This is a genomic window from Streptosporangium sp. NPDC049644 (assembly GCF_040675205.1).
GTDB classification, from domain to species: Bacteria; Actinomycetota; Actinomycetes; order Streptosporangiales; family Streptosporangiaceae; genus Streptosporangium; species Streptosporangium fukuiense.
The window spans coordinates 12,718-61,782 of sequence record NZ_JBFAOJ010000058.1 but is presented as its reverse complement, the minus strand read 5'-3'; the positions used below and the strand labels follow the sequence as shown (position 1 = coordinate 61,782).

34 protein-coding genes and 1 pseudogene are annotated in these 49,065 nt (G+C 70.3%); 16 read left to right on the top strand and 19 right to left on the bottom strand.

The features are described 5' to 3' along the window. Both AB0J58_RS28295 and AB0J58_RS28290 read right to left on the bottom strand, forming a co-directional pair. Window positions 1–1,928 (bottom strand): type I polyketide synthase (locus AB0J58_RS28295; RefSeq protein WP_364221033.1); only part of this gene is annotated, 1,928 nt, incomplete at its 3' end. 1 nt (window position 1,929) lies between these two features. Further along, entirely contained in the window at window positions 1,930–11,466 is a 9,537-nt protein-coding gene (locus AB0J58_RS28290) for a type I polyketide synthase (protein ID WP_364221030.1), read from the bottom strand. 856 nt (window positions 11,467–12,322) lie between these two features. Here AB0J58_RS28290 and AB0J58_RS28285 point away from each other — a divergent pair. Together AB0J58_RS28285 and AB0J58_RS28280 are read left to right on the top strand one after the other, a co-directional pair. Next, window positions 12,323–13,558 carry an MFS transporter gene (locus tag AB0J58_RS28285; RefSeq protein WP_364221027.1) on the top strand — a complete coding sequence of 412 codons (1,236 nt, stop codon included), beginning with the start codon at window positions 12,323–12,325 and terminating at the stop codon, window positions 13,556–13,558. Window positions 13,559–13,706: 148 nt separating this feature from the next. Further along, entirely contained in the window at window positions 13,707–14,120 is a 414-nt protein-coding gene (locus AB0J58_RS28280) for a pyridoxamine 5'-phosphate oxidase family protein (protein WP_364221024.1), read from the top strand. A 28-nt stretch (window positions 14,121–14,148) separates the two neighbouring features. On the opposite strand, the gene AB0J58_RS28275 is transcribed toward AB0J58_RS28280, so the two are convergent. Next, window positions 14,149–15,627: a nitronate monooxygenase gene (locus AB0J58_RS28275; protein ID WP_364221022.1), complete on the bottom strand. Its 1,479-nt coding sequence runs from the start codon at window positions 15,625–15,627 to the stop codon at window positions 14,149–14,151. 485 nt (window positions 15,628–16,112) lie between these two features. Between AB0J58_RS28275 and AB0J58_RS28270 the strand changes: the two genes are divergently transcribed. Genes AB0J58_RS28270 through narI form a run of 4 tightly spaced genes read left to right on the top strand, consistent with a single transcriptional unit; the run spans window position 16,113 to window position 22,962 of the window. After that, window positions 16,113–19,790: a nitrate reductase subunit alpha gene (locus AB0J58_RS28270; RefSeq protein WP_364221019.1), complete on the top strand. Its 3,678-nt coding sequence runs from the start codon at window positions 16,113–16,115 to the stop codon at window positions 19,788–19,790. A 46-nt stretch (window positions 19,791–19,836) separates the two neighbouring features. Further along, entirely contained in the window at window positions 19,837–21,498 is a 1,662-nt protein-coding gene (narH, locus tag AB0J58_RS28265; protein WP_364221016.1) for a nitrate reductase subunit beta, read from the top strand. Beyond that, the gene (narJ, locus tag AB0J58_RS28260) at window positions 21,482–22,234 is read left to right on the top strand and encodes a nitrate reductase molybdenum cofactor assembly chaperone (protein ID WP_364221013.1); all 753 of its coding nucleotides are present in this window, start codon (window positions 21,482–21,484) and stop codon (window positions 22,232–22,234) included. Before narH ends, narJ begins: the two co-directional genes overlap by 17 nt. Further along, window positions 22,231–22,962, top strand: coding sequence for a respiratory nitrate reductase subunit gamma (gene narI / locus AB0J58_RS28255; protein WP_364221010.1), 732 nt, complete (start codon window positions 22,231–22,233; stop codon window positions 22,960–22,962). Before narJ ends, narI begins: the two co-directional genes overlap by 4 nt. 35 nt (window positions 22,963–22,997) lie before the next feature. Here narI and AB0J58_RS28250 read toward each other — a convergent pair whose 3' ends face one another. The 10 genes from AB0J58_RS28250 to AB0J58_RS28205 all read right to left on the bottom strand — a co-directional run bounded on the left by AB0J58_RS28250 (window position 22,998) and on the right by AB0J58_RS28205 (window position 33,981). Further along, the gene (locus tag AB0J58_RS28250; RefSeq protein ID WP_364221008.1) at window positions 22,998–23,921 is read right to left on the bottom strand and encodes an RNA polymerase sigma-70 factor; all 924 of its coding nucleotides are present in this window, start codon (window positions 23,919–23,921) and stop codon (window positions 22,998–23,000) included. Between the two features lie 129 nt (window positions 23,922–24,050). Further along, entirely contained in the window at window positions 24,051–24,524 is a 474-nt protein-coding gene (locus AB0J58_RS28245; protein WP_364221005.1) for a carboxymuconolactone decarboxylase family protein, read from the bottom strand. Between the two features lie 135 nt (window positions 24,525–24,659). Continuing rightward, window positions 24,660–26,987, bottom strand: coding sequence for a hypothetical protein (locus AB0J58_RS28240; RefSeq protein ID WP_364221002.1), 2,328 nt, complete (start codon window positions 26,985–26,987; stop codon window positions 24,660–24,662). 213 nt (window positions 26,988–27,200) lie between these two features. After that, window positions 27,201–28,124, bottom strand: a complete 924-nt coding sequence (locus AB0J58_RS28235) for a LysR family transcriptional regulator (RefSeq protein ID WP_364220999.1) — start codon at window positions 28,122–28,124, stop codon at window positions 27,201–27,203. Window positions 28,125–28,133: 9 nt separating this feature from the next. Beyond that, window positions 28,134–29,273, bottom strand: a complete 1,140-nt coding sequence (locus AB0J58_RS28230; protein ID WP_364220996.1) for an FAD-dependent oxidoreductase — start codon at window positions 29,271–29,273, stop codon at window positions 28,134–28,136. Beyond that, complete coding sequence (locus AB0J58_RS28225) at window positions 29,270–29,458, bottom strand: ferredoxin (protein ID WP_364220993.1); 189 nt, start codon at window positions 29,456–29,458, stop codon at window positions 29,270–29,272. Before AB0J58_RS28225 ends, AB0J58_RS28230 begins: the two co-directional genes overlap by 4 nt. Beyond that, window positions 29,455–30,627, bottom strand: coding sequence for a cytochrome P450 (locus AB0J58_RS28220; protein WP_364220990.1), 1,173 nt, complete (start codon window positions 30,625–30,627; stop codon window positions 29,455–29,457). Before AB0J58_RS28220 ends, AB0J58_RS28225 begins: the two co-directional genes overlap by 4 nt. 473 nt (window positions 30,628–31,100) lie before the next feature. Further along, window positions 31,101–32,297 (bottom strand): FAD-dependent oxidoreductase, encoded by a 1,197-nt coding sequence (locus tag AB0J58_RS28215; RefSeq protein WP_364220987.1) that lies wholly within the window; start codon window positions 32,295–32,297, stop codon window positions 31,101–31,103. Window positions 32,298–32,390: 93 nt separating this feature from the next. Next, window positions 32,391–33,335, bottom strand: coding sequence for an RNA polymerase sigma factor SigJ (gene sigJ / locus AB0J58_RS28210; RefSeq protein WP_364220985.1), 945 nt, complete (start codon window positions 33,333–33,335; stop codon window positions 32,391–32,393). 37 nt (window positions 33,336–33,372) lie between these two features. Next, complete coding sequence (locus AB0J58_RS28205) at window positions 33,373–33,981, bottom strand: TetR-like C-terminal domain-containing protein (RefSeq protein ID WP_364220982.1); 609 nt, start codon at window positions 33,979–33,981, stop codon at window positions 33,373–33,375. 84 nt (window positions 33,982–34,065) lie between these two features. On the opposite strand from AB0J58_RS28205, the gene AB0J58_RS28200 reads away from it, so the two are divergent. From AB0J58_RS28200 to AB0J58_RS28180, 5 genes are all read left to right on the top strand, one after another. Beyond that, on the top strand, window positions 34,066–35,238 hold the full coding sequence (locus AB0J58_RS28200; protein WP_364220980.1) for a DUF418 domain-containing protein: 1,173 nt from the start codon (window positions 34,066–34,068) through the stop codon (window positions 35,236–35,238). A 98-nt stretch (window positions 35,239–35,336) separates the two neighbouring features. Beyond that, window positions 35,337–35,519: a hypothetical protein gene (locus tag AB0J58_RS28195; protein ID WP_364220977.1), complete on the top strand. Its 183-nt coding sequence runs from the start codon at window positions 35,337–35,339 to the stop codon at window positions 35,517–35,519. 59 nt (window positions 35,520–35,578) lie between these two features. Beyond that, window positions 35,579–36,730 (top strand): hypothetical protein, encoded by a 1,152-nt coding sequence (locus tag AB0J58_RS28190; protein WP_364220974.1) that lies wholly within the window; start codon window positions 35,579–35,581, stop codon window positions 36,728–36,730. A 213-nt stretch (window positions 36,731–36,943) separates the two neighbouring features. After that, window positions 36,944–37,270, top strand: a complete 327-nt coding sequence (locus tag AB0J58_RS28185; protein ID WP_364220971.1) for a helix-turn-helix transcriptional regulator — start codon at window positions 36,944–36,946, stop codon at window positions 37,268–37,270. Then, complete coding sequence (locus AB0J58_RS28180) at window positions 37,267–37,851, top strand: hypothetical protein (protein ID WP_364220968.1); 585 nt, start codon at window positions 37,267–37,269, stop codon at window positions 37,849–37,851. Before AB0J58_RS28185 ends, AB0J58_RS28180 begins: the two co-directional genes overlap by 4 nt. A gap of 398 nt (window positions 37,852–38,249) precedes the next feature. Here AB0J58_RS28180 and AB0J58_RS28175 read toward each other — a convergent pair whose 3' ends face one another. Beyond that, a complete protein-coding gene (locus tag AB0J58_RS28175) occupies window positions 38,250–39,071 on the bottom strand; it encodes a nitroreductase/quinone reductase family protein (RefSeq protein ID WP_364220965.1) in 822 nt (273 codons plus the stop codon). A 448-nt stretch (window positions 39,072–39,519) separates the two neighbouring features. Between AB0J58_RS28175 and AB0J58_RS28170 the strand changes: the two genes are divergently transcribed. Continuing rightward, window positions 39,520–39,906 (top strand): YciI family protein, encoded by a 387-nt coding sequence (locus AB0J58_RS28170; RefSeq protein WP_364220962.1) that lies wholly within the window; start codon window positions 39,520–39,522, stop codon window positions 39,904–39,906. Further along, a pseudogene (locus AB0J58_RS28165) lies at window positions 39,906–40,143 on the top strand (sigma factor); the annotation flags it as partial. The gene AB0J58_RS28170 and the pseudogene AB0J58_RS28165, both read left to right, overlap by 1 nt. A gap of 44 nt (window positions 40,144–40,187) precedes the next feature. On the opposite strand, the gene AB0J58_RS28160 reads toward AB0J58_RS28165, so the two are convergent. The 5 genes from AB0J58_RS28160 to AB0J58_RS28140 form a co-directional block, all read right to left on the bottom strand. Beyond that, the gene (locus AB0J58_RS28160) at window positions 40,188–40,976 is read right to left on the bottom strand and encodes an endonuclease domain-containing protein (protein WP_364220959.1); all 789 of its coding nucleotides are present in this window, start codon (window positions 40,974–40,976) and stop codon (window positions 40,188–40,190) included. Continuing rightward, window positions 40,973–41,638 carry a recombinase family protein gene (locus AB0J58_RS28155; protein ID WP_364221042.1) on the bottom strand — a complete coding sequence of 222 codons (666 nt, stop codon included), beginning with the start codon at window positions 41,636–41,638 and terminating at the stop codon, window positions 40,973–40,975. The genes AB0J58_RS28160 and AB0J58_RS28155 overlap by 4 nt, the downstream gene beginning before the upstream one ends. A gap of 8 nt (window positions 41,639–41,646) precedes the next feature. Then, complete coding sequence (locus AB0J58_RS28150; RefSeq protein WP_364220956.1) at window positions 41,647–41,865, bottom strand: hypothetical protein; 219 nt, start codon at window positions 41,863–41,865, stop codon at window positions 41,647–41,649. Then, window positions 41,840–42,583, bottom strand: a complete 744-nt coding sequence (locus AB0J58_RS28145; protein ID WP_364220953.1) for a peptide deformylase — start codon at window positions 42,581–42,583, stop codon at window positions 41,840–41,842. Before AB0J58_RS28145 ends, AB0J58_RS28150 begins: the two co-directional genes overlap by 26 nt. A 373-nt stretch (window positions 42,584–42,956) precedes the next feature. Then, on the bottom strand, window positions 42,957–43,124 hold the full coding sequence (locus AB0J58_RS28140) for a hypothetical protein (protein WP_343978170.1): 168 nt from the start codon (window positions 43,122–43,124) through the stop codon (window positions 42,957–42,959). A gap of 202 nt (window positions 43,125–43,326) precedes the next feature. On the opposite strand from AB0J58_RS28140, the gene AB0J58_RS28135 reads away from it, so the two are divergent. The 3 genes from AB0J58_RS28135 to AB0J58_RS28125 are packed head-to-tail and all read left to right on the top strand — an operon-like array spanning window position 43,327 to window position 48,954. After that, window positions 43,327–44,433 carry a hypothetical protein gene (locus tag AB0J58_RS28135; RefSeq protein ID WP_364220950.1) on the top strand — a complete coding sequence of 369 codons (1,107 nt, stop codon included), beginning with the start codon at window positions 43,327–43,329 and terminating at the stop codon, window positions 44,431–44,433. Window positions 44,434–44,445: 12 nt separating this feature from the next. Next, a complete protein-coding gene (locus AB0J58_RS28130) occupies window positions 44,446–48,441 on the top strand; it encodes a DNRLRE domain-containing protein (protein WP_364221039.1) in 3,996 nt (1,331 codons plus the stop codon). 3 nt (window positions 48,442–48,444) lie between these two features. Then, window positions 48,445–48,954, top strand: a complete 510-nt coding sequence (locus AB0J58_RS28125; protein WP_364220947.1) for a hypothetical protein — start codon at window positions 48,445–48,447, stop codon at window positions 48,952–48,954. Window positions 48,955–49,065 lie beyond the last annotated feature (111 nt).

Genomic DNA, 49,065 nt, shown 5'->3' with positions numbered 1-49,065 from the left:
CCCACCAACGCCGGCGCCCCCGCACCCCCCCGCAACACCTGCACCACCGACCAACCGGTATGCGCACCCAACACCCGATCACACTCATCCAAAGCATCACGAAACACCTCGAAGGCGTCATACAACTGCAGGCCCATACCGGCCTGCTGCGACCCCTGACCGGGAAAGACGAACACCGTCCTGCCCGGCCCCTGCGCACTCACCCGCCCGTACACCACACCCGGATGAACACGCCCCTCGGCAACAGCCCCAACAGCCTCGGTCGTCTGCTCGACATCACCGACCGCCGGGTCCACGATCACCGCCCGATGCGCGAAATGCGTCCGCCCGACCGCCAGCCCATGCGCCACGGCCACCGCATCCACATCCGCATCCGTATCCGGACGATCGGCCAGATACCCGCCCAACCGCCGCGCCTGCTCCCGCAACACCTCCTCACTGCGCCCCGAAAGCGGCCACACCACCAACGACGACCCAGCGGAAACCCCACCGGCACCACCGGCACCGAGGCCATCGACGACCGGCGCCCCCTCCGAGACGACCGGCGGCTCCTCCAAGATGAGATGAGCGTTCGTCCCGCTGATACCGAACGACGACACCCCCGCACGCCTGGGCCGCCCGCCCCCCGGCCACACCCGCGCCTCGGTCAGCAGCGACACCGCCCCCTCGGACCAGTCCACATGCGGACTCGGCTCATCCACATGCAACGTCCTCGGCAACACCCCCCGCTCCATCGCCATCACCATCTTGATCACACCGCCCACGCCGGCGGCGGCCATGGTGTGACCGATGTTGGACTTCAGCGACCCCAGCCACAACGGCCGATCAGCCGGCCGGTCCTGCCCATAGGTGGCGAGGATCGCCTGCGCCTCGATCGGATCACCCAACCTGGTCCCGGTCCCGTGCGCCTCCACCGCGTCCACCTCCGCGGCGGCCAGCCCCGCCTCCGCCAGAGCGGCACGAATGACACGCTGCTGCGAAGGGCCGTTGGGAGCCGTCAGGCCGTTGGAAGCCCCGTCCTGGTTCACCGCCGTCCCCCGGATCACCGCCAGCACCGGGTGACCCAGGCGACGGGCGTCGGACAACCTCTCCAGCAGCAGCATCCCGGCGCCCTCGCCCCAGCCGGTCCCATCGGCCGCCGCGGCGAACGACTTACACCGCCCATCGGGTGCCAGCCCCCGCTGCCGCGCGAACTCCACGTACATCCCCGGGGTCGCCATGACCGTGACGCCGCCGGCCAGCGCCAGCTCGCACTCATCCCGGCGCAACGCCTGAACGGCCAGATGGATCGCCACCAGCGAGGAGGAGCACGCGGTGTCCACCGTGATCGCCGGCCCCTCCAAGCCCAGCGTGTACGCGATGCGGCCGGACGCCACACTGAGGGTGCTCCCGGTCAGCAGGTAGCCGTCGTGGCCCGCGGTCGGCTCGTGCAGGCGGGGGCCGTACTCGGAGGTCAGGGCTCCGACGAACACCCCCGTCGCGGTGCCGCGCAAGCCGGCCGGGTCGATGCCCGCGTGTTCGAGCGTCTCCCAGGCGACCTCCAGCAGCAGCCGCTGCTGCGGATCCATCCCCAACGCCTCACGGGGCGAGATACCGAAGAACTCCGCGTCGAATCCGTCCGCGTCGTGCAGGAACCCTCCCTCTCGCGCGTACGTGGTTCCGGCGTGATCAGGATCCGGATGGAACAGGGCGTCGAGGTCCCACTCCCGGTTGACGGGAAACGCCCCGAGCGCGTCCACCCCGTCCGCGACCAACCGCCCCAGATCCCGCGCCGAGCGCACCCCGCCCGGGTAACGGCAACCGATGCCCACGATGGCGATCGGTTCGCGTGCCCGGTCGGTCGAACGCTGACTGGCCTGCTTCAGCCGCTGGATCTCTTTCAGAGAGCGGCGCAGCGCCTCGACGAGTTCTTCGCCGGATGCCTTCATCTCAACTCTCCGATCCACCCGGCCACGAGGAATAGTCGTGGGCCAGTTCTAGAAGGTCGCGGGGGTCCATGGTGTCGATGTCGTCGGTGCTCGGAATTCGCACGGTGTCGTGTGCCGGTGAACCGTTGGCGAGGGCCAGCAACTGCTCCATCAGTCCGGTTTCACGTAGCCTCCACAGCGGAATGGCGGCGAGCGTGGCGCGTACGGCGCTCTCCTCCGGGTCGGCCTCGGCGGTGGGCCCGGCGACCGCGGCGTGCAGGTGGAGCGCGACCGCCTCCGGAGTCGGGTGGTCGAAGATGAGGCTGGAGGGAAGGCGCAGGCCGGTGGCGGTGTTGAGGCGGTTGCGAAGTTCGACCGCGGACAGGGAGTCGAAGCCGACCTCCTTGAACGCGCGGCGGACGTCGACGCCGGCGGAGTCGGCGTGCCCGAGGGTGGCGGCCACGTGATCTCGGACCATGTCGAGCAACAGGCCGCGCTGGGCGACCTCGGTCAGCCCGGCGAGCTGTTCGGCGAGCGAGACGGTGCCTGACGGAGCGGCGGCACCGGCGGTTCGCCTGGCCGGTGTGCGGACCAGCCCCCGCAGCAGCGGCGGCACGGTCCCCTCACGGGCCGCGGCGACCAGCGCCGCCCCGTCGAACTCCGTGAGCAGCAGGAACGGATCTCCGGTCGACAACGCCCTGTCGAACAGGGCGAGCCCGGACTCGGCGGTGAGGGGTTTGAGGCCCGAGCGGGTCATCCGCCGCAGGTCGGTGGCGGTGAGGCCCCCTGTCATGCCGCTGCTCTGTTCCCACAGTCCCCAGGCGAGGGAGAGGCCGGGCAGGCCAAGGGTGTGGCGGTGCCGGGCCAGGGCGTCGAGGTAGGCGTTGGCGGCGGCGTAGTTGGCCTGTCCGGGGCCGCCCAGCGTACCGAGGGCCGAGGAGAACATGACGAACGCGGTCAGGTCCTGATCGCGGGTGAGCTCGTGCAGGGTCCAGGCCGCCTGCGCCTTCGGACGCCACACCTCCTGAAACCGCTCCGAGGTCAGGGAGCCGATGACGCCGTCGCGCAACACGCCCGCGGCGTGGACCACCATGGTCAGTGCGCGTCCGGCGAGCAGGCCGGCCAGGGCATCGCGGTCGCCGATGTCGCATGCGACGATCTCCACCCGCGCGCCGAGTGCGCCGAGTTCCGCCGCCAGTTCCGAGGCCCCTTCGGCGTCCGGTCCGCGCCGGCTGGTCAGCAGGAGCCTGCGGGCGCCGTGCCGGCGGACGAGGTGCCGGGCCACGAACGAGCCCAGCGTCCCGGTTCCACCAGTGATCAGAACCGTGCCCTCCGGGTCGAACGGCGCGGGCACGGTGAGCACGATCTTCCCGACATGACGGGCCTGGCTCATGAACCGGAAGGCCCGCGGAGCCTGCCGGATGTCCCAGCAGGTCACCGGCAACGGCTGGAGCACTCCCCGCTCGAACAGCCCGACCAGCTCCACGAGCATCCGCTGAACATGATCGGGTTCCAGCCGCAACAGGTCGAACGCCTGGTAGGCGACGCCGGGATGGGCCTTGGCGATCTCATCGGGGTCGCGTAGGTCGGTCTTGCCCATCTCGATGAAACTGCCCCCGCGGGGCAGCAGGTCGAGGGAGGCGTCGACGAACTCCCGCGCCAGTGAGTTCAGCACCACATCCACACCGCGTCCCCCGGTGGCTCGCAGGAAACGCCGGGCGAAGGCCAGGTCCCGGGTGGAGGCGATCCGCCCGTCGTCCACCCCGAGGCCGCGCAGGACGTCCCGCTTGCCGTCGCTCGCGGTCGCGTAGACCTCCGCACCCAGATGCCGGGCCAGCTGGATCGCCGCCATGCCCACACCGCCGGCTCCCGCGTGAACCAGGAGCGATTCCCCCGGTTTCAGTCCGGCCAGGTCCACAAGCCCGTGGAACGCGGTCAGGAACACCACCGGCACCCCGGCCGCCCGCGCGAACGACCAGTCTCCCGGTATCCGGGCGACCAGGCGCCGATCCGTCACCGTCACCGGCCCGGCGCCGTTCGGGAACAACCCCATCACCCGGTCGCCCGGACGCACTCCGGTGACCTCCGCGCCGACCTCGACGACGACTCCGGCCCCCTCCCGGAGCACCCTGCGGTCGGCCAGCATGTCCAGCGCGATGAGCACGTCCCGGAAGTTCAGCCCGGCCGCCCGCAGCGCGACACGGACCTGCCCGGGCTCCAGCCCGCCGACCGACTCCGGGCAGTCGACCAGCGCCAGGGCGTCCAGTCCGCCCTGCTCGGTCACCTCCAGCCGCCAGCCGCTCCGCCCCGGCGGCACCAGCGCACCCCTCCGCGCCGGATACGGGACCACCCGTGCCGCCAGCAGCCGCCCCTCACGAACCGCGAGCTGGGACTCGCCTCCCGTCGACACGGTCCCGATCGCACCCGCCAGCGCGGCGTCCGACGCCTGACGTCCGTCCACGTCGATCAGCGCCAGCCGCTGCGGGTTCTCGGTCTGCGCGGTACGGACCAGCCCCCACACCGCGGCCGGCACGTCGCCGACAGTCTCGCCGTCAAACGCCGCGACCGCACCGCGTGTCACCACCACCAGCCGCGACCCGTCGAACCGCTCGTCGGCGAGCCAGCCCCGCACCAGGCTCAGCACGCTCTCGACACGGCCGGCGGCCGCGGCGGCGCTCTCCCAGTCCTTGCCCGCGTCCATCACGGCGACCACCACGCCAGGTCCGGCGGGAACCGGGTGGTCGTCGAGCCACGCGCGCAGCTGATCCAGACCGGCGAACCGTCGACCGGGCGGAAGGCCGGCGAGCGGCTCCGTCCCCGGGCGGTCCTGCCCGTCGGCGCCGAGCCGTACCACCCAGGTCGAGGTGGTGTTCAGCGGCGTCTCGACCGCGTCGACCGGCGTCCAGTCGAGCAGGTGCGTCCCCTCATGCCACTCACCGGCAACGGGACGGTCGAGAAGGTCCAGCTGCTCCGCGCGCACGGGCCGGAGCGTGAGCTCCTCCACCAGCGCGACCGGCGCCCCGCCGGGGTCGGCGCAGACCAGGCCGACGGCGTCGGCGGACGTAGGGGATACCCGGACGCGCAACGTCCGCGCCCCGGTGGCGAACAGGCGCACCCCGCTCCAGGAGAACGGCAGTCGTACGGCGCCGGCATCCGCGCCGGCCACCAGGATCGTCTGCAGGGCCGCGTCCAGCAGCGCCGGGTGAATTCCGTAGCCGTCGTCGGCCACCGGCTCGGGCAGCCGCACCTCGGCGAAGGTCTCCTCGCCCCGCCGCCAGACCGCGTGCACCCCCTGAAAAGCCGGCCCGTACCCGTATCCCCGCTCGGCCAGCCGCTCGTACGCCCCGTCGAGCGCCATCGGCGTCGCACCCGCGGGCGGCCACATCGCCAGGTGCTCCCCCTCGCCGGCGATCAGGGGTGCCAGCACTCCGGAGGCGTTCCGCGTCCACCGGTCCCCGTCCGCCGAGGCCCCGCCCCGGCGGGAATGGATCGTGAACGAGCGCCGTCCCTCATCGCCGGGTCCGGCGATGAGGAGTTGGACGGACACCTGCCCGCCCTCATCCGGTACCGCCAGCGGCGCCTCCAGGGTCAGCTCCTCGATCCCCCCGCAGCCCAGACGGTCCGCCGCGTGCAGAGCCAGTTCCGCGAACGCGGCACCCGGCAGCAGCACCCGGCCCAGCACCGCGTGATCGGCCAGCCACGGATGCGCGCTTCGCGACAACGAACCCGTGAAGACGACACCGGTGCCGTCGGCCATCTCCACCGCCGCGCCCAGCAACGGATGGTCCGCCGCGTCCACCCCTGCCCTCGTCACGTCGCCCGCCCCGAGGGCGGGGGGCAGCCAGTAGGACCGGCGCTGGAACGCGTACGTCGGCAGACCACGACGGCGTCCGGCTTCGAGGACCGGTATCCGGTCGACCGGCGCGCCGCTGACCCAGGCGTCGGCGAGCGAGGCGCTGAACCGCTCCGGCCCGCCCTCCTGGCGGCGTAGCGACTCGATGACCGCGACGGTGGCTCCCGCGTCGGCCGCGGTGTCCTCGATCGCACCGGTCAGCACCGGATGCGGGCCGACCTCGACGAAACGGTCGTGTCCATCCTGGATCAGGGTGCGGATCGTACGCTCGAACTCCACACCGTGGCGTAGGTTGCGGTACCAGTAGCCCGCGTCCAGTCCCGCGGTGTCCAGCGCCTCGCCTGTGACGGTGGAGTAGAACGGGATCCGTCCCGCCCGTGGCGCTGTCGCGGCGAGCGCTTCGAGGATCGGCTCACGAAGAGCCTCCACGTGCGGGCAGTGCGAGGCGTAGTCCACCGCGACCCTCCGGGCCTGCGCCCCCCTGGCCCGGTAGACGGCCATGATCTCCTCGACCGCGTCCGGGTCCCCCGCCACCACGGTGGCGGCCGGGCCGTTGACCGCGGCCACCGACAGACGCCCTCGCCGACCGGCCAGTTCCTCGCGGACACGATCGGCCGGCACACCCAGGAACGCCATGCCGCCGGTACCGGCGAGCGCGGTCAGGGCCCGGCTGCGCAGCGCGACGACACGTGCGGCGTCCGCCAGGGACAGGGCTCCCGCGACACACGCCGCGGCGATCTCCCCCTGGGAGTGGCCGACGACCGCGTCCGGGCGAACGCCATGGGCCTCCCAGTTCCGGGCCAAGGACACCATGACGGCGAACAGAGCGGGCTGCACGACGTCCACCCGGGCCAGAGCGCCGGCGTCGCGGAGCACCTCGTGCAGGTCCCACGGAACGTGCGGAGCCAGGGCGTCCGCGCACTCGGCGAGCGCCTCGGCGAAGACCGGTGAGTGTTCGGCCAGCTCGACGGCCATGCCCGCCCACTGAGAGCCCTGCCCGGGAAAGACGAACACGGTCCTGCCGTGGGCGGGCACGCCCCGGGAGACGTTGGGGGCCGCGACTCCCTCGGCCAGCGCGGTCAGGCCGGAGAGGAAGTCCGCGTGTTCGCCTCCCGTCACCGCCGCGCGATGCTCGAACACGGCGCGGGTGGTGGCCAGGCTGTAGGCCACGTCGACCGGCCGCGGTTCCGGATCGGCCCGGACGAACTCCGCCAGTCGAGCGGCCTGCGCGCGCAGCGCCCCCTCGGACCTCGCCGACAGGAGCCAGGGCAGCGCGCGACGCTCCACCGTGCCCGCGTCCGTGGAGTCGGCCGCCGTGGGTTCGGCGACCGACGGCGGCTCCTCCAAGATGAGGTGCGCGTTCGTGCCGCTGATCCCGAAGGACGACACCGCCGCCCGCCGCGGCCGCCCGTACGGGAGCCACGGCCGCGGTTCGGTGAGCAGCGACACCGCCCCGCCCGCCCAGTCGACGTGCGGGCTTGGCTCGTCGACGTTCAGGGTCTTGGGCAGGACGCGACGCTCCATCGCCATGACCATCTTGATCACACCGCCGACCCCGGCCGCGGCCTGGGTGTGGCCGATGTTGGACTTCATCGACCCCAGCCACAGCGGCCGATCGACCGGCCGGTTCCGGCCATAGGTGGCGATGATGGCCTGGGCCTCGATCGGGTCGCCCACGGTGGTACCGGTGCCGTGGGCCTCCACCGCGTCCACGTCGCCTTCGCCGAGCCCGGCGGCCGTCAGCGCCTGCCTGATCACACGCTGCTGTGACAACCCGTTCGGCGCGGTCAGGCCGTTGCTCGCGCCGTCCTGGTTCACCGCCGACCCCCGGATCACCGCGAGCACCCGGTGACCCAGACGCCGGGCATCGGACAGGCGCTCCATGAGCACGAGAGCGGCGCCCTCCCCCCAGGCGGTGCCGTCGGCCGCCGCGGCGAAGGGCTTGCACCGGCCGTCGTGGGAAAGCCCCCGCTGCATGCTGAACTCGACGAACAATCCGGGGCTGGACAGGACGGCGGCACCACCGGCCAGTGCCATCGAGCATTCGCCCTGACGCAGGGCCTGGGCTGCGAGGTGCATGGCGACCAGGGAGGAGGAGCAGGCCGTGTCGACCGTGATGCTCGGGCCTTCGAAGGCGAACGTGTGCGCGATCCGCCCGGACGCGACGCTGGGCGAGTTCCCGGTCAGCAGGTAGCCGTTGTGGCCGTCCGCCGGTTCGTACAGGCGCGGGCCGTACTCCTGGGCTCCGGCGCCGACGAACACCCCGACGGGGGCGCCGCGCAGCGTGGCCGGATCGATGCCGGGCCGTTCGAACGCCTCCCAGGCGACCTCCAGCAGCAGCCGCTGCTGGGGATCCATCGCGGCGGCCTCGCGGGGGCCGATCCCGAAGAAGTCGGCGTCGAAGGCGGCGGCGTCGAGGAAACCGCCTCGCCGGACGTAGGTCCGGCCCGGCACTCCCGGCCGCGGGTCGTACAGCCGGCTCAGGTCCCATCCTCGGTCGGTCGGGAACGGCCCCGTCGCGTCGACCTCGTCCGCCACCAGCCGCCACAGGTCCTCCGGTGAACCGACACCGCCCGGATAACGGCAGGCCATTCCGATGATCGCGATCGGTTCGCCGGCTCTGACCTCCGCGTCCTCCTCGCGCGCCGCTCCCGTGCGGCCGTCGCCCCACACCGCCTCACCGAGGTGGCGGGCGAGCGCTTCGGGGGTGGGGTGGGCGTAGACGAGCGTGGCATCGCGTCGCAACCCGGCCGCGTCGGTCAGCCTGTTGCCGAGTTCGACCGCCATGAGCGAGTCGAACCCCAGGTCCTTGAACATCCGCCCGGGCTCGACGGCGTCCGGACCGGCATGGCCCATGACCGCCGCGGCGTGTGCCCGCACGAACTCCAGCAGGACCCGCGGCCGCTCCTCCGTGTTCGCCGCGGTCAGCCTGCCGGAGAGCGACGAGGTCTCCGTCCTGGGAACGCCCGGCGTCCGATCGACCGGCCGGGACTCGCCGGCCCCGTTCTCCGCGGCCCCGTTCTCCGCGGCCACGGCGCGGACGGGCCGCGCCGCCTCGCCGGGCCAGTACGACCGACGCTGGAAGGCATAGGTCGGCAGGTGGACCCGCCGGCCGGCGGTGAGTGTGGTGGTCCAGTCGACCGGTGCGCCGCTGACGTGAGCGTGGGCGAGTGAGGTCCGGAAGCGGGCGGAGCCGCCGTCGTCGCGACGCAGCGAGTCGATGACGGCGACAGGGGAATCCGCGTCGGCGGCCGTGTCCATGATCGCGGTGGTCAGTACGGGGTGCGGGCTGATCTCGATGAAGCGGTGGTATCCCGCGGCCAGCAGACCGCGAACCGCGCGTTCGAAGTCGACCGGCCGGCGAAGGTTCCGATACCAGTAGCCGGCGTCGAGCCCGGCGGTATCCATGACCTCGCCGGTGACGGTCGAATGGAAAGGGACCCGGCCGGAAGACGACTTGATCGAACCGAGCCCGTCGAGGATCGGCTCCCGCAGCACCTCCACATGTGCGCAGTGGGAGGCGTAGTCGACCGCGATGACCCGCGCGTGGACTCCCCTGGCCTGCAGGTCCGCCACCATCCCGGCGACGGCGTCGGCGTCTCCGGACACGACGGTCGCGGCGGGGCCGTTGACGGCGGCGACGGCCAGACGCCCGCGCCGACCGGCCAACTCGCCGCGGACCTCGTCGGCGGGGAGCCCCAGGAACGCCATCCCGCCCGTACCGGCGAGGCGGGTGAGGGCCCGGCTGCGCAGGGCCACGATCCGGGCGGCGTCCGCCAGGCTCACCGCACCGGCGACGCAGGCCGCGGCGATCTCACCCTGGGAATGCCCGACCACGGCCTCGGGGCGCACCCCGTGCGCCTCCCAGTGCCGGGCGAGGGAGACCATCACCGCGAACAGGGCGGGCTGCACGACCTCGACGGACCGGAGAGCGGCGGGATCACGGAGCGCCTCGCCGAGGTTCCAGCGAACATGCGGAGCCAGTGCCTCGGCGCACTCGTCGAGCGCCCCGGCGAACACGGCGGAGGCTTCGGAGAGTTCGACGGCCATGCCGGCCCACTGGGACCCCTGGCCGGGGAAGACGAACACGGTCCTGCCGGGCACGGGCGTGCCCCGCACCAGGTTGGGCGTCGCGGTGTCCCCGGCCAGCGCGGTCAGGCCCCGGAGAAGGTCGCCGCGCTCGCTCCCCAGCACCACCGCCCGATGCTCGAAGGCGGTGCGCGTGGTCGCGAGGCTGTAGCCCAAATCCACCGGACGCAGCCCGGGATCGGCCTCGACGCGCTCCACCAGCCGGGCGGCCTGCGCGGCCAACGCCGCCTCCGAGCGGCCCGAGACCACCCAGGGCACCACCTCCGGGCCGCCGGGGTCCTCCACGAGGCCGGCCGACGAGGGCTCGGCGACCGGCGGCGCCTCCTCCACGATCACATGCGCGTTGCTGCCCCCCATCCCGAACGAGCTGACACCGGCGATCAGGGGCCGATCCGGATGAGGCCAGGGACCCGAAGCCGTCCGCACGCGCAGGTTCAGTTCGTCGAGCGGGATGGCCGGAGAAGGCGATGTGAAGTTCAAGCTCGCCGGCAACGTCCGCGCCTCGATGCTCAGCGCGACTTTGAGCAGGCCCACGATTCCGGCGGCCGCCTCCAGATGACCGACATTCGTCTTGACGGACCCGACGACGAGCGGGCTGTCCGCCGGGTGAAAGGCGCCTACCGCCGAACCGAGGGCGGCGGCCTCGATCGGATCGCCACGCCTGGTCCCGGTGCCGTGCAACTCCACGTACTGCACCTGCACGGGCGAGACACCGGCCCGCGCGCACGCGCGCCGCACCACGTCCGCCTGGGCGTCGGCGTCGGGCACGGTCAGCCCGCCGGTGGCACCGTCGTTGTTCACCGCGCTGCCCCGGATCACGCAGTAGATCCGGTCCTCGTCCGCCAACGCGCGGGCCAGCGGCTTGAGCACGACGACGACCCCGCCCTCGCCGCGTACGAACCCGTTGGCGCGGGCGTCGAAGGTGAAACAACGGCCATCCGCGGACAGGCCGCCGAACCTCGCCGCGGCCAGGGTCCCCTCCGGCAGGATGCCGAGGTTCACCCCGCCCACCAGCGCGAGAGCCGACTCCCCGCTCCGCAGGCTCTCGACCGCCAGATGGACGGCGACCAGGGACGAGGCCTGCGCGGCGTCCACCGTCATGCTGGGGCCCCGCAACCCCAGGGCGTACGACACGCGGTTGGCGATGAGGCCCCGGTTCAGCCCCGTCAGGGTGTGCTGGGAGATGGCGGCGGTTCCCCGCCGATCCAGCAGCCGGGCGTACTCATCCCCTGTCGCCCCGACGAAGACCGCCGTCCGGCTACCGGCCAGGGACGCGGGGAGGATGCCCCCGTCTTCGAGCGCCTCCCACGCCAGCTCCAGCGTCAACCGCTGCTGGGGATCCATGGCGACGGCCTCGCGGGGCGAGATCCCGAAAAAGCCCGCGTCGAACTCGGCGACCGCGTCGAGGAATCCACCGCGCCGGACACCCGCGTCATCTCCCGGCTCGATGTCCCACCGGCCCTCGGGCACGGGCGTCAGTGCGTCCACCCCGTCCCGGAGCAACCGCCAGAACGCCTCCGGATTCGGCGCCTGGGGGAGTCGGCAGGACACTCCGACGATCGCGATCGGCTCATCGGAACTGCTCGTTGGATCGTGTGCCGTCTCGTCGGCGCGCACAGGAGATGGTCCTTCCGCAGGGTAGGCAGACGTATGAATCCGAGACGCGTCGCATGCTCAGCCGTGGGACGTCGTTCAGGGGTGCACGCCTGGAGTACGGCCACATGAGGAGCCGGAGACAGTGGGGCCTTCGCCGGAGATGTGAGACGCCGCCACAGGAGTGCGAAAGCCGCTCGGCGCCCGTCCCGCCGTGTCAACGGGAGGAGCGGATCGACGACAGCCGGTGGAAGGGGAACGCCCGCGCAGATGCCCCGCGGATACCGCCTGACCACGGCAGGGACGAGACGACGGCGTCGCGTCGGTCGCGGTCGAGCCGGTCGACGTTCGGGGCCATGCCACCGGTGACGGCGGCGGGCTAGCCGTCGTCGAGCCGGTGAGCGGTCATGTCGAAGTCGGTCATCTCGGAGGAGCCCTTTCCCCGATTGGAATGTGCTCGCTTAAGATCACAGAGGCCACTTGTGAAACTCTTGGGGATCACTGTGATCGCCCAGCTCAGCAAAGCCGGTACCGAGGCCGTACCGTCCGCCGCACGCCGCCGGGTTCGCACGCCACCCGTGCCCGGCGACGCCGTACGAGTCGCGTGCCCCGGATGTACTTCCCGCGCTTCCACATCGCTCATCGACATGCGCGGGGCACCGTCGCGGAGGACGGTGTCCCGTGGCGCGGACGGAGGGTCTCGGCGTGCGCTTCGGTGGCGGAACGGGGCATCGCGCGCGAAGACATCGGCCAGAAGGACCCCGTTCGGCAGGACCTTGGCCCCTAGTGAGCGTAGGGGGTTCGAGATGGGATAGGGCGGCGGAGAACACGTTGACCGCAGCGCCCAACGGAACGAGCCGATGCGACGAGGACGGATGAGATGAGCACTGACGGCGTCGATCGAAGAGCATCAGGCGAGGCCGGCCACCGACCGGCGTTGATGCTGACGGTGGCCACCGTGGGGTTCGCGGTGAACTTCTGGGCGTGGGCGCTGCTCAGCCCGCTGGGACCGCGCTTCAAGGACCTGCTGAGCCTGTCCGCCTCCCAGCAGGCGCTGCTGGTCGCGGTCCCGGTGATCGTCGGCTCGCTGGGCCGCATTCCCGTCGGCGCGCTCACCGACCGCTTCGGCGGCCGCGTGATGTTCCCGCTGGTCTCCGCCGCCACCATCGTCCCGGTCCTGTTCATCGGCGTGGCCGGGCAGGGCTCGCTGACCGCGCTGCTGGTCGGCGGGTTCTTCCTGGGCATCGGCGGGACGGCGTTCGCCGTCGGCGTGCCCTTCGTGGGCGCCTGGTTCCCGCCCGAGCGGCGCGGCCTGGCCATCGGCGTCTTCGGCGCGGGCATGGGCGGCACCGCGATCAGCGCCCTGACCACGGTCAAGCTGGTCAAGGCCGACGGCGCGGCCACCCCGTTCCTGCTCACCGCCGCAGGCCTGGCCGTCTACACCGTCGTGGCGTGGTTCACGCTGCGCGACGCACCGGGCCGCACGGTCCCCACCCAGCCGCTCGCCGCGCGCCTGGCCGCCACCGCGAAACTGCCGATCGCCTGGCAGGCGTGCATCCTGTACGCGGTGGCCTTCGGCGGGTATGTGGCGTTCTCGGTGTACCTGCCGGCCTACCTGCAGACCGCCTACGTGCTGGAACAGGCCGACGCCGCCAACCGGATGGCCGGGTTCGTGGTCCTGGCGGTCCTGATGCGTCCGGTCGGAGGCTGGCTGTCGGACAGGATCGGGCCGCTGCCCGTGCTGGTCGCCGTCTTCGCCGTGGTCGCCGTCTGCGCCACGATCCAGGCCCTCACCCTGGCCCTGATGCCGGTGGGCACGATCGCGTTCCTGACCATGGCCGCGGCGCTGGGCGCGGGCAGCGGCGCCGTCTTCGCGCTGGTCGCGCAGGTCGCTCCGGCCGACAAGGTGGGCTCGGTCACCGGTCTGGTCGGCGCCGCCGGCGGCCTGGGCGGGTTCGTGCCGCCGCTGGTGATGGGCCTCATCTACGGCCGGCTCGGCTCCTACGGCCTGGGCCTGGCGTTGCTTGCCGTGGTCTCGCTGCTGACGGTGCTGCTGACGGTGACCGTGGTCCGTGCCACGGCCCGGCCGCGCGCGGCCCAGCCGCTGACACCGTAGCGGCGACCCCAGGGACCCGCGATGAAAGGTGCCGGCCGCCGATGAGCCTCGGCACGAGCGGACAGGTCCCCGGCGCCCGGCGCCGGGGACCTGTCACGGGACTTTCGCCTCTAATCGCCGAAGCAGGCGTTCCGGCAAGCTGGGGAGTATGACACTCGACTCGGCCGGCCCGCAGGTGCTCTCCCACGAGAAGTGCATGCACCTGTTGGCCTCCTGCCCGATCGGGCGGATTGTCTTCACCGATCGCGCCCTGCCGGCGGTGCAGCCGGTGAACTTCTGTCTCGACGGCGACGACATCGTCATCCGTACGACGGTCGGCTCCAAGCTGGCCGCCGCCACCCGCCAGGCCATCGTGGCTTTTGAGATCGACGACTTCGACCTCGAACAACGCACCGGCTGGTCGGTCACGGTCGTGGGGTATGCCCGGGCCGTTGACGATCCCCAGGAGATGGCCCGGCTGGCCGAGCTGCCACTGACGCCGTGGGCTCCGGGCAGCCGCGACCACTTCGTCGTCATCACCGCCAAGCAGGTCTCCGGCCGACGGCTGCGGCAGCTCGGCTGACCTTCTTGCCCGAGGGGATGCTCGCCGATCATTTCGCGCGGGGTGCGGCGCTCCTCTCGTCCCGGCCGGTGCCGAGGATGTGGCCGACGACGTCGGCGGCCGTGTGGTCCTCCGGCAGCGCCCCCAGGAAACCGAAGTCGGTGCCGAGGGTCAGCAGGGGCGGCTCGACGTAGCCGTCCGCGCGGTGCCGGCCGAGACCGATGGCGCTGAACAGGCCGTTGCACAGGCAGCGGCGGCCCTCGGCGTCCTCGGCGGGCCCGCCTTTGCGGACGTAGGCGGCGACGGGCTCGGCCGGGCAGCGGTAGCCGACGGTACCGTCGGTCTTGAGGTACGGCGTGCGCAGGTGCCCCAGGTCGCACAGGCGGGGACGGGCGGTGTAGACCGCGTCGTCGGACAGGGTCCCGTCCACCGATGCGATCTTGAAGGGAAACCCTGCCGGGGAGGCGCGCGGGTCGTTGCGCACCGTCAGAGCGCCGGCCGCGGCCTCGTCCAGCAGGTGCCGCCGGAGCCGAGTGTCCAGGCCTGACTCCCGGCACAGCGCGAAGGCGGTGCCGACCTGGATGCCGGTGGCGCCGCTCCGCAGCGCCCGGTCCAGCCCGCCGGGACCGGCGTGGCCGCCGGCCAGCCAGAACGGCAGCCCCAGCGCGGCGATCTTGCCGGTGTCGGGCAGGTCGCGGGGCCCGTAGAGGGGTTCGCCGCTCTCGTCCAGGCGCATCCTGCCGCGCGGCGGGGCGCTGTGCCCGCCGGCCGCGGGGCTTTCCAGCACGAACCCGTCGGGCCGGGTCTCGGGACGGCGTGCCAGGTAGGCGGCCAGGACGTCGGAGGAGACGATGGCCAGCAGGCGGGGCCTGCGCAGCGGCGGCAGGCGGGTCCCGGCGAGCAGGCCGGCCGGGTCGATCCCCACGGTGTGGCGCTGCTCGGAGGCCGCGCCGGCGACCGTGACCGACACCTCACCGGCCCGGTGCTCGGCCAGCGCGTCCAGCAGCTGGGGGATCTGCGAGGGGATGCCCGCGCCCATGAGCACGTAGTCGGCTCCGGCGAGCATCGCGCCGTACAGCGCGGCGGGCGTGGCCATCTGGATCTTCTCCAGGTAGTTGACGCCGATCGGGCCGTCGTGGCCCTGCCTGGCCAGGTGGACCTCGGCGAAGTTGGCGGCGACGGTCAGCTCCGCGCGGTCACGGTGCGGTCGCAGGCCCAGCCGCGGCACCGGCCGGTACGGCGTTCCCGGGGCGATGCCGCCGGGCACGTGGTAGCGGGCCAGGATCCGCTCGGCGATGCCGGGCAGCGGCAGGGCGGCCAGGGCGCGGCGCAGCTCGCCGCCGGGATCGCCGAGTTGCAGCCGCCGGGCGAGTACGACGTCGAGCGCGACCCCGGACACCACGCCGAGCTGGCCGGTCCGGGCCACGGCCCGCGCCAGCCGCCACCCGGACACGGCCACCCCCATCCCGCCCTGGATGATCGAAGGGAGCCCGGTCGGAGGTGCGGCGGGCGTCTCGGTGCTGGTCAAAGGGAACCCCTCCTGCTCATCCGGGGCGTGACCCGTTCGGGCCCGGTCCCAGGAAGACGGCATCCAAAGGATTCAACCGGGCGGGCGCGACGGCGCCGTAGTGACCAAAGTCCCGAAGGCGGAGGCCGCCGGTCACATGCACGCTTCTTCGGACGCCGCCCGGCCGTCGCCCGGCGGGACCGAGCACGAGGTGGAGATCCGGGGCGTGGCTGTCGCACCACCGGCCAGCCGAGCCGACGGGCCCAGCGGCCTGAGGCCTTTCAGGGTCTTTGGGCCCATCCCGTGGGACCAAGGACCCTGAGATCAGGATGGAGCCCCGGCAAGGATGGGGGACGCCGCACCGCACCCGGTGCCCCACCTTCGACGCGGAGGTCACAACCGGTCGCGATCATCGACTGCTCTCCGGGGTTCCCTGAACGATATGTGGCTATGAAGGCGATCGCGCAAGAGATACCCGGTTCACACCAAAAAAGGAGTGCACCCATATGACGGGCATGGACGGTCCGGTCAACGACGCCCTTCTGAGGCTGGGCCGGCATCTGCGTTCCGGGGCGGTCTCCGACGACCTGCGGACGCTGCACCAGATCGGGGGCCGTCAGGCGGACGCGTTCTACCGCGACCGGTGGAGCCACGACAAGGTCGTGCGTTCCACGCACGGGGTGAACTGCACCGGGTCGTGCTCGTGGAAGGTCTACGTCAAGGACGGCATCATCACCTGGGAGTCGCAGCAGACCGACTACCCCAGCGTCGGGGGCGACCGGCCGGAGTACGAGCCGCGCGGCTGCCCGCGCGGCGCGGCGTTCTCCTGGTACACCTACTCCCCCACCCGGGTCCGCTATCCCTATGCCCGCGGGGTGCTGGTGGAGATGTACCGGGAGGCGAAGGCGCGGCTGGGCGATCCGGTGGCGGCGTGGGCCGAGGTCACCTCCGATCCGGAGCGCCGCCGCCGCTACCAGTCGGCCCGCGGCAAGGGCGGCCTGGTCCGCGTCACCTGGGACGAGGCGACCGAGATCATCGCGGCCGCGCACGTGCACACCATCGAGGCCTACGGGCCCGACCGGGTGGCCGGGTTCTCCCCGATCCCGGCGATGTCGATGGTCTCGCACGCCTCCGGTGCCCGGTTCGTGTCGCTGATCGGCGGCACGATGCTGTCGTTCTACGACTGGTACGCCGACCTGCCGGTGGCCTCCCCGCAGGTGTTCGGCGACCAGACCGACGTGCCGGAGTCCGCCGACTGGTGGGACGCGGCCTACCTGATGCTGTGGGGCTCCAACGTGCCGGTGACGCGCACCCCGGACGCGCACTACATGACCGAGGCCCGCTACCGCGGGCAGAAGGTCGTCGTGGTCTCCCCCGACTACAGTGACGCGACGAAGTTCGCCGACGAGTGGCTGGCGCCGCACCCGGGCACCGACGGGGCGCTGGCCATGGCGATGGGCCACGTGATCCTCAGGGAGTTCTTCGTCGACCGGCGGGTGCCGTACTTCACCGACTACGTCAAGCGCCACAGCGACCTGCCGTTCCTGGTGACGCTGACCGAACGCGACGGCGTCCATGTGCCCGCCAAGTTCCTGACCGCGGCCGACCTCGGCGAGGACGGCGCCGAGGCGGCGTTCAAGACAGTGCTGCTGGACGCCGCCACCGGCGGGCCGGTGGTGCCCAACGGCTCGCTCGGCTTCCGCTACTCCGAGGCCGGGCAGGGCCGCTGGAACCTTGACCTCGGCGACGTCGACCCGATGCTGGGCCTGGACGGCGAGCAGACCGTGACGGTGCTGCTGCCCCGCTTCGACCAGACCGGGGACGGCGCGGTGCTGCGACGCGGCGTACCCGTCCGGCGGATCGCCGGGCGGCTGGTCACCACGGTCTTCGACCTGCTGCTCGCCCAGTACGGCGTGGCCCGGCCGATGGACGCCACCCACGCGAACGAGCAACAGGACTGGCCGTCCTCCTACGACGACGCGAGCCGGCCGTACACGCCCGCCTGGCAGGAGGCGATCACCGGTGTGCCGGCGGCGAAGGCGGTGAGGATCGCCCGCGAGTTCGCCCGCAACGCCGAGGAGTCCGGCGGCCGCTCCATGATCATCATGGGTGCGGGGACCAACCACTGGTTCCACTCCGACACGATCTACCGCTCCTTCCTGGCGCTGACCACGCTGACCGGCTGCCAGGGCGTCAACGGCGGCGGCTGGGCGCACTACGTCGGCCAGGAGAAGTGCCGCCCGGTCACCGGATGGGCGCACATGGCGTTCGGCACCGACTGGGCGCGCCCGCCCCGGCAGATGATCGGCACCGCCTACTGGTACCTGCACACCGACCAGTGGCGCTACGACACCTACAGCGCCGACGTGGTGGCCTCGCCGCTGGCGGGCGGCGGCGCGTTCACCGGCAAGGCCACCGCCCACCTGCTGTCGCAGTCGGCCCGGCTGGGCTGGATGCCCTCCTACCCCACCTTCGACCGCAACAGCCTGGACCTGGCCGACGAGGCGGCCGCCTCCGGGCAGGAGCCGGGGCCCTACATCGCCTCCAAAGCCGCCACCGGCGAGCTCGGCTTCGCCTGCGAGGACCCCGACGCGCCCGCCAACTGGCCGCGGGTGCTGACCGTGTGGCGGGCCAACCTGCTGGGGTCGTCGGCCAAGGGCAACGAGTACTTCCTGCGCCACCTGCTCGGCACCGACTCCTCCGTGCGGGCCGAGGAGGCCGCACCCGAGCAACGGCCGGACGACGTCCGGTGGCACGAGGAGGCGCCGCGCGGCAAGCTCGACCTGCTGCTGTCGCTGGACTTCCGGATGACGTCCACGACGCTGTTCTCCGACATCGTGCTGCCGGCCGCGACCTGGTACGAGAAACACGACCTGTCCTCGACCGACATGCACCCGTTCGTACACGCCTTCTCCCCGGCGATCGACCCGCCCTGGCAGACCCGTACCGACTTCGCGGCCTTTCAGGCGATCGCCAAGGCGTTCAGCGCGCTGGCCGGCCCCCGGCTGGGGGTGCGCCGGGACCTGGTGGCGGTGCCGCTGCTGCACGACACCCCCGACGAGCTCGCCACCCCCTACGGCGTCGTGGACGACTGGCGGGCCACGGGCACGATTCCCGTCCCCGGCAGGAACTTCCCGAAGATCACCGTGGTGGAGCGGGACTACGGCGCGGTCGCGCAGAAGATGGCCGCGCTCGGACCGCTGCTGGACACCCTGGGCACCACCACCAAGGGCCTGACCTACGACGTGTCCGGTGAGATCGAGCGGCTCGGCCGGATGAACGGCACCGTGCGCGGCGGCGTGGCCGACGGGCGGCCCTCGCTGGCCCGCGACACCGACATGTGCGAGACGATCCTGGCGCTGTCGGGCACCACCAACGGGCACCTGGCCGCCCAGGGCTTCGCGACGCTGGCCCGCCGCACCGGCACGAGCTTCGACGGGCTCGCCGACGAGCACAAGAAGATCACGTTCGCCGACACGCAGGCCCGGCCGGTGCCGGTGACCACCTCGCCGGAATGGTCGGGCAGCGAGACCGGCGGGCGTCGCTACTCGGCGTTCACCATCAACGTCGAGCATCGCAAGCCCTGGCACACCCTCACCGGACGCCAGCACTTCTTCCTGGACCACGACTGGATGCACGAGGCCGGCGAGGCGCTGCCGATCTACCGGCCCCCGCTGAACATGACCGCGCTGTTCGGCGAGCCGGGCATCGGCGAGGGCGGCGAGGAGGGCATCACCGTGCGCTACCTCACCCCGCACTCCAAATGGTCCATCCACTCCGAATACCAGGACAACCTGCTGATGCTGACCCTGTCGCGGGGCGGGCCGACCATCTGGATGAGCCCCGCCGACGCCGCTCGGGCGGGGATCGGCGACAACGACTGGGTCGAGGCGCTCAACCGCAACGGCGTCGTGGTCGCCCGGGCGATCGTCTCGCACCGCATGCCGACCGGGACCGTGTACATGTACCACGCCCAGGAACGGGTCGTGGACGTGCCCAAGAGCGAGACCTCCGGCAGGCGCGGCGGCATCCACAATTCCCTGACCCGTCTGATGATCAAGCCCACGCACCTGATCGGCGGCTACGCCCAGCTGTCGTTCGCGTTCAACTACCTGGGGCCGACCGGTAACCAGCGTGACGAGGTCACCGTGATCCGCCGCCGCAGCCAGGAGGTCGACTACTGATGCACGAGCGAACCCGACGCGGTGACCGGGGAGAGGTGATCAGGCGATGAGGGTGATGGCGCAGCTGGCCATGGTGATGAACCTGGACAAGTGCATCGGCTGCCACACCTGCTCGGTCACCTGCAAGCAGGCCTGGACGAACCGGGCCGGCACCGAGTACGTGTGGTTCAACAACGTCGAGACCCGTCCCGGGCAGGGCTACCCCCGCACCTACCAGGACCAGGACAGGTGGAAGGGCGGCTGGGAGCTCAACGCCCGCGGCAGGTTGCGGCTGAAGGCCGGGGGGCGGCTGAAGAAGCTGTTCTCCATCTTCGCCAACCCGCTGATGCCGTCGATCCAGGACTACTACGAGCCCTGGACCTACGACTACGACCGGCTGTTCTCCGCCCCCGTGCAGGACGACACACCCGTCGCGCGGCCCCGCTCGCTGATCACCGGTGAGCCCACGAAGATCAGCTGGAGTGCGAACTGGGACGACAACCTGGCCGGCGGCCCGGAGCTGGCACCGTCCGACCCCGTGTTACGCAAGGTCTCCGACCAGGTCAGGCTCGACTTCGAGAACGCCTTCATGTTCTACCTGCCGCGCATCTGCGAGCACTGCCTCAACCCCTCGTGCGCGGCGTCGTGCCCGTCGGGGGCCATCTACAAGCGCTCCGAGGACGGCATCGTCCTGGTCGACCAGGACCGCTGCCGGGGCTGGCGGATGTGCGTGACCGGCTGCCCGTACAAGAAGGTGTACTTCAACCACCGCACCGGCAAGGCCGAGAAGTGCACCTTCTGCTTTCCTCGGGTGGAGGTGGGCCTGCCCACGGTCTGCTCGGAGACGTGCGTGGGCCGACTGCGCTACATCGGGATCATCCTCTACGACGCCGACCGGGTGACCGAGGCGGCCTCCGTCGCCGACGACAGGGAACTGCTCAAGGCGCAGAAGAGCGTGATGCTCGACCCGCACGACCCGGAGGTGGCCGCCGCGGCCCGCGCCGCGGGCATTCCCGAGGACTGGCTGGAGGCGGCGCGCCGCTCCCCCATCCACAAGCTGATCTTCGAGTTCGGGGTGGCGCTGCCGCTGCACCCGGAGTACCGGACGATGCCGATGGTCTGGTACATCCCGCCGCTGTCGCCGGTGGTGGACGTCCTGTCCGGCACCGGCCACGACGGCGAGGACGCGGGCAACCTGTTCGGTGCGATCGACGCGCTGCGCATCCCGATCGGCTACCTGGCCGAGCTGTTCACCGCCGGTGATCCGGAGCCGGTGCGGTCGGTGCTGCGCCGCCTGGCGGCGATGCGCTCCTACATGCGCCGCCTCAACCTCGGCCAGGAACCCGACGAGTCGATCGCGGCGGCGGTCGGCATGACCGGCCAGGGCATCCGGGACATGCACCGGCTGCTGGCCATCGCCGCCTACGACGAGCGCTACGTCATCCCCAAGGCCCACGCCGAACAGGGCGCGCGGCTGGAGGAACTGGCGACCGGCTGCAGCCTCGACTACGAGGGCGGCCCCGGCATGGGCGGCCCGTTCGGCGAGGCCTCCGGCATGCCCGCCCCGATCGCGGTGGAGAACTTCCACGCGCTCAAGGAGCGCCAGCGCGGCGACGACCTGGAGAAGGCAGGCGAGCTACGCGGCCGGGTCAACCTCCTCAACTGGGACGGCAAGGGCACCCCCGACGGGCTGTTCCCGAAGCGCGACGGACATGAGGAGAAGTCATGAGGGTCCGCACGGCGACCGCCTCTTCCGCGGCCTCGGCGCGGCCGATCTCCTTGACCCGGGTGACCGCGACAACGTCGGCGGCGTCCACGACCGTTCTCCGGGGGAAGTCATGAACACGCTGGACGAGGGCGCGCTGCGCACCGCCCACATGGTGGCCTCGGTGCTGCTCTGCTACCCCGACGAACGGCTGTACGGTGAGCGGCGGGTGCTGGCCGAGGCGGTGGACGGGCTGCCGGAAGGGGAGGTCCGCAGGCGGCTGGCCGCCTTCCTGGAGCACGCCGAGGCGGCCGGCCGGGTCGAGCTGGCCGCCCACTACGTGGCGACGTTCGACCTCAAGCGGCGCTGCTGTCCCTACCTGACCTACTACGCCTACGGCGACACCCGCAAGCGCGGCGCGGCGCTGCTGCGCTTCAAGCACGCCTTGCGCAGCGCGGGCTTCGAGCTCGCCGACGGGGAGCTGCCCGACCACCTGGCGGTGGTGTGCGAGTTCCTCGCGCGCGGCGCCGTACGGCCGGCCCGGCGCCTGCTGACCGAGAACCGGGCGGGCATAGAGCTACTGCGCAAGGCGCTGGAGGCCGAGGCCTCGCCGTACGCCGACGTGGTGGCCGCGGTGCTGGCCGCGCTCGGCCCGGCGAGCCCGCGCGACCAGGAGGCCGCGCTGCGGCTGGCGGCGCAGGGCCCGCCGGCCGAGGAAGTCGGACTGGAGCCCTACGCGGTCATGGAGGCGAGCAGGTGAACGCACTGGACGTGGTGCTGTGGGTGGCGGCGCCGTACGTGGCGCTGACGGTGTTCGTGCTGGGGCACGTGTGGCGCTACCGCTACGACAAGTTCGGCTGGACCACCCGCTCGTCGCAGATGTACGAGTCCCGGCTGCTGCGCATCGGCAGCCCGCTGTTCCACTTCGGCGTCCTGGTCGTGCTGCTCGGCCACATCGGCGGTCTGGTGATCCCCAAGAGCTGGACCGAGGCGGTGGGCGTCAGCGAGGAGGCCTACCATGTCGTCGCGGTCGTGCTGGGCACGATCGCGGGAGTGGCCACCCTCTGCGGGCTGGCGATCCTGATCTACCGGCGCCGCACCGTCGGCCCGGTGTTCACCGCCACCACCCGCAACGACAAGCTGATGTACGCGATGCTGGCCGCCACCATCGTGCTGGGCCTGGCCGCCACGGTGATGGCGAACATCGTCGGCGGCGGCTACGACTACCGCACGACCATCTCGCCATGGTTCCGGTCGATCTTCTACTTCCAGCCCGATCCGGCGCTGATGGCCGGTGCGCCGCCGCTGTTCCAGCTGCACGCGCTCAGCGCGCTGCTGCTGTTCGCCGTCTGGCCGTTCACCCGGCTGGTGCACATGCTCACCGCGCCCGTCGGCTACCTGACCCGGCCGTACGTGGTCTACCGCAGCCGTGACGAGCAGCCGACCGGCGCCCGCGCCCCGCGCAGGGGCTGGGAGCCGTCCCGCTGACGGCACGGGCACGGCGGAGCACCGGAACCGAGCCCTCATTCCGTGCGCCGGCGTGCCTGCCTTGCTTCGCGGTCGATCGCCCAGGCGTCCGCCACCGGGCCCACGTGCCCGAGCTTGTCGGGGTTGATCACCGAGCGGATCGTCTGGACCTGCCCGTCGAGCACATCGAGCACCAGGATGTGGAGCACCCTGCCGTCCCGGTCGCGGAAGATCGCGCCCGGCTGGCCGTTGACCTCGTGCGGCTCGAACGTCACGTCGATCCGGGCCAACCGGGGGAGGAGAGAGGCGAGCAGCCGGGCCACGTTCTCGGCGCCGACGACGGCCCTGGCCAGCTGCGGGGCCTTGCCGCCGCCGTCGCCGACCACCGACACGTCGGCGGCGAGCAGTTCCCGCAGGCCGACGAGGTCACCTTCACGGAGGGCGTCGAAGAACCGCGACGCCAGTTCCTCCCGCTCTGCGCGGGCCGCTTCGAAGCGCGGACGCCCGGCCTCCATATGCCGCCGCGCCCGCACCAGCAGCTGCCGGCACGCCGCCTCCGACCGCCCCACCGCCGCGGCGACCTCGTCGAACCCGAAGCCGAACACCTCCCGCAGCACGAACACCGCCCGCTCCAGCGGGCTGAGCCGCTCCAGCAGCAGCAACGCCGCCATCGACACCGAGTCGGCCAGTTCCACCGACCGCGCCGGATCCTGATACGGATCGCTCAGCAGCGGCTCGGGAAGCCACGGGCCCACGTACTCCTCCCGCCGCACCCGCGCGGAACGCAGCACATCGATCGAGATTCGCGTCACCGTGGTCGACAGAAGAGCCTTGGCCGACGTGGGCCGGGCCGCCGAGCCGTCATAGCGCAGCCATGTCTCCTGCACCGCGTCCTCGGCCTCACCCACACTGCCCAGAATCCGATAGGCGATCGAGAACAGCAGCGGCCGCAGCTCCTCGAACTCCTCGACCTTGCTCACGCCGAACCCCCTTCCCCCGCACCTCTCACCCGGCCGTACCCGCCGGTGCGGGCATCTTCCGATGATCGTCCGGAACGCCGGAGAGACACCCCCGAAGCTGGAGGGCCCGGAGCCGGTCGCCGATGCCGTTCAGTGGAACCGCTCGGGCACGTGGTCGCCGGCCGGCTGCCGGGTGATGATGTTCAGCCGGTTCGCCGTGTTCATGAAGGAGACCAGGATCACCAGGGCGGTGAGCTGCTCCTTGTCGTAGTACTCGGCGGCGTACGCCCACACCTCGTCGTCGACCCCACCGGCCGCGTCCGCGACCCGGGTCCCCTCCTCCGCCAGCCTCAGCGCGGCGCGCTCGGCCTCGGTGAAGACGGTGGCCTCCCGCCACGCCGCGACCAGGTTCAGCCGCACCGGGGTCTCACCGGCGGCGACGGCCTCTTTGGTGTGCATGTCGACGCAGACGGCGCAGCCGTTGATCTGACTTACCCGAAGCGCCACCAGTTCCTGCGTGGCGGCCGGCAGCGGCGAGTCCTTGAGCGCCTTGCCCGCCGACATGAAGTGCTTGAGGACCTTGCCGGCGGTCGGGTCGGCGAAGTAGTCGAGTCGCGCGTCCATGCTGTGCTCCTCCGTGGTCGTTGACGGCTACACCCCCTGAGACGAGATAGCCCGACCCCCTGTGACATGGACGGGTGTGACCCGCGTCTCCCTGCCTCCAAGCCCTGCCGTCGTCCTGACCCGCCTGAGGCGTGCTCATCGACTGGAAGGCTTGCGGTACGTGATCGGCTTGTCCCCCTTCCCGGGGAACGCCATGATCAACAGACGCTGGCCGCCCTCTTGCTCTCCCTTCCACCTGAACCAGTCGTAGTGCACCCGGATCCGGTAGTGACCCACACGGCCGTTGAGTGACAGGTCGGGAAATTCGGTGCCGCTCAGATCGTCCCTCAGCACGATCTCGCCGGTGGGGCTCTCGTAGCCGACCTCGGCGACGTGGTCCCAGCCCTTGGTCTCCACCGGCGGGCGGCGGGTGTAGGTCTCCAGCGTGACGCAGAGGTCGAAGTCGGAGTGCGTCAGGATCATCAGGTGGCCGGGGAGCGCGGCCACCAGGTCGTCGTCCTGAGCCTGCTCCAGCAGGCCGTCCTCGGACGGGTCCCCGCCGTCCTCGGTCGGCTCGTACGTCTCCACGACCCCGTAGTCCGTCCCCTGGGGTTCCTTCATGCGGATCGCCTTGGCCGGTTCGATGAGCGGGCGGTGGCGCGGGCTCGAGTCGCACATGCGCTGCGCGTCGGCCTGCCACTCCTGGATCTCCCGGTCCCGTTCGGCGGCCGCGGCCTTGACCACGGCGCCGGCGCTGGGGCAGATCTCCGCGAGCGGGTAGGTCAGGTCATCGCGCTTCAGCCCCTCCGTCGCCCGAAGGCGGGCGACCTCCTGCGGATCGTTACGAGTGTAGATGCCGCACAGCCATCGGGCACGGGCGAGGATCACGGTGTCGGGCGTGGTGGCGGCGAACTTGATCAGGTTTCCCTGCCGGAGGGAGCACACGAGTCGCTGGTCCCGGGTGAGCCTGGGTTCCTCGGGCTCGCCTCTCCACGCCTCGCGTGGGGCGCAGTCCTCGGCCGCGGTGACCGGGCTGCGGGCCTGGTCCGCCACGGGCAGGAACCCGAGCGCGACCAGTGTGGCGAGCCCGGCCGGCAGCACGCGGTGGCGTACGCGCCGGGTGGGCGCGGCCGGGTACAGGAACAGCAGGAGCAGGGCGGAGGCGAGCAAGGCCGCGCTGTACCACAGCGGTGAGATGCCGAAGAAGGTCTCACCGTTCTTCCCCTGGGTGAACAGCCCCTCCGGGTAGATCTGCGTGCCTTCGTAGAAGAAGTCGCCGAAGTCCTCCGACCCCGGCGTCGCCGTGACCGCGCTGACGAAACCCACGGCCGCTGCGATGGCCAGCGCCGGCGTCGTGAACCGCACGAGGGGGCGGGTCCGGCGCAGGACGGCGGCCAGGATCAGCAGCGCGGGGCCGCCGACACCGACGAAGACGTCCAGGACGAGCCAGGTCAGAGCATGCTCGCTGCCGCCGTCCACCCGGACGAACCGCTCGATCGCGCCTCTGGGGCCGATCCAGTGGTACCTGCCGTACGCGAGGTTGACGGCGGCGGGGATCAGCGGGAGCACGACCGCCACGGCGGGCAGCGGCCACCACCTGGCCGCCGACCGCGCCGGTGCCTGCCTTGGGACCGGCCGCGGAACGGGGTTCGCCAGCTCGTGGGCGGTCCTGGCGCTCCACACCAGCCCGAGGACGCTGGCGGCGCCGAGGAGCGTATAGACCATGATGATGTCGGGGAAACCGGTGCCGCCGAAGGAGACGAACCCGTTGGGCTGGAGGACGGACATCACCTGCGAGATGACGCCTATCCGGACGGTCGCCGCGCTCCATCGGGGATCCCTGGCCTGGGCGGTCAGGATCGACACGGACCACGCCGGCCAGCCGTACCCTTCGGCAAGGGTGAGGATCTGCGCGACGGCGCCCAGGTCGAAGGCGGCCGCGATCTCCTGGCCGATGCCGCTCAGGTAGGCGATGCTCCCGACAACGAGCGAGAACAGCCGCAGCCTGCGGGAGACGATGTCACGGAGCACCAGGAAGAACAGCCAGACGATGGCCAGCTGCACGAAACCGGAGACGATCCCCGTCACCGACCAGAGCCAGTAGATCTCCAATGCGAGGATCAGCGGGGCGCCGACGATGATGAGCAGGCCGTAGCCGACGCCGAGGTACAGGGCGAGCCGCAGCAGGCCGACCTTCCTGCCCCGGTGTGTCAGCTCACCGCGGGCGCGCCCGCGCAGCACCTGCCACAGGGCCCACGCCTGGAGCGCCCCGATGAGGATCAGGACGAGCGCCGGCCCCCGCGAGACGGTGAACGCCTCTCCGCTGAGGTCACGGAACCAGTTCATGCCGGAGTCGCGGGTGACGACCGTCCAGAGGACATCGCCCCGGTCGGTGGACAGCGCGAAGGCGCCCAGTACGGCGACCACGACGAGGTAGCCGAGCGCGATCAGGGCGGCGATCCTGCCGAAACGGTAGCGACGCATGGCCATCTCTTGGGGGCGGAGCGGTCGAAGCGCCCAACCCTAGCGAGTCACCAGGAAGTTGATCAAGCCATGGCGAGCGCGGAGCTTTCGCGAGCCGCCGTCGCCTCCTGCCCGCACAGTGCGACGAGGAAGAGGGGCGGCGTACGGCGTGGACGGTCCACGCCGGCGGCTCCCGGGCTCGCGCGGTCCAGGCGGCACGCCGCCCGCAGTGCGTCAGAGATCCGTTGCGACGTCGAACAGTAGCGCCCGAAGCCATTCGATGAAGTACTGATCAGCCAGTCGGGGGTTCCAGACCATGTCGATCCCGAGCCCGGGAAGCGGGAACGGGAACTCCTCGATCCGCAGGTCGGCCAGTGTCCGCATGGTGGCGGCGACCTGGTGGCGAAAGAGAGCGACGCCGCCCGCGCGCGCGACCAGGAAAGGCACCAGCAGAAAGTCGGAGACCAACTGGCCGACGCGGTAGGGGATCCCCTGCTCCTCCAGCACCGGATAGGGGAAGACCCGCCGATCGGTGTCGACGACGATGTGCGGCTCTGTGGTCAGCAGGTCGAGCGCGGTCGCGTCCGGTGGCGTGTCCGGTGAGGCCACCACCACACAGCGGTCGTCGTAGAGGCGCTCGCGCGGATACGGTGAGAAGTGCCCCTCGGAGAGCAGCACGACGTCGACGCCCCTGTCGGTGAAAGTGGCCTCGGTCGGCACCGTGATCGTAAGTATGCGCAACGTGGCGCGAGGAGCGCGCTCGGCGACGAGCCGCGCCAGTCGAGGGCCGACGACGAACGCCGTGCTGTTGGTCATGGCGATCGTGATGACGCGCTGATCCGTGGCGGGGTCGAAGCAGGGGAAGTTCACGATGCGTGCCGTCTGCTGCAGGGCACTGCGCAGCGGCGCGATCAGCTCCTGGGCCCGCGGGGTCAGGGTGACGCCCGCCCCCTGCCGGACGACGAGTTCGTCACCCAGCAGACGTCGCATTCTCGTGAGGGCGTGGCTCATCGCCGGCTGTGACAGACCGACTCGTTCCGCCGCCCTGGTCACCGAACGCTCTTCCAGGAGCGCGAGGAGCGGCACCAACAGGTTGAGGTTGACCGATGTCAGCCGGTCCAACCCCGAACCCGTGACGCCCTCTCCGTCCTGTCCCATGGAGGAACCTTACGCGGCTGCCCGGCTCATACGACGCAGCCGGGGAATCGGGACCCGGTAGTTGAGCGCCGCGGCCACACCGGTCCCGTCATCGTGTGACCAGCGCATCAACGCCGGTCCGCCACCGGGTTCTCCGTCGACGTACGCCGGTTCCCCCTCCAGCGGCAGATAGCCCACCGCCTTGAGGCTCAGCCCGAACTGCTCGGTCCAGAAGTACGGCTGGAACCGGAGCGGCGGCGCGTCGTCGCCGCGGACAAGTGCCCTGGCTGCGGCCTTCGCCTGCTCGATCGCACTGCTCCACAGGGGGACGCGGCGCAGGCCGTATGGAGTGGGGAAGGCCGCGAGGTCACCGACGGCCGCGACGTCGGGCCGGACCAGCCCGCGCGAGTCGACCGGGACGGCGCCCTTCGCCACAAGTCCCGTGTCCGCGAGCCATTCCGTGTTGGGTACGTCGCCGACGGCGGTCATGATCATCTCTGCCTCGAGGACCGTGCCCTCGGCAAGGACGACCCGAGCACTTCCCGCACCCCGTTCGAGCCGTGCCGACCCGGTCTCGACGATGGTGAGCCCCTGGTCCAGCGCGGCCTTGACGAAGACGTCGGCGAGGTACGGACCGAGCTGGACGATCAGTGGCACGCTCTGGGAGACGAGGGTGACCTGGCAGCCGGCGGCCAGGCACCCCGAGGCGATCTCCATTCCGAGCGGGCCTCCGCCCACCACGACGACCGACGGCCTGGCCGCCAGCCGACCGCGCAGGGACAGCGCGTCGTCGAGTCCGCGCAGGGTGAGTTCCTCGGAGAGGCCGGACAACCGCCGTGCCCGGGAGCCGGTGGCCAGGACGACGCGGTCGTACGGCAGAACCGTGCCGTCGCCGAGGGTGACGAGCCGACGGTCGAGGTCGAGCGCGGTCGCGGGTACGCCCAGCAGTTCGGTCGCCGCGTGACCGGTCGGTGGAAGCTCGTGCGAGGACATGTCGCCGTCGAGCAGCAGCGCCTTCGACAGGGCCGGGCGGCTGTACGCCGGGTGCGGCTCGTCGCCGACGATGGTCAGCTCGCCGTCGAAGCCCGCCTCGCGGAGCGCGTCGGCCGCGGTCAGCCCGGCGATCCCGTTGCCGACGACGACGACGCGGTCCGTCCTGCCCCCGCTCACGCGATCCTCAGCGCCGCGACCGGGCACACCCGGACAGCGGCGTTCGCCAGGCCGGCGTCGGCTTCGCCGAGCTCCTCGCGGTCCAGCACGAGCTCGCCGTCATCGTCGAGGTGCATGAGCCGCGGGGCGGCCTCCTCGCACAGGCCGTGGCCCTCACAGCGGGGGCGGTCAAGAACGATCCTCATGCGGGGATCACCTCCAGGACGGGAAGCTCCTCGATGCTCCGGGTGATGTTGCTGGGGACACGGACCTCGGGCCCGACGACGAGGCGCTTGACGCGCCGGGAGAGCGCTTCGATCACAGCGTGAGCCTCCAGGCGCGCGAGTCCCTGGCCCGCGCAGCCGTGCGGGCCGTAGCCGAACGACAGATGGTCGACCGGATTGCGCTCGACGAGGAAGGCGTCCGGGTTCTCGTAGTGCCGGGGGTCGCGGTTGCCGGCGCCGAGCAGGACCGCGACCTGCGCGCCTGCCGGGATGACGGTCCCGTCGATGTCGACGTCGGAGGTGGCGCGCCGGCCCCAGGCATTGACGGGAGGCCAGAAGCGCAGCACCTCGTTGAACGCCCCCGGTACCAGTGACGGGTTCTCGCGGACCAGATCGAGCTGATCGGGGTGCGAGGCGAAGAGGGCGACGATGTTGCCGATCGCCGCCACGGTGGTGTCGACGCCGGCGCCGAGGTACTGGTGGATGATGTGGCCGGCCGTGTCCGGCGGAATGGCGCCACGTGCCTCGGCGTCGAAGATGCCGCGGCCCACGGACCCTTCGACCAGGTCGGAGGCTTTGACCTGGGAGCACCATGCGTAGAGCTCGCCGGCGATCGGGAAGCTCTCGGCCGTGCGCTGGTTCATCGGACCGATGACCTGCATGGCGGCCTGTCCCCAGCGCAGCATGTTGTCGCGCACGTGGCCCGTGAAGCCGATCAGGTCCGCGACGACCTCCAGCGGAAAGGCCCGAGCGAGGGAGTCGATGGCCTCGAAGGAGCCCTTCTCGACGAGCTCGGCGACGAGTACGTCCGCCTTCGCCTCGATCCGGCCCTTGAGCCCGCGCAGCGCACGCGGTGAAAGGTTCTCGGTGAGCGCGGCGCGCAGCTGGGTGTGCACCGGCGGATCGGACGCGAGCGAGGTGCCGGTGAGCGCCTCGTTGGCCATCGGATTGAACGCGATCGAGGTCGAGGAGAACGACTCCCAGTCCGGGAGTGCGTCACGGATGACGGCGTACCGCGTCAGCGCGTAGACATCGTTCTTCCGGAGGTGGACGACAGGGCCCTGCTCCCGCAGTTCGGCGTAGACGGGGTACGGGTCGAGCACGACCTCGTCGGCGAAGAGATCGACGTCGGAGGTAGGCGGGGTGGTCATGCCCTCAGTGAAGTGCCTGACCTAACATTGAGCAAGTGAATGTTTTACATGCTGCCACATGCATGCCATTCATGTGTTTGTGTCCGGCAGGCCGGCATGAAAAGGAGCGCGACAGCGATGAAGCCGAGTGACCTTCTCGCTGGATACGACCACCATGTGCTGCAGGGTGATCCGGAACTGGCCGACGTCGAGACCGGTGTCGCGTATGACTCGCGGCGGATGACCCCGGGGTCCATGAGGTCCAGTGGGGCTCCTCCGGAGCTGGAGGACCAACACGGTTCACCACCATTTGACCTCATAGCAGCTGAACAGCGAAAAGACCCGGTTCCATGATGTGGAACCGGGTCTTTCGTCTTGTGGGGTGTTCACGAGCAGGGCCGGCCTGGGGCGCGGCAGGAATCAGGAAGATCGCTTCCCGGAGTTGTGCGAGGGCGAGGTCGTTGGAGTGCTCGCCGTCTTCTTCGCTTCGTGCTCTACGCCGGCGTCTTGACGGCCGAGCCCGCCGCGGCCCACTCCCGCGTGACGCGGCGGCGCCGAGCCGGCAGCCCGAACGTCGGGTTGGCGACGCCCCAGGCGGCGCCCTTGCAGACCAGCTCCTTGTAGACGGCGGCGAGCCGCCCGGTCAGGACCATCTGCACGGCGCGGTCGTCGGCGGTGACGTACTGGATCAAGCCCTCCTGGCGGCCCAGTGAGATGCACTGGTTGAGATAGCGGATCGGCACGCTCGGGAGCCTCCCGCCGGTCAGGCGCGCCGCGATCGCGCCGACGGCTTGCCACGCGGTCGGGATTCCCGAGGCGCACGACATCCGCAGCGGCTTGTCCCCGGGGCCCATCACCATGGCCGCGTCGCCGATGGCGTACACATCCGGGTGCGAGACCGAGCGCATGGTCTCGTCGACCACGATCTGGCCGGTGCCGGTGACTTCCAGGGCGGTCACCTTCGCGATCGGGTGGACCGCGAAGCCGGCGGTCCACACGGTGACCGCGGCCGGAATGGCCTTGCCGTCGGCGGTGGTGACACGCTCGGCTTCCACGCCGGTGACGGCGATGTGCTCGTGCACGGTGATCCCGAGCTTGTCGAAGACCTTCCGCAGGTGCTCGCGGCCCTTGGCCGAGAGCCGGTCCCCGAGGTCGCCGCGGACGGCGAGGGCGACGTCGAGGTCCGGGCGGGCCTCGGCGATCTCGGTCGCGGCCTCCAGGCCGGTGAGACCGCCGCCGACGACGAGCACGGTCTGCCCGGCGTCGAGGCGGGCCAGGCGCTCGCGCAGCCGGAGTGCTCCGGGGCGGCCGGCGATCTGATAGGCGTGCTCGGCACTCCCGGGGACTCCTTGGGCGTTCCAGCCGCTGCCGAGGGCGTAGACGAGCGTGTCGTAGGCGAGTTCTTCGGTGCCGTTCGCGTCGACGACGGCGACGGTCTTGCCGTCGACGTCGACGCCGGTGACCTCCGCGACCCTCAGTTCGACACCGGTGCCCGCGAACATCTCGCTGAACGGCCGGGACTTGAGGTCCTGACCGGCCGCCAGCTGGTGCATGCGGACGCGTTCGACGAAGTCGGGCTCGGCGTTGACGAGGGTGATGACGACCTCCTCGCGGCGGAGCCGCCTGGCGAGGCGGCCGGCGGCGATGGCTCCGGCGTATCCAGCTCCGAGGACGATGATGCGGTGCTGCATTCCCTTGCTCCCATCTTGCGAGGCTTTGCCCCTTGAACCGGACGGCCCGCCGTTTCCTGACAGGAACGCGATGTGAAGCACCTCACATCGCACTTAGAAAGCGTTGAACAGCGGCTCCCCGTGGTCGGCGGCCGCCCAGCGCGCGGTCGCGCGTTCGAGCTTGTCGGGGTTGACCTGGTTGCGGAACGCGGAGATGCCCTCGGCGGTGACCTCCAGGCACATGACGCCGATGACCCGGCCGTCCACGACGGCCACAACGGCGGGGTCGCCGTTGGCGGTCCAGGCGTAGACCTCGGCCGTGCCGCCGACCATGGCACGCTTGGCCTTGCCGGGTTTGAACAGGCCCCACAGGAACTTCGCGACCGCGACGGCGCCCTCGAACGCCTTGGCGCGGGCCGGGACCTTCCCGCCGCCGTCGCCGATCGCGACGGCGTCCTTGGTGAGCAGGCGCACGAGCGGCTCGGTCTGGCCACTGGTGGCGGCCGCCAGGAACTCCTCGGCGATCCGCCGGGCGGCGGCCTCGTCGATCCCGGTTCGGGCCTTGCCCTCCGCGACGTGCTTCTTGGCGCGGTGGAAGATCTGCTGGCTGGCGGCCTCGGTGATGTCGAGGATCTCGGCGATCTCCCGGTGTGAGTGGCCGAAGGCCTCCCGCAGTACGTAAACCGCCCGCTCGTTGGGGTAGAGGCGCTCCATGAGGGTGAGGACCGCGTACGAGACCGATTCGCGCTGCTCGGCGGTCTCGGCCGGGCCGAGCATCGGATCCCCGGCGAGCAGCGGCTCGGGAAGCCATTGCCCCACATAGGTCTCGCGGCGCGCCCGCGCGGAGGTGAGCTGGTTGAGGCACAGGTTGGTGAGAACCTTCGTCAGCCAGGCCTCAAGGACCTCGATGCGGTCGGCGTCGGCGGCCTGCCAGCGCAGGAACGTCTCCTGCACGGCGTCCTCGGCCTCCCCTGCGGAGCCGAGGAGGCGGTAGGCGATGGCCTCCAGGCGCGGCCTGGATGCCTCGAACCGGTCGACGTCGTCCGCGGTCAAGGCCATGGCCCGATCCTAAGCGGGAGAGCGCCGTTCTCTGAGTTCACGCTCGCGGTGCTCGCGGGCCGAGCCCGATCGCGGGCAGGATCGCCTGGTCGACGATCGCCGCCAGCTCCTCGTCGGTGGGCGGTGCTCCGGCGTCGATCAGGTGCTTGGTGACGAGGGCCTCGCCGATGTCGGCCACGACCGGAGTGAGCAGTTCGGCCGGGAAGCGGCCCCGGTCGGCGTAGTGCTGCAGCACGGTGCGGGTGAACGTGCCGCCCCGGTTGGCGAAGACCCGTTCGAACAGGGCCTCGGACATCAGCGCGGCGCTCCTCGGGTCGGTGAGGATGGCCGCGACGGCGCGACCCGCCGGGCTGAGTGCCCACTCGACCATGAGACGCAGGGCGCGGATCAGGTCGCCGCGCAGGTCGTCGGCCCCCGGGGTCGGCTCCTCGACCGGGTGCTGGTGGTAGAGCGCGTCGAGGAGTACCTCGATCGGATCCGACCAGCGACGGTAGAGGGTGGTGCGGGGCGTGGCCGCGCGCCGGGCGATGCCGTCCATGGTCAGCCGCCCCGCACCGACCTCCAGCACCTCTTCCAGTACGGCGTCGTGGATGGCCTTGATCAGCTCTCCGCCGCGCCGACGCGTACGGGCGTTGTGGTCACTCATCGCCACTCCCCTTGATTAGCTACAACCATGTAGCTTATCTTGAGGATTAGCTACAACTATGTATCTAATTCCGAGGGGACAACCATGTCCGTCGCCCCACCGGCTCCCGTTCACGGGGCCACCCCCATCGTCCAGCGCGCGCTCGCGCCCGATCTCGCGCGCGGACTGATGCTGCTGCTCATCGCGTTGGCACACGCGCACATGTACCTGTCAGGCCACGAGACGGGCTTCCGCGGCTACGCACTCGACGGCGACGCCCCAGACCGGCTGGTCGCCGGGGTGCAGATCCTGCTGGTGGACGGACGGGCGCTGCCCATGTTCGCCGCCCTGTTCGGTTACGGCCTGGTGCAGCTCGCCGACCGGCAGCTCGCCACGGGCCGGAGCTGGCCGCAGGTGCGCAAGGTGCTGCGCCGCCGGAACCTGTGGCTGCTGGCGTTCGGGTTCTGCCACGCGCTGCTGCTGTTCTTCGGTGACATCCTCGGGGCGTACGGGCTGGTGGGGCTCATGCTCGTCGGTTTCGTCCGGCGCGAGGACAGGGCCGTGCTGCGGGCCGCCGCCGTCGGACTGGTGTCGCACGTCGTGGTGCTGGTCGGCTTCGGACTGCTCACCGTCTCCGCGCCGAAGGGCGACACGCCCGCCGCCCTGGCGGACCCGATCGAAGCGACCGTGATGCGGCTCATCGGATGGTCCGGAATGACGCCCACGTACTTCGCCGCCAGCGTGGCGCCGGCCTTCCTGTTCGGGATCTGGGCGGCCCGGCGCCGCGTACTGGAGGACCCCGCGTCGCACCGGAACCTGCTCTCCCGGGTCGCCGCCACGGGTCTCGGGCTGGCCGTCGTCGGCGGAGCGCCGTTGATGCTGATCGACACCCGGATCTGGACGCCGTCGGACACGATCGCCGTATCGATGTACACGCTGCACAGCGTGACGGGCATCGCCGGCGGGCTCGCGTACGCGGCGATCGTCGGGCTCCTCGCCGACCGGATGGGGCGCGGCCATCCCGGCCCGGTCGTCAGAGCTCTCGCCGCGTGCGGTCAGTGGTCGCTGACCTGCTACCTCCTCCAGTCGGTGATCTTCGTGGCGGTGTTCGCGCCGTACGCTGGAGGGCTCGGCACGCATGTCGGTGACGCTGCGGCGTCCGGCGTAGCCGTAGTGACCTGGCTGACCACCGTGGTGCTCGCCGCGCTGCCGGCGTCCGGCGGGCGAAGGGGCCCGGCCGAGACCGCGCTGCGGCGCCTCACCTACGGGCGTCGATGACTCACCCGCACGTCGAGCGCCCCGCCCCGGCCGCCCGCAGCCGGCCGAGGTGACACCGGCACCACGAAAGACCGCCCCCGATCTCTCGGAAGCGGCCTTTGAGCTTCATCCACCGCACTCCGGCGGCCGCCGAGTTGCTGACATGGCCGTTCGGCGTCGACGTCTCCTGTACCGATCCCATCGAAGTGGTGAGATCGGAGTCCGGTGAAGCCCTTGAGACAGTCGCCGGGGACGGCACGGGCGAGACGTTCTTCCTGTACGGGGAGACGGCAAGTCCGTAATGTCGCCTGTGGCCGCTAAGGTCTCCGCTCGCAAGCGATGATCGCGATGGAGGGACCGGATGGCCGAACTGATCCGCAGTGTCGAGGACGAGGTGCCGATCTCCTACGGCCGCTTCGGTTTGTTCGATGGATCCGGCCTCGGCCAGGATGCCGAACCGGAGACCGAGGCCGGCGCGCTACTGGCCGAGCCCGACCGGATCGCCTTGGGGCAGGTCGGCATCAAAAGCCAGTCCTGGGCGTGGAGGGCACACGTGCGAATGGAAGTCTGGGACGCTGAGCCTCCGGCACCTGGCGAGCCCTGGGCCGAGGCCGGGCAGGTCGTCTACCTGAGCCCGGGCGGCATCGTGCAACTGCGTGGCCTCATGCACAGCCCTTCCGGGCAGATGCTGCTGCTGGGCCCGCCGTTCTTCGCCTACGGCCTGCGCGCCTACGCCGGCCCCGTCCACACCCGGCCCGCCGACTACGACGAGACCACCACCGAAGCCGTCGAGGAGGCATGGCTGCTGCGGTTCTGGCCGCTGGCCGATGCCGCCGGCCCGGCTCTGCGCGCGGAAACGGAGGCGGGCGGACAGGCCGCCGCCAGGATGCGCGAAACCCTTCCGCTGGAGCCGGGCTCCGTCCTACCGCGGCCCGAGCAGTGGCCCGCGCTGCGCCCGCCGCCTGAGCCCTCGTTCCCGGTGATCCGGCCGTCCCCTCCCACGCGCCGCATGGAGCGCGTCCCGAGCCGCGAAGTCGCGGGCCGTTTCATCGTCCCTCAGGAGACGCTCGACTTCGCCCAGCGTCTTGAGGAGACGCTGGGCGACCTGCGTATCGACATGCTCGGCAACCTGCCCAGGAACATCGACTCCTGGTCGCAGTCACAGCTTGAGGAGTACGCCGCGCAGTTGCGCGTGAGCATGCGCATCGGCAGGGAGTTGAATCCGCACGGCGCACCCACGCTTCGGTTGGGGGCCTCCAGCGTGCGTACTGTTCTGATCGGCCCCGATCCCGGGTTCAGTGGCCGCGCATGGGCGTGGGCCAAGGATGAGAACGCCTATGCCGATGTGCTGTCGGTCGACCGGCAGGTCATCGCCCGTGACCGGATCCGCCGGAACACATTGCTCACCGGGATCGTCACCATTCTGCGCAACGAGAACGACTTCGTCGAGGTCCGCGCGGCGACCCAGGCGGAGGCCGCCCGAGTGATCACCGTCGAGCGGCTGCGGGACTGACGCACAGCGGAGACGGCTTCCGCAGAAGGCACCGTACGGTTTTCGGCTCTGGCGCGAATGCGGTGGTGACAGTGCGTGCTCAGGAAAGCAGGATCCACTGCCGCGGCAGGGCGAAGCCGGCGCGCCCGTACGTCTGTCGGTTGAAAACAGGAAAGAAACTCTGAGCCCATGCTCAGCTTGAACCAATAGTACGAATGACGGTATATATCGGTTATGGCGCTACGCGAGCAGAGCTACCTGATCCTGCTGGCCCTCTCCCAAGGCCCGCTCCATGGATACGGGGTGATCAAAGCAGTGCGGGAACTGTCCGAAGAGCGGGTACGCCTCGGCGCCGGCACCCTCTACGGCGCCCTGGATCGGCTGGCGGGCGACGGACTGGTGGTCGTGGTCAAGGAGGAGGTGGTTTCCGGCCGTCATCGCCGTTACTACGACCTCACCGGCCACGGTCGCCAGGTGCTGGCCGAGGAGACCGCCCGCCTGACGCGCCTGGCCGCCACCGCTCAGCGCCGCCTGAGCCTCCAGCCCCGGATGGGGATGTGACGACCTCCGACGCCGCCTCCGCCTACGAGCGTCGCTGCCGGTTGCTGATGCGCCTGGCCTACCCGCCCCGTTTCCGGGAGTTCCGCGGCACCGAACTCCTGGGCACCCTGCTGGATCTGGCCGAGCCGGGGCAGAGCAGCCCGACCTTGCGCGACGGCCTGGATGTGCTCCGCGGCGGGCTCATGCTGCGCCTGCGCGAGCACCCGCCGGTAGGGCACTGGTTTCTCTACCGTCTGATGGGCAGCCAGGTGCCCTGGAAGTATCGCTGGTGGGCCAGAGACGATATCCAAGGCCGGTTCTTCTTTGAGCGGCATGTGTTCTTCGTCGTGCTCTTCTGGGGCCCGTACTCGATGTTTCTCCGGTCGTTTATGTCGAACATGATCTTTACGTCGTTCTCGGCCTCGCTGGTGTTTCTTGGAGCTACCTATCTGCTCCTTCGGCCGTTCAAAGCCCTTCTGAGGCGCTCATGGCTCGCCAGACACGAGTTCCACCCCGATGGCACCTCTTACGTCCCAATTCCCCAGAGGCCCGCCCTGACAGAAAGGCATACACCCCCGAACAGGACGATGCCTGAAGAATAAAACGACAATGCCAGTAAAACGCTCAACGCCGCCTTCTATCACAACCGCTTCCATGCAGCAGGTAGTCGCTCAGCGACGCGGAAGGCCGTTCCCGACCGACCTGAAGCGGCCTCTGACCTGTGGGGAGTTCACGAGCGCGGTCGAGCTTGGAGAACACGGGTCCTTGAAGATCGCTTCCCGTGTGAAGGCCGGCCGTTCCCCAGGTTCGAGGTGGCCACCACGCCAGGACCGCTCGCCGACAGCACGGCCTGTCACGGAGAACGACGAGATCCCGCCCGATCGGGCGGGATCTCGTCAACCGCCTCTGGTGGGGTGTTCACGAGTACGGCTGAGCCGGATGTTCAGGAGGGCAGAGCAGATCGTTTCCCGGTTCCCTGCTCGTCGGCGTTCCTCGGACTTCAAACGAGATCGAGAATCGGGATCAGCTGCTCCTCCTCATACGTCAGGTGCGCCTCGAGCTCGTCGACGAGCCGCTCGATCTCGGCCCGCACCTTCAGCGGATCCGCACCGGAAAGGGCCTGCTTCAGCTCTTCCAGGAGTACGGCGATGCGCTCGTGCTCCCTGGCCAGCCGCTCCAAGGCCGGAGCGAGCGAGGGATGCCGCTCGGCCAGGCCGGGGAACATCATGGTGTCCTCGCCCGTGTGGTGATTGTGCAGCCCCTGGCAGACGGTCAGGCAGTTGATCCGAAGCTGCACGCCCAGGCCTGGCCGTCCCGAACCGGACAGCTCCTTGCGAATCAGCGCGAGTTCACGTCGGAAACCGTCGTGCACCAGCTTGAGGTACGCACCGCCCGACAGTGCGCCGACCCGGGGCGGGCCGATCACGCGAAGTGCGACGACCGGGATGGTACGCGTCGTCTTGGCCTGGTAGTCGGCCCAGCCAGGGTCGCCTTCCACCGCGCGGGCGAACGCCGCGTCACGCTCGGCGCCCTCCAGGACCTCCGCCTCGACATCGAGGACGAAGACGCCGGTCTCCACGGTGGCGCGCGGGTCGGCCTTCAGGTTGTGGTACCAGGCCGGGTTGTTCGGCGCTCCCCCGGCCGAGGCGATGACCAGCATGCGCTCGCCGCCGTCGGGCAGGTAGCCGAGCGGGGTCGTGTGCGGCTTGCCCGAGCGGGCGCCCGTGGTGGTGAGCAGGAGCAGTCGCGCTCCCTCGAAATAGCCACCGACCTGGCCGTTGTTGGCGCGGAACTCGTCGATGACCTGCTTGTTGAAATCCATTCTTCTCCATTGGTGGTTTCCACTGTGCCGTACTGAAATGGAGAAGAAGGCGGCGGGCCGCGGGCCCGCCCGGCGATCAAGCGTCAGCCGGGCTGCTCTCTGGTTCGTGGCCCAAGGCCGACCCGGCAGTCACGCGGACCAGGCTACTTCATCAAGATTTTTCCGCAAAGTGGCACCCCGTACAGTAAACGTAAGCGCCTAGGAACGCGCTGCCGGTTATCTGGGGTTGTTAAGCGAACCTGCTGGTCAATCGTATGAAGGTCGTTAAGGCACATCAGGCAAGTGGAGGCGGGCATGGTGGAGTCCGGCGCGAAGGTGATCGATCGGTGATTAGCCGTTGCGATGTCGCTGTGAGAGATTTCTCCGGGGTCGTGTCGATCGGCGGGCCGCTCGTTCGACGTGAGGGAGTGAGGGCCGAGGGGCGGCCCCGCCGGACGAGGAGAACACGATGTCGAAGTACATGCTGATCATGCGGGGCACCGATGAGACGAACGCGGCCATGATGGCTTCGATCGACGAGGCGATGGCCGCGACCGGCCGGTTCATCGAGGACATGATGAAGGCCGGGGTCCTCGTCGCGGCCGAAGGGCTGGACGATCCGGGTCAGGGCGTCGTGGTTGACTTCGCAGGCGAGGCGCCGGTGGTCACGGACGGGCCCTACGGTGAGACCAGGGAACTGTTCGGTGGCTACTTCCTGCTCGATGTCGCCACGAAGCAGGAGGCGGTCGAGTGGGCCAAGCGGGTCCCGGCGGTCCGCGGGTCCAAGATCGAGGTACGGCGGGTGGCCGAGGCCGACGAGGTCCCGCAGGGCGGCGAGAACGACGGCCGGATCTGATGGGCAGAGCCGACGTTGAGGCCGTCTGGCGGATCGAGTCGGCCCGGATCGTCGCCGCGCTGACCCGCTTCACCGGCGATTTCGGGCTGGCCGAGGACGCGGCCCAGGAGGCGGTGGCCGAGGCGCTGGTGTCGTGGCCGCACGCCTGTCCGGCCAATCCGGCCGGGCTGGCTGATGGCCACGGCCCGGCGGCGGGCGATCGACGCGATCCGCCGCCGGGCCGCCCTCCAGGACCGATAGGCCTCCGGGGAGGAGCGGACCGGAGGCCGATGCCGAGCGCCTCACGCGCCGGATCGCCGGGGTTTGCGGCTGATCGCAGCTCGCGGGTAGGTCAGGCCGAGGTGAGCGGCCGGCGGGTCGTTGAGGTAGTCGCCCCAGGCGCAGCCGGTGGGGTGGGGGCAGGTCTCCAGCCAGGTGTTGCAGTGCCGGCATAGCAGGCCGCGGACCTGGAAGCTGGCGGGGTCGTGGTCGACGAACACACCGAGCGTGCTGTGGCATGTGTGGCAGGCCGGGCCCAGGGCCGCGATCAGCGCTCTGATGATCGGGCCGAGGACCGGCCCCTGGAACGGAGGCCACCGTGCGCTGTCTTGGTCGACCGGGCAGCGCTCGCGTCGCCTGACGAGCGCGGGGGCGGTCTCGGAGTCGAGGGCGAGCTCGGAGTCGAGGGCGAGCACCGCCCAGCGTACCGTCCCGCTTCCCGGGTGGCCCTCCTCTGGCCGGGTGCCGGTGGGCGGGTTGACCCGATAGTGGTGTCCGTCCGCGCTCCACCACTTGCACCATTGCTCGTGCGGCAGGGCTGGGGGCGGCGGCTTCTTCCGTCCTCGCCACGCTCGGGCGCAAAGGTATCGCGTGCCATGACGCAGGTGGTAGCGGCCGTCGTCGCCGAGCACGGCGATCGGAGGGGTGAGCGCGACGGATCCGGTGAGGAGGCGGCAGGGCTGAGCGGCCCTGGCGGAGGCCAGCGCTGCCAGGGCCGCGGGCTCGTCGGTGTCGGCCACCCAGGCCAGCCGGTGCAGGAGCGCGTCGCGACGGTGCTCGGGGAAGTCGGCGGGCCCCAGCCAGGCGATCATGAGGTTATCTGCGAGGCGGGGAGTTCGTGAGCACCTGCGGTCCTGCCGGTGCGGAGCTGTTGCAGGTCGGGGATGTGGTTGTACAGGGTGCCCGGGGAGACGCCGAGCAGCTTGGCGATCGAGGTGATCGAGTTGGCGGGGTTGGGCAGCATGTCGCGGGCGGCGCGCAGGAGTTCGGGGGTGATGACGGTGGGGCGTCCGCCGGTGCGGCCGCGGGCCCTGGCGGCGGCCAGGCCGTCGCGGGTGCCGGCGACGATGAGTTCGCGGATGAACTCGGCCAGGGCGGCGAAGACGTGGAAGATGAGCCGGCCGCCGGGGGTGGTGGTGTCGAGGTTCTCGTGCAGCGAGGTGAAGCCGATCTCGCGCTTGCGCAGCTCGCCGACCATGGTGATGAGGTCGGCCAGGGAGCGGCCGTAGCGATCCAGGCTCGGGACGACGAGGGTGTCGCCCTCGGTCAGGAAGGCGTGGCAGGCGGCGAGCTCGGGCCGGTCGGCGGTCTTGCCGGACTTCTTGTCGGCGAACACGCGCCGGCAGCCCGCCGTCTTGAGCGCGTCCAGCTGGCGCTCGAGGTTCTGCCCGGCGGTGGAGACGCGGGCGTAGCCGATGCGGATCTCGCTGCGGTGGGCGGGGAAGGCGGCCAGCGGGTCGGCGGGGAGCTGCAGGGCGTCGGTCACGCCGGCCATTCTCTCAACAAACGGTGTTCGGAGGTTGTTGAACCGCCCGGGTTGTTGAAGGAGTTTTTGAAGGCTTGGGAGGCCTCCGGCAGCCCGTTTTCAAGATCTTCAGAAAACGAGGTTTTCTGAAGCTGCGGGAGGTCTTCGATCGCGGGTTGCGGCCCGGCCGCGCGCCGCTTTCGTTCGTCGTCAGGGGTGTCTCCAGGGCTGGCCAATGCCGCGATACTCCTCCACCGGGATGGGCGTGACGCCCTCTCGCATGCGGCTGGTGTACAGCCGGCCGGCGAGGTGGTCGATCTCGTGGGCGACCAGGCGGGCCAGCCCGTACGGGAACGCGGTGATCTTTCTCTGCCCGTCCAGGGTGGTGTGCTCGACCTCCAGGGTGAGCGGGCGGGGGACCATGCCGCGCACGTCGAAGAAGGACAGGCATCCCTCGTACTGCTCGTCGGTCTCGGCGCAGGCGTCGGTGATGCGGGGGTTGAGCAGCACGACCGGGTCGGCGTCGGGGTCGGGCGGGATGACGATGGCGGCGGCCCGGCCGATGCCGATCTGCGGCGCGGCCAGGCCCATGCCCTTGCCGAACACGTGGTGTTCGCGGACCCGTTGCAGAGCGGCGAACAGTGCGTCGATCACCTCGCTGGCCGCCTCGGCCTGCTCGGGTAGGTCGAAGGGCTCGGCGACGGCGGCCAGGATGGCATCTCCGGCCTGGACGATCCCGGCGGCCTTCATCCGGTCGCTGCTGGTGCGCAGGCTCGGCGCTGCGTCCGTCTCGCCGGGCCGGGCGCGGAAGCGCCATTCCAGCCGGTAGCGGGCGCCCATCGGCGGATCGGCGGTGCCCCAGGCGAACAGCGTCTCATCCGCGCGCTGGGTACGGGTGATGGGGTCGTGCAGCGGGACGGCCTCGGCGGTGGTGGAGGTCTCGGTGCCCCACACCTTCGGCTCGAGCGCGGGTCGCCGAGATGCTCGGCTACACCTTTCAAGCCACTACACGCCACGCGGCGGCGGCTGGCAGCCCTTGGAGCCGTTACGCCGCTGGCGACCACACAGAGTGACCATGGATCTGCCCGCACAGGCGAACACAGATCACTCAATCAACGGTCTCTGCCAGTACTGACCCCCGACTCATCCCGAACGCCCAGACCGAAAACCACGTGCCCGCAAGGGGCGACGGTCGCCCATCGTGACCTGCGCCAACCTCAGCTCCAGGTTCTTCTGCTCGGTATCGGCGCTCCAGCGCACTACGCCCTCGTCCATCCGGGCGCCCAGGTGGATGTGCCGCAGTGCGTCGGCCGTGACCGTACGTCAATCAGCTCTCGGCAGGCAACTGGTCGACGCGGCCCGGCTCCACCTCGGTCGCGGCCGCGATCAATTGCACCAGGCCGCTGACGGTCGGGATGCGCGGGCCGATCCCCACATGCGGCGCATCCGCGATCGGGTCGTCTGGCAGGTCATCGCGCCACAGCTGTGCGTACACCGCTTAATGATCACAGAACGTGGTTTTCCTGCCGCTAACAAAGATCTTTACAGGTACCTTACGCTATGTCATGATCACTCCGTTTTGCCGCTTTTATAAATGAAAGGCACGAGTGACCACATCACGCACATCGTCCGGCTTATCGCGCTGGACATGCCGCCGCGCTGCCCTGGTCGCGGCTCTGACGCTGCCGCTCTCGCTGATGAGCGCGCCCGCGATCGCCCAGAGCCCCGCCCCACCCCCCACCGCACCCCCCACGACGTCACTCCCGAGCGCCCCCACGACGCCGACCGGAAAAGCACTGGCGCAGGCCAAGAAGGAGAACCGGCGCGTCGAGGTCGAGTCGATGCGCTCGGAGAGCACCACGTTCTACGCCAACCCGGACGGCAAGACGGTCCGGATGGAGTCCAGCGCCCAGCCGATCCGGAAGAGGAACGCCGACGGCAAGGGTTTCACGCCGATCGACACCACCCTCGTCAAGGCGGACGGCGCCATCAAGCCCAAGGCCACGCTCGGCGACCTCGTTCTGTCCGCGGGCCGAGACAAGACCCTGCTCAAGAGCCAGGTGACCGGCGCCCCGGCAGCGGCGGACGACGCCACGGCGAAGATCAGCACACCCTCGGCACTGCCTGAGCCGCAGCTAGAGGGCAACACCGCCACTTACCCCGGCGCCTATGGCAAGGGCCGCGACCTCCTGGTGACCGCGACCGCGACCGGTTTCCGGCAGCAGATCGTTATCACCGAACGGCCCAGCGGGCCGGTCAGCTTCAAAATGCCGGTGGCACTGCCCGCCGGGCTCTCCTTCGGCAAGAACGCGCAGGGCCGGCCCATCATCGTGGGCAAGGACGGCAAGACGCTGACCGAACTGCGGCCGACACTCCTGCAGGACGCCACGGCCGCCGACGCCTACGCCCCCATCGACGCAGGCAAGGTCGGCAAAGCCGCGATCAGCTTCGATGACGACGGTAAGTCGCTGGTGTTCGCCCCAGATGCCGTGTTCCTGGCTGACCCTGCGGTCACCTATCCCGTGACCATGGCGGCCGTGGCAGCCGACTGGTGGGAGACCCACACCGGCGCAGGCGGTCTGCCCAAGCAGGGCTGGGACACCTTCGTCAACAACGCCGACTACCAGGACAGCTGGGACAACTTCACCCTGGACCGGATCCTGGTCGGCAAGTCCGACAGCGGCACCGTGCGCTGGCGCAGCTACATCAAGTTCCCCGACATACCCGACGAGTTCCGCGGCCTCGAGGTGCAGAATGCCGACCTGATCCTGTGGAACCACCTGTCCAACGACTGCGGGACCTAGGTCGGCTCTGGGATCACCACCCGGCGGGTCACGTCGCTCTGGGACGAAGCGACCATGACGTGGAACAGCCAGCCTTCGGTTACCTCAACGGGCCAGATCACCGAGGGCGCCGCTTACAGCCCCAACTGCACCAGCGGAGCCGCGAGCTGGGCAGGCAAGGAATGGGACCTGGTCTACTCGATCGACGAGATCGTCCAGGCATGGTCGGACGGTGCCTCCAACTACGGCGTCCAGCTCAGTGCCGGCAACGAGTCGGACATCACCAACTGGCGCCGCTACCGGACCGACGAGGCAGGCGGCTGCAGGAGCACCCCGCTGGAGGAGTGCAAGGGGCAACTCCACCCGCCCATCCTCACCGTGGACTTCGAGCTCCCGCCCACCCCGGTGGTCGGCGCGCTGCTGATGAGCCCGGATGAGACCAGGCCCACGTCGATTACCGAGCTCAACGCGTGGGCGGCGCGCGGCCGGGTGTCGAACACCCTGCCCGAGCCCGCCCCGGCCACCTTCGAGGAAGACTTGGCCTATCGGTCCTCGTCGGACCAGGACGTCACCACATCAACCGACGACTTGCAAGTACCGTTGCCCTCCCCAGAGGAAGGGGTCACTGCACGCTGGCCGTTCAGCGAGGCAACGGGGACGACCGCGGCTGACGTCTCGGGGAACAACCACACAGCCACAGTGAACAACGGAGTCACGTGGACTCCCGGAGTAAGCAACTCCGCCCTGACCAATGCGGTCGTCGCCAGTGAGTCCACCACACATCCCGAGGCGCAGACCCCGCAGCCGGCTCGAATCGCTGCTTCGCGACAGGCCGTCGCGCAAAAGTCCGCCGTCGAGGTCACCGATGAGACGACCGCGACCAGCGTCACCTACGCCCAGCCAGACGGGGAGACGTTCAAGACCGAGGTCGCGGCCGGTCCGGTACGCGCCCGGCAGGGCAGCGCCTGGGTGCCGATCGACACGACTCTGACCGAGCAGGGCGGCAAGCTGCGGACCAAGACCCTCGCCGAGGGCGCGGTCGTGGAGCTGTCCGCGGGCGGCACGGACCCGTTCGTGAAGATGACGACCGACGGCAAGTCGTACGCGCTGCGCTGGCCGACGCCGCTGCCCAAGCCGACCGTCAAGGGCAGCGTGGCCACCTACACCGACGCCGCCGGCGTGGGCGCCGACTTGGTGGTGACGGCGTTGCCGACCGGGTTCCGGCATGAGGTGGTGCTGCGCCAGCGGCCGTCCAAGCCGCTGCAGCTGCGGATCGGCGTAGACGACGACGGTCTGACCCTGACCGAGGGCAAGGGCGGCCGGCTGCTGCTGAAGGGCAAGGACAAGAAGCTGGTCGCTGCAGCGGGACAGCCGATCATGCGGGACGGCAGCGGCAAGGGCCGGCCTGCGTCAGCCAAGCGCGGCGAGGCCAGCACGAACGTGGTCACCAAGGACGGCGGTACGGAGCTGGTAGTCAAGCCGGACCAGGCGTTCCTGACGGACGCAGGCACCATCTACCCGGTGCGGGTGGCTTCGGCGGTCACGCTGCCGCTCGGCGCCGACGTCGAAGTCAGCACCAACGACACGATCGAGCTGCCCGCCTACCCAGACAACCAGTACATGGCTGCCGGCACCATGACAGACGTGCTTAAGGCCCGGGTGCACCTGCGGTTCGACACCACTGGCCTGCAAGGCAGCACGGTCACCGCCGCCACGCTGTCGATGAACACCGTCGACAGCCACAACTGCGGCGCCGCGCTCGCTAACGGCATCCAGGTCGCCCGCCTCACCGGCGCCTGGGACCCGGACAACCTGTACTGGGCCAACAAGCCCGCCCTCACCACTGAGGACGCCTCCACCAACTTCAAGGGCGTCACCTCCGACTGCGCCACCTACCCGGACAGCATGGACTGGAACGTCACCGGCATCGCCCAGGACTGGGCCGCTGGAGCCGCCAACCACGGCCTGGTGCTCAAGTCGCCCGGCGAGGCGAACATCAACAACTACCGGGTGTTCACCTCCTCCGAGGACACCGACTTCAACCTGCCGCCCAAGCTGACCATCACCACCAGCGGCCCGGCCTCGCAACCGGCCGTCTCCGCCCCGGCCATCACACCAGCGCACACGGCCGACGGCGTCACCGTGACCAGCTCGCTCACCCCGCAGCTCGCCGCGACGGTCGCCGACTCCGCGGGCGGCAACCTCACCGGCCAGTTCGAGGTCGAGCACGACCCGGCCGCCGCCGGGCAGGGCAGCGGCCAGATCTGGACCGGGACCTCACCCGAGGTCACCTCCGGCGAGCAGGCTGTGGTGACCGTTCCCGCGGGCAAGCTGGTCGACGGCTGGAAGATCCGCTGGCGCGCCCGCGCAGTGAACCCGGCCGCCTCGGTCTCGTCACCATGGTCGGCATGGCAGGAGGTAACGGTTGACGTTCCCGATCCGGGCACTCAGCCAACAGTAGGAGCCCTGCAGGTCAATCCGTCGCAGCTCATCGACGGGAAGCTACATACCGCCTCGCTCACCCCCAGCCTGCTGGCGCAGGTCACAGACCCACTCGGCGGAACCCTCAGGGCCGAGTTCGAGGTCGAGCACGACCCGGCGGTCCCCGGGCAGGGCACAGGGCAGATCTGGTCCGGCTCCGCAGATAACGTGACATCGGGAACGCAAGCGAACGTCACCATCCCGGCCGGCGAACTGGCAGACGGGTGGGAACTACGCTGGCGCGCTCGCGCAGTCGTCGGCGAGACATCATCGCCCTGGTCGGACTGGCAGCTCATCAGGGTCAAGCTTGCCCAGCCCAGCCCCGGTCCGCTGGCACAGACCGCTCAGGCGGTCATCAACACCGACCAGAGCTTCACTGTGGCGGCATGGCTGAGGTGGGACAGGGACGGCACGTACACCGCTCTTGAACAGCGCGGCACCAACCAGGCTCCCTTCCAACTGGGCAACGACCCTGAGCGTGGCCTGATCTTCACCTTTACCAGCGCGGATACCGCCAGTCCTAGCGTCGAGGGCGTGTTCTCCGGCGTGAAGGCTCCAGTCAACGAGTGGTTCCACCTTGCCGCCGTTTACACGCGCGACTCCAACACAGCCACGCTCTACCTGGACGGCAGGCCGATCGGAAGCAACACGCTTACCTTCACTCCCTGGAAGTCCTCCGGGCCGCTAACGCTCGGCACGGCCATGAACGGCAGCATCGACGAAGTCTGGGTCTACGGCCGTGATCTCATCGACGACGAAGTCTTCGCGCTGATGGACGGCAGCCCGACGGCTCCGCTCGGAGCCGTCGGGCAGAAGGCTCCGTCAAGTGCCACGGCACTCGCCGCCGGCCGCTACGACAGGATCTCCCCGGAGACCTGCTGGGAAGACCATGGCTGGCGCACGCGCACCTACGGCCTGATGAAGAACCGCTTCAGTGGCTGCATGATCCATTCGCTCGCAGTGTTCAGCGGAACGGTCAGCTCCGACGGTGACGGCATCGACGTCGACGCGGATCAAGAATGGGCCGGTAAGGTCATGCTGGTGGCCAAGACCTTCAGCGGCAAGGCCGACCTTGACGCTGGGGCGACCACCCGCGATATGTGGTTCGACCTGTACGTCGGCCACAGCAGTTGGACGGGCATCGATTTCTTCCCCAATGACGATGTCCCGCTCACCATCGGTATGGCTCCCTCGCGAGGTCAGACGGCATGTCGTGATGTCACCACCTTCCAAGGCGCCACCCAGAAGAACCATCTGACCATGGACGTTGAGGACTGGATCGAGGCCGCAGACGAAACCGATGACGGGAAGTGGTCCAAGCTCGCCACCTTCCGATTCCGCTCCGACCCGGCTCACGCTCTCAACAGCCCAGAGAAGATCGCCACCTGCGTGTTCAAGCCGTACGTGCACATGACCAGCAGCTTCCACCTGCCCCTTTTCGAGTACGGCACGATCGAGGAAAAGGCTCAGATCACCTGCGATTCCGCCCGGTACATCGCGGAGCGGGCGGGCGGGTGCACGCTTCCGGTGCTGCCGTCGATCGAGTGACGGATGGGAGCCAACTACGACCTCGCTTACAAGCACTACTGGAAGGCCTGCTACCAGTCGGCCGACACCTATCCCAAGGACTCGGCCAAAACCATTCTCGGATGCGCGGTGGACGGCACCCAGCGCCCCCCCAAATCCAATTACCTGTGGCGAATCGACGACCCGTCGGCAAAGAACAGCAACGCCCGGGCCAAAGCACGATGCGACAGCCTGTGGCCCGGTGCCACCTGGCCTGCTCAGGAGTGCGACGAATACCCGTTCCAATCTTCGGGAACCCGGAACGCCGATAATGACACCCACCGAAATTTCTCGGTGTGCTCCATGCCGAAGACACAAAACGGAGAGGCGGGCAAAGCGCTGACCCGTCTCTACAATCGCGATCGGATCCTGTACGGCCAAAACTTCTTCAACCGCTTCGCCACCAAACTCACCAGTGTCGAACCTATGAAGGACCTGTGCTTTCAGCCGATAAAGCAGTCTTCAGTCTTCTTTAATGACCAACCGAAAGACTAGGGGCTAGCCCGCGTGGCGGGAGAGAACATGTTCTCTCCCTGTGACCGCCGCAGAGATACCGTTCCACGCTGGGACGATGACGTTCTGCCACAGCCACTGCAAAGCAGGCGC

Bases quoted from the DNA above. Each gene is read 5' to 3' on its own strand.
- AB0J58_RS28285 (WP_364221027.1), top strand. From the start codon at position 12,323: ATGAGCACTGACGGCGTCGATCGAAGAGCATCAGGCGAGGCCGGCCAC.
- AB0J58_RS28280 (WP_364221024.1), top strand. From the start codon at position 13,707: ATGACACTCGACTCGGCCGGCCCGCAGGTGCTCTCCCACGAGAAGTGC.
- AB0J58_RS28270 (WP_364221019.1), top strand. From the start codon at position 16,113: ATGACGGGCATGGACGGTCCGGTCAACGACGCCCTTCTGAGGCTGGGC.
- narH (WP_364221016.1), top strand. From the start codon at position 19,837: ATGAGGGTGATGGCGCAGCTGGCCATGGTGATGAACCTGGACAAGTGC.
- narJ (WP_364221013.1), top strand. From the start codon at position 21,482: ATGAGGAGAAGTCATGAGGGTCCGCACGGCGACCGCCTCTTCCGCGGC.
- AB0J58_RS28245 (WP_364221005.1), bottom strand. From the start codon at position 24,524: ATGGACGCGCGACTCGACTACTTCGCCGACCCGACCGCCGGCAAGGTC.
- AB0J58_RS28240 (WP_364221002.1), bottom strand. From the start codon at position 26,987: ATGCGTCGCTACCGTTTCGGCAGGATCGCCGCCCTGATCGCGCTCGGC.
- AB0J58_RS28235 (WP_364220999.1), bottom strand. From the start codon at position 28,124: ATGGGACAGGACGGAGAGGGCGTCACGGGTTCGGGGTTGGACCGGCTG.
- AB0J58_RS28225 (WP_364220993.1), bottom strand. From the start codon at position 29,458: ATGAGGATCGTTCTTGACCGCCCCCGCTGTGAGGGCCACGGCCTGTGC.
- AB0J58_RS28220 (WP_364220990.1), bottom strand. From the start codon at position 30,627: ATGACCACCCCGCCTACCTCCGACGTCGATCTCTTCGCCGACGAGGTC.
- AB0J58_RS28215 (WP_364220987.1), bottom strand. From the start codon at position 32,297: ATGCAGCACCGCATCATCGTCCTCGGAGCTGGATACGCCGGAGCCATC.
- sigJ (WP_364220985.1), bottom strand. From the start codon at position 33,335: ATGGCCTTGACCGCGGACGACGTCGACCGGTTCGAGGCATCCAGGCCG.
- AB0J58_RS28205 (WP_364220982.1), bottom strand. From the start codon at position 33,981: ATGAGTGACCACAACGCCCGTACGCGTCGGCGCGGCGGAGAGCTGATC.
- AB0J58_RS28200 (WP_364220980.1), top strand. From the start codon at position 34,066: ATGTCCGTCGCCCCACCGGCTCCCGTTCACGGGGCCACCCCCATCGTC.
- AB0J58_RS28190 (WP_364220974.1), top strand. From the start codon at position 35,579: ATGGCCGAACTGATCCGCAGTGTCGAGGACGAGGTGCCGATCTCCTAC.
- AB0J58_RS28185 (WP_364220971.1), top strand. From the start codon at position 36,944: ATGGCGCTACGCGAGCAGAGCTACCTGATCCTGCTGGCCCTCTCCCAA.
- AB0J58_RS28175 (WP_364220965.1), bottom strand. From the start codon at position 39,071: ATGGATTTCAACAAGCAGGTCATCGACGAGTTCCGCGCCAACAACGGC.
- AB0J58_RS28170 (WP_364220962.1), top strand. From the start codon at position 39,520: ATGTCGAAGTACATGCTGATCATGCGGGGCACCGATGAGACGAACGCG.
- AB0J58_RS28160 (WP_364220959.1), bottom strand. From the start codon at position 40,976: ATGATCGCCTGGCTGGGGCCCGCCGACTTCCCCGAGCACCGTCGCGAC.
- AB0J58_RS28135 (WP_364220950.1), top strand. From the start codon at position 43,327: ATGAGCGCGCCCGCGATCGCCCAGAGCCCCGCCCCACCCCCCACCGCA.
- AB0J58_RS28125 (WP_364220947.1), top strand. From the start codon at position 48,445: ATGGGAGCCAACTACGACCTCGCTTACAAGCACTACTGGAAGGCCTGC.